We start from the raw sequence: 57671 nt of genomic DNA on the forward strand, positions 1-57671 counted from the left end.
ATACACAACTCTTGAAAGAGCTTCTGCCCGCCCAACACTGGATGTAAATGGTATTTGGGGAGGCTACACTAAAGAAGGTGCCAAAACGGTTCTGCCATCTAAAGCCAATGCAAAAGTGAGTATGCGTTTGGTGCCTGATCAAAACCCAAATAAGATTGCTCAACTTTTCAAAAAGCATGTTGAGTCGCTTGCTCCTGATACCGTAAAAGTAACGGTAAATGAGCATCACGGCGGACACGCTTCCGTAACCGATCTCGATTTCTATGGCCTCAAAGCTGGAGCGCAGGCTTTTGAAGATGTGTACCAGAAAGAAGCATTGTTTTCACGAGAAGGCGGCTCAATCCCGATAGTGGCTGACTTCAAACGTGTGCTGGGTGTTGAATCTATCCTGATGGGATTTGGACTTACCAGCAATGCCATTCACTCACCAAATGAAAATTTCTCTTTGAAAGATTTTCACAGAGGGATTAAAACTTCAGCCAGATTTTTAGAATTGCTGCCTGATTACGCTTCGTAAATAAGAAGTTCTTGGTAGCATTTATATTCTCAATGGAACGCGGATAACATGGATATAATGGATTAAGGTAATCAATCACTTTATATCTGTGATTATCTGACCTATCCCTATCATCCGTGTTCTATTCCAATTTCTTTTTAGGTAAAGAAGAGTTGGCGAACCGCCATTTTTATGTCCTAAATATCCGTATCTAATACGATGGGGCGGCCTTGCTCGAAATTATAAAGGGTGAGACGTCGGAGATTGTAGTAACCTGTCCAGTAGTTTCTAAGCGCCTGAATATAGCTTCTTCGGGCGCTGTCTTTTTCATTTTGGGCAATGAATAGATTCGTCACATCAATCTTGCCAATCAGGTATCGATTTTTGGCTACTTCATAACGCCGGTCAGCAATTACATCCGAAGTCTCTGCCAATTCTACCTGACTGCGAAGCTGAGAAAATTCACGGACGGTACTGCGAACACTCAAATCAAACTGTAGCTTTTGGTAGGCAATAGTGTTGGCCGTAGCAGCTTGCTGATTTCGGGCAGCCTGGATTTCAGCCGTATTTTTACCCCAGTTAAAAATAGGTATCTGAAAACCTACCGTAAAAAATTGCCTGTTTTGCGGATCGCTATATACATCTGCAAAATCCTCGGCTGTTTGGTTCAAACCATAGCTTGCCTGAATAGTTGCCGAAAACCCGGCTTCTTTACGGGCCTGATCATATGCTTGATTGGCCTGAATTTCACTTAACTCGAACTCCAGCGAGGTACTGTTATTTTCTCGAGCCAGTTCAAGAGCTTTATCCACATCGATATTAAGAATTGGAGCATCGTCAGGAATAATGACTTCTACTTCAGTTTCATCCGGAATCCCTAACAAGGCCTTGAAATTTTCTTCCGCCCGCTGAAAGTTCAGGTTTGCAGTTGTAAGAGAGGTTTCTGCATTTCGAAGGGCAAGCTCACTTTGAAGAAGGTCGTTTTCTGCGATACTGCCCACCTGGTAACGACCTTGTGAAATATTATAAATGGAATCATTTACGGTTACATTGAACTCCGCTACTTCCACGTTTATCTTGGCCAGCAGAAAATCAAAAAAGCTCTGGGTTACGTTAAAAGCCAGGTCTTCCATGTCTTCCACGTACTGCTTTTGCGCTATCTGATAACGCAATGGCTCAATCTTATTCCTCCATTTCAAGCTATTAAACTGGAACAAAGGCTGGAAGTATGTAGCCACGAGTGGCGTACTTTGCCAGCGATAAATATTATCGCCATTAAGTCCCCCATCAAAAAGAATAAGACGATTGATACCACTTGAGAGAGATAACCGTCCCCCTGTAGGCATTATACTTTGATTAATCGACAGGTTTACCGACGACTGCGACTGACTTTCTTCCTGATAGGTTGTTGAACCGTCGTCCAAACGGTTTGCTGTAATTGCCCTGCTATAGCTGGGAATATCACCATCCAGATCAAGGCTTGGAAGTAAATCAGCCCGGAATGATTTATACCGCCATTTTGCTGATACTAATTCAAAATTTGCAGCCCTGGCAAGCGGACTGTTTTGCTTGGCTATTTGAATGCTTTGTTCGAGGGTAAGCGTTTGCTGAGTTTGTGCTTTCAAGTTCAGAGAACTCAAAGCAAAAGCAATAATCAGAAAACAAAAAAAACGTTTATTCATGTCGTAATGCGTGTACAGGGTCGTGTTGAGCGGCACGTTTGGCTGGGTAGTATCCGAATACTACACCAATGACAAGCGCTACACCGAATGAGATGAAAATGGAAATCGGGGTTACAATGGTCGCAATGTCTGCAGTAGCTTCGATGGCATAACTGAAAGCCATCCCTAAAATTATCCCAATAAAACCACCGGTAATACTAATGGTCAGTGCTTCGGTCAAAAACTGAAGCTCGATATCTTTTTTCTGAGCTCCCACGGCCATCCGCACTCCAATTTCGCGGTACCGTTCTACTACTGAGGCCAGCATAATATTCATAATACCAATTCCACCAACAATCAGTGAAATAGAAGCAATGGAGGAGAGCACGATGTTAAAAATTCGCTTGGTTCGTTGTTCCTGCTGCAGCAATTGCTCGGGTACGATAATCTCGAAATCAACTACATCATTATGGCGGCGTTGCAGCATTCGGGAAACAACATCAGCAATGGTAGCACTATACTTGGTGTCTGATACTTTTACAATGAGTTTATCCAGCTGGTTGTAATTCCCGTCTCCAGAGTTATTGTTACCCCCACCTGAACTGCTGATCATGGCTCCACCCATAAATACAATTGAGCGACTGCCACTTCCCTGCAAATCTTTACCCGTCAAAACTGCACGATTTTTAAATCTTAACAGCACGGTAGTTGCCGGTGAATAAATATCCAGATTGAAATTTCGGATGCCAAGATTCTCAATATTTTCTGTAGAAACTTCTTTCTTTTCGATTACCCCAATCACGGTAAGCCACAAATGTCCCACTTTTATTTTCTTACCAATCGGGCTCTCACCCGCAAAAAATCGGGTCTTTACGTCATATCCAATCACACACACAGGGTCTGCATTTTGAATTTGCAGATCGCTGAAATTACTTCCCTCTACAATGCCCAGATTTGAAATATCAAAATAGTCCTTATTTACCCCGATTAGTTTCCCGGTTCTGATACGAGCATCACGGATAAAAGAAGTTTCATACATAATCTCAGGGCTCAATTTTTCAACCTGAGGCACCAACCTTTTGATACTTTCCAGATCTTCAAGGTTCAAACCCGGAGAGAATTTTTTCTTTTCCTGTTTTGCTGCATTTTCATCTCCAACATTACCTTCCCGCTGCTCTACAACCGGTTGTACAATTACGTTATTGGTTCCCAAAAGCTCCATCTGCTGAAGCACTTCCTGTTGAGCACCCGTTCCTATAGCTAGCATGGCAATTACTGAAGAAACCCCAAAAATGATCCCCAAAGAGGTTAAAAAGGCGCGCAGCTTATTTCGCTGAATAGCTTCAAGAGCGATGTCAAAGTTGTAGAGTATTTTCTGCAGCACTAAATCAGCCTTTAGTTTGATGTAATTTCTTCTTCCAGATAGAGTCGCTCAATGTCTGCCGTATCTTGTGGCACAGACAAATAAATCACATCATCCATGGAAAGTCCGCGATGAACAATTACTTCGTTTTCATTCATCAGGCCAAGATCAACTTCTTGCATAACCGGATATAATCCATCTTTCTTAAATACAAAGCTGGTTGAATCCTTAACATGAATTGTTTCCAATGGGATAAACATTGCTTCCGGAACACGGTTTACAATTACACGATTACTGGTAGTCATAGCCGGGCGAAGCACACTGTCTGTTTCTGCTATCTCAACAATCACTTCATATACTTTGGAATCAGAATTAGGACGTTGCTCACCAATATTCGCTACACTGGTCACCTTTCCAACCAGGTTTTTATTAGGAATAGCATCCAGTCCAATTTCCACATTTTGATCTTTCACTATTTTCTGAACATCTACTTCATTCACATAAGTGATAGATTCCATCACCGAAAAATCGGGCAATTCAGCAACTGTAGGATTCCATGCACTGATGTCGGTGCCCTCCGTAACTTTACTCCCATCATAATTTCGTTTGTAGATTACCATCCCCTGAGCCGGAGCTTTAACCGTAAACTGCTGAAGTAATGTTCTGATTTTATTTACTTCGTTTTGCTCTTCCTGGAAATCTGCCTCCACTTCACTCATCTGAGCTTCCGCTTGCTTTACTTTGGTAACATAGTTCTTCTTTTCTTGTGCCAGTTGGCGACGAGCTTTATCCAAATCTATTTCCGCCTGACGTTGCACGGCCGGAGATTCATACTTAGACTGATCAACAGCAATTTGTCTCTCTTCCAGCGCATACTCGAGATTGATCAGATTATCACGCGCCTGCGAAAGGGTAAGCGTACTGTCTAAGGAAACCTGAGTAACCTGAGACTGAGCCTGTTGAAGCTCCAGCATGGCATCCTGTAGTCGCCCGGTAATCTCTGATCGATCCAATTCCGCCACAAAATCACCTTCCTTAACAATGGTGCCTTCCGGTATTAGCCGCTGAATCTTTAGATTAAATAACCGAATTTCACGAACTCCCTGAGGTCCGCGAATTTCCACCGATTGCTTAGCGCGTAATTCCCCGGTGGTTGTTACATCAACAACAAATTCTCCTTTTTTGGGGGTCGTTGTCAGCTCAACAGTTTCTGCTGACTCACCTCCAAATACAAACCAGGCTATCAGTGAAAACCCAATAATAATAGCTGGAATTAAATACTTTTTCTTCATGTGATAACTAAATTAGAAATGAGCAGAAATATACCCTTTTTACATATTGACGAATATACTATATAAATAGTTTTACAAGTACGCTAATGTATTGATTTTATTATCCTATTTCCCAGACCAATCCCGTAAAACCTCTTTTTTTATTTCAAATAGCCTTTATAGGTAAGCTAAGGCTTTAATTTTGACGACTCTCTCTTGCAAGAAAGAGAAACAAGCAGCTATTCTTCTACTAAAGTATTATCAACCAAACCCGTTTCAAGATCATAACTTTTGCCTGGTTGAGTATTATCCAGAATTTCTTTTGGATCATTATTCTCATCCACAATCACTACACGAGGCTTATGATCTTTTGCTTCCTCGGGGGTCATCTCAGCATAACTAATTACAATAATTCGATCCCCAACTTGTGTTAGCCTGGCTGCTGCACCATTCAGACAACAAACCCGGCTTCCTCTCTCTCCTGGAATGGTATATGTCTCTAGCCGGGAGCCATTCGTTATATTTAGCACCTGTACCTTTTCGTAGGGCAGAAGGTTAGCCGCATCCAGCAAATCCTGGTCAATGGTGATGCTTCCTTCATACATCAGGTTAGCTTCTGTTACTGCCATTTGGTGCAGTTTCGATTTAAACATCGTGATTTTCATCGTACTTCGCTCAGAGGTCTAAAATTATATTATCAATAAGGCGCGTTTTACCTAAGTAAGCTGCGCCGGCAAGGATGTATGTTGAACCGGGTTTTAGTTTTATAACCGGCTGCATATCATCCATGGAAAACACATTAAGATAATCATTTTTGAAGCCTTTCGCTTCCAGTTCATCCTGTTGATGTTTTAACAATAATCCCGGCTCATCCACTCCATCACGAATCTGTTTTTCCACATACTGTAGGGCTCGGTATAAACCAGGGGCTATTTTGCGTTCCTCGTCACTCAGGTAGGCATTTCGGCTACTGAGTGCAAGCCCGTCATTCGCCCGTGCAATGGGGGCAGCCACCAATTCAATATCGTGGTTAAATTCTTCCACCATTCTGGAAAGAATCTGAAACTGCTGTATATCTTTTTGTCCAAAAATAGCAATATCCGGCTCTATGATATTGAACAATTTATTCACCACCAGCACAATTCCTTCAAAAAAGCCCGGGCGGCTCCCTCCATCCATATGCTCATTCAGCTCATCTATATTAATGCTGAAGTATCTTTTTCCGGCTCCATACATGATGTTATCGTCAGGGGTGAAAACCACTGAAACTCCTTCATCTTTACAGGCTCTCAGGTCTTCCTCCATTTGCCTGGGATAGCTATCAAAATCCTCATTAGGGCCAAATTGTACAGGATTCACATAAATTGAAACCACTACTTCATCTGCTTTTTCCTTAGCCAGCCGGATCAAAGATAAATGGCCTGCATGTAATGCACCCATAGTGGGCACAAAAGCAATGGTTTTGCCCTGAGATTTCAGTTCAGCTACCTCAGAACGAATATCAGCTATAGAAGAAACTTGTTTCATGCTCAAATAAAAAGAGACGCCTGTTTTGGGGCGTCTCCAGATTTAGGAAATGAAAAGTTCATTGTTAAACAGAACGGTCTGTATCGAAATCTTCGAGAATCTCTTTGATGCGATTCAGGAAAGCTCCGCCATGTGCACCATCGATAATACGGTGGTCATAACTCATAGAGAGGAACATCATATGGCGGATTGCGATTACGTCACCTGCTTCCGTTTCCATTACAACCGGCCGTTTTTCGATAGCACCTGTTCCGATAATAGCTACCTGAGGCTGGTTAATAATGGGCGTTCCCATCAGGTTACCCACACTTCCGTAGTTAGTTAGGGTGATGGTTCCGCCCACTAAATCGTCCGGACTTAATTTCTTGCTTCGGGCTTTTTCAGCAACTTCATTCACTGAGTTTGCCAAGCCAACCAGGTTTTTCTCTTGTGCTTTCTTGATAACAGGTACAATTAAGCCACCTTCGCCTCCGGTACCCAGCGCTACGGCCAGTCCGAAATTAATATCTTTCTTAAGGTGAATTTCATCTTCAACAACCGAGCTGTTAATGAGAGGGAACTCCAGCATCGCGTTGATAATAGCTTCCACAAAGAGAGGGGTGAATGTCAGTTTAGTTCCTGTTTTCTCCTGGAACTTGGCTTTGTTCGCGTTTCTCCACCTTACCATGTTGGTAACATCTACTTCAGCGAAAGTAGTTACATGTGCTGACGTCTGCTTGGATCGAACCATGTGCTCAGCAATCATCTTACGCATGCGATCCATCTTGATGACTTCCACATCACCGGATGGGGAATGCTTCACATCCAGCTGACCAGCCGAAATAGATCCATCCGAAGATTTCGAAGCCGAAGAAGGCTTGCTTAGTCCGCCACCGGAAGGTGCCGCTTGTTTTTGCTGAGCCGGAGCTGATACTTTACCAGCTTTACGATCTTCAACATAGGCGAGAATATCTTTTTTAGAAACTCTTCCGCCTTGCCCGGAACCATCGATGTTTTCCAGTTCTTCCTGGCTAATTCCCTCTTCTTTGGCGATTGAGCGAACCAATGGAGAATAAAAACGTCCATCACTTCCAACGCGCTGTGGTTCAGATCCACCAGAAGTTCCGTTTGAAGATACTGCTGCCGGCTGGGATTCCTGCTTTTGCTCAGCTTTAGCTTCTTTTTTCTCTTCTTTTTTAGGAGCCGGTTTACTTGACAGTGATCCTGCCGAAGCGCCTTTGCCCGTTGCAATTACAGCAATAGTCTGTCCTACTTCAATGGTTTCATTTTCTTCAGCAAGAATTTCAACCAAAGTACCCGCGGCAGGAGATGGCACTTCACTATCAACTTTATCAGTAGAAATTTCGAGCAGGGTTTCATCTTCTTCGACTTTATCGCCAACCTGCTTCGACCAACCAATTACAGTTGCTTCAACTACAGACTCTCCCATCTGGGGCATCTGCACTTCAATTCGTTCGCCTTCATCACCGCCACCGGAAGCAGCAGGTACTTCTTCTTCCTGAGCTTCGGCTTCTTGCGGTTCTTCCTCTTCAGCCGTTTCTTCTGCTTTGGCTTCATCAGTTCCGCCCGAAGAAACATCTCCCGCAGCATCTTTATCCGTTTCAATAATAGCGATCGGTTTACCTACTTCAACTACATCTCCCTCTTCAGCAAGTACTTCGACAAGCACACCTGCTTCGGGTGAGGGCACCTCTGTATCCACCTTATCGGTGGCTACTTCAAGTAAAGTTTCATCCACTTCTACGGTGTCGCCAACATTTTTGGCCCACTCTATAACAGTGCCTTCCATTACCGATTCGCCCATTTGGGGCATGACCACTTCTACCTTCGCCATAAATTGTTTTGTTTTACTGCCTGTAAGGCGGTTTTAAGGAAAATTAAACGGACTCTAAAGTTCAGGATAATTCCAATTAGTTCAAAATAAGTATCGTTCCTTTAAAAATGAGAAAAGCGCTTTTTCAGGCATTCAGGGAATCTGGATTATTTTAACCCTGTTAAAATTCATTTCGTACTGAGAATGATTAAACAATCAAAGCCAGGAAAATTCCTTTAGCTACACATAAATTTAGTCTTCAAATAAAGCTTTGCTTTTCAAATACCCTAAATTCTGATGAATAACTTTAAAATTTCTCTCATCCCCAAACCATTTCATCGCTTCATCTTTACAGATGTTTGTAAGCTTTCTCAACATATACGCATGCCAACTGCTAAAAGGCCAGTCACTTAGGTTTTTGGTGAAGCCATGATGGACGGGATTATTATGAATGTAAGCAATGAGACTTACAAAGTAATCGTCAGAATCGATAAGCTTACGCCTGAAGTTTGGTATAAAAAGACTGCCTTTTCGGTTGTATTTTTTGTTATAGGCTTGAGTATAACCATTAAAAAGATGAGAGAATTGTCTGCTGAGTATATTAGACAACCCTCCAAGGGTTCCAAACCCTTGGAGGGTTGGGTCTTTTTTCTTCATTCTTACAAATTCCAACACCTCATCATTACTTTTTACCCGAACCATAAAATGTAAATGATTGGGCATCAGGCAATATGCGAAAGTATCAACAACGGGGTGCACGTGGTGGCTATACTTTTTTAAAAAGTAATTGTAATTTTCTTCGTTACGGAAGAGATTTTCGTCGCCATTAGCATGTGTCCATACATGATATGTATAACCCGGCTTAAATTGGATTTTCTTTTGTGACATGGTCCCCAAATTAGATACCTAACATTATTTGTAAGAGCATTTACACATACATTCCTTACAAACTTATTTTATATCACCTATCATATGAAGTGCAGAATTCAATGCCACTATTCGATATTCAATGTTCTTCGGGGTTTGTCCTCAGTTCTGATTTTATTAACTTCGCAAAGTTAGTCAATCAGCATAAATAAAAGTCTGGCGTTATGATATCGGAAGAATTACAGGAAATTATCGATGAAGCGGAAATCAATATGGATGAAGCCACCGCTTATTTCAAAAAAGAACTCTCTCATGTGCGAGCCGGTAAAGCGAACCCTGCATTGCTCGAAGGCATCAAAGTTGAATATTACGGTTCACAGACGCCGCTTCAGCAGCTGGCTAATGTGAGCGCCCCGGAAGCACGCCTTTTGGTTATCCAACCTTATGACAGATCCGGCATGGAAGATATTGAGAAGGCAATTATGTCGGCCGGGCTTGGACTTAATCCAAACAATGATGGTGAACGCATCCTGATTCCGCTTCCCGTGCTAACTGAGGAGCGACGCAAAGAGTTGGTTAAACATTCTAAGGACATTGCCGAAAAGGCAAAGATCAGTATCCGAAACACCCGCCGGGACGCCAACGATGCCATCAAAAAGAAGGTAGAAAGCGAATCCCTTTCAGAAGATTCAAAGTTTGAAGCTGAAGATGAGATCCAGAAGCTTACCGACAAATACACCGCCAAAGTTGACGAACTGCTCGAGAAAAAAGAACAAGAAATCATGACGGTTTAAAGAGATTCGGTTTTCGCATTGTGACATCTATGAAAAATCATACAGACTAGGAAAACATCGAAGGTTTCGGAAGAAGGCGTTATAAAGATGAATTTGTTCGATTCCTGATTTTTGCCCATTCTTCCTGCGATGAAACTATTTCACAATTAAACATGATCAGTGACATACACTTTTCTAAAGAACCATTGACTGGTTTGATTAATAAACATGATACTTTAGGCCGAAAATTGAACAGCTTTATTAAATATGTTGAAACAAGCTGGCAAACTTAAAACATACAATCCGCAACTCGCAACACACAGCCCGCAACCCATAAATGTATATATCCGAACTCGACCTTCAGGGATTTAAAAGCTTCGCTCACAAAACAAAGGTGAAGTTTGACAGCGGGATTACCTCTATTGTAGGCCCCAATGGCTGTGGTAAATCCAATATCGTGGATGCCCTGAGATGGGTTCTGGGTGAGCAGCGACCTTCTTTACTCCGCTCATCGGCAATGGCCAATGTAATTTTCAATGGTACGGCTCAAAAGAAGGCACTTGGGATGGCTGAGGTTTCGCTGACTTTTGTAAACGACAAAGGAATTCTTCCCATCGAGTATAGTGAAGTAACGATCACTCGTCGCCTGTACCGTTCAGGAGATAGCGAATACCTGATTAACAATACTTCCTGCAGGTTGAAAGATATCATGGAGCTCTTCATGGATACCGGGATGGGCTCAGATGCCTATTCGGTGATTGAGCTGAAAATGGTTGAGGAAATTCTGAATGACAAGAACAACGATCGGCGTCGGTTATTTGAGGAAGCGGCCGGTGTTACCAAATACAAAGATCAGCGTAAGAAGACGATTCGAAAACTGGAATCGACCCGTAAAGATTTACAGCGGGTTGATGATTTATTGGTTGAGCTAAGAAAGAAAGCCCGTTCACTCGAGATTCAGGCCGAAAAAGCGGAAAAGGCTAAAGTTTATAAAGATGAACTCGAAATTAAGGACAAGGCACTTACCCTGCACGAGTTCAATAAGATAAAATCAGAGCTTGAGCCCCTGAAAGAACGCATCACCAATGCGGATAAGGAGAAGAAGGAAATCGGCAAGGGTATGGAGGAGCTTGAAGAGGCTGATGAAAAAGCCCGGGCAGAACTCATCGAAAAGGAAAAACAGCAGGCTGAGGCTCAGCGCCGGGTAAGTCAGCTCCATAATGCTATCCGCGAAGCCGACACTAATCTCCGGATCACAAAAGAGAAAATTGAGAATGAGAAAAAGGTGATTGCCGAATATGGCAAGGATATTGAGCAGGGTAAAAAGGATTTAAAGGAACTGAATGAACTGCTTGATTCGAGCCGAAAGAAGCTGGAATCGTTTGATGATGATTTAGAGAAATCCGAAAAGGCACTCGAAGATTCAAAAAAGAAATACGGGCAAATTCAGCAGCAGTATAATCGTGAGCGATCTGAACTGTATGAAATTGAAGTGCAGATCAGTGCTACCAATAACGAGCTGAACCAACTTCAAACCAAGCGCATTAAAATTGAAAGTCGTCTTGAGAATACCGAAGGCGACCTGGAGCGCATCAACGATGAGATTGTAGATCTGAATGATGAGATCGACAATATGAATGGCGAACAAGGGCTGATCGAGAAAAAGCTGGAGAAGCTGGTTGTTGAACGGGATGAACTGGAAGAGCAATTGGAAACTGCACGGGAAAAGCGGGAGCAATTCGCGGAGAAGCAAAACGAGATTAAAGACGAACTCAGAACGCTTCAAAGTAAAAAAGAATCGCTGGAGTCTGAGATCCGGTTGATGAATGACCTTGCCAGCTCGAACGAAGCATTTCCGGGTAGTGTAAAATTCCTGATTGAAAATCACCGCTTTGATTTCAAAGACATGACTACCGTGTCAGAGATCTTCAATACCGATGAAAAACATGCGGTGGCTCTTGAGGCCGTTCTGGGTGATGTGCTGAACTTCGTAGTCGTAAAAACACTGGAAGAAGCCAAACAAGCAGCAAAAATCCTGAAGGAAAATGACAAAGGCCGAGCGACCTTCATTCCACTAGATCAACTTTCTGCAACCTACCCTGTTAAAGATGGCAGCCTGTTTGATGAAGTGAAATCCAAGCGGGAATACTCAGCTCTAAAACAGCTATTGCTGGGTAATGCCAAAGTTTTTGATTCGGTGGAAGACGCTTATTCCGCCACCAAAAAAGATGATGAGCTGGTTGGCGTTACTTTTGATGGAGAGGTGGTAACCAACTCCCGGTTCTTCCAAAGCGGAAGCAAGAGTAAAAATGCCGGAATTCGTGTCGGGCTGAAAGACAAAATTGAGAAGCTCGAAAAAGAAGAAGCCAAGACCACCAAAGAAATCTCCAAGCTGGAAGACTACCTTCAGCAGATCGTAGAAAAATACGAGAAGTTGGATATTGGCGAGCTTAGCAAATCTCTTAAGGAAAAAGAGCAGGAAGTCCGCCGGCTGGAACAGCAACAGCACAGTTTAAGTTCAAAAATCCAGGTCTATCAGAAGAATATTGGTGAACTGGTCAATCGCAAAGACAACCTGAAAAGCAGTGAGGGCACCGCTCAGGAAGAACTCGACTCCATTCAGCCCAAACAAAAGGAATTACAGCAAAAAATGCTGGAACTGGATGAGAAGCAGCAGGAGAAAAAAGACCTCCTCGAAACACTGGAAGATGAGCGCTCCATAGCCCAAACCCGCTACAATGACACTCAGCTCAAACATCAGGACCTTCGCAACAAAGTAGACAACCTGGAACGGGAAGTTCAACGAGCTGAAACCGGTATTGAGAATGTGGAAAAGCGCATCAAGAACCGAACCTCGATGACCGAAGAGAGTAAGGAAGAAATTGACACGCTCAGTTCACGGATCAAAGAGTTACAATCCAGTATCGAAAAAAATGCGGAAGCCAAAAAAGAGGCTGATGAAGAACTCGAAAAGGCCGAAGAAGCTGCCGCCAAACAGCGGGGTAAAATCAATGAAATTGAGAAGGAGCTGAAGGAAGTCCGCCGCCGCAAAGAGGTGAATATGGAGTTGGTTCACCACCTGGATATGGCTCGTGAGAAAATGGAGATGCAGAGTCAGGCTCTATCAGATCATATCTGGGAAACCTATGGTATCCTGATGAAGCAGATTGAAGGTGCTGAAATGCCTGAGGATAAAACACCGGAAGAAGTTAAAGAACGTATCAGCTGGCTGAAGCAGAAATTGAACAGCATCGGTGAAGTGAATCCGCTGGCGATCGAAGAATATAAAGAAGAAAAGGAGCGGCTGGATTTCTACGAAGAGCAAATTCAGGATCTGGAAGAAGCCGAGGAGCAGCTACTCGAAACCATCGATGAGATCAACGAAACGGCTACCGAGCGCTTCAATAAAACGTTTGAAAGAATTCGGGTAAACTTTCAGAAGGTATTTAAAACGCTTTTTGAAGCCGATGACTACTGTGATTTGCTTATTGAGCAGGATGTAGAAGACCCGCTGGAAGCCCGCATCGAAATCAAGGCTCAGCCTCGCGGTAAACGCCCATCTGGTATTTCACAGCTTTCCGGTGGAGAAAAAACGCTGACGGCTATCGCCCTGCTTTTTGCTATATATCTGGTAAAGCCCTCTCCGTTTTGTGTTTTGGATGAGGTAGACGCTCCTTTGGATGATGCCAATATTGAGCGGTTTGCCAAAATGATCAAAGAATTCAGTGAAGACACCCAGTTTATCATCATCACGCATAACAAAAAGACCATGAGCAAGGCCGAGATGATGTATGGCGTGACTATGCCTACTACCGGTGTAAGTCGCTTGGTGGGCGTGAAGCTTGATGAAGTGGAAGATGTGCTCTAAGAATATTCAATAATGAACATTCAACATGGAATGTTGAAGTTTAGTTGGTTTGCAGCAGATTGCTAATTCTAACTCCGTACCTAGCTCCGATCGCTCTGCGTCGGTGCGAGTTTTCGACAGGTTCTTTAAAAATGCTTCCAAAACAATATATTTCCGTCATCATCATTTCCTGAAATAACAAAATAGTTATGAAATCTCTCATTCCGGTTTTTCTGATTTTATCGTTTCTTCTAATCTCCTGTCAGTCTGAAAAAAAGCAGCCTGATTTTGATTCTCTACCAATTTCGGCTCAAACTATTTCTTTACTGGGGGATACACTGAAGACTGATATTCAGGCTATTCCTCAGCAATATTTAATCCGGATTGATTCGTTGAGTAAGCTTTCTTTTCAGGAAGATCGCATACTAGACCATATGATTTGGGAAGCCCGTAAAACAGCCTATGCGGGAGATTACCGGCAGGCAGTTCAGCTATTTACGGATGCGATCAACGAATTTCCCGAAGAGCCCAGATTGTACCGCCACCGTGGTCACCGATACATCACGCTCCGGGCATTTGATTTGGCAATTAATGACTTTCAGCGAGCCGCACGACTTTTTGAAGGGGAGGAAGACCTCACCGAAAAAGATGGCTTACCCAATGATCAGGATATCCCTTTAAGCACTCTTCAAACTAACACTTGGTACCATCTTGGCCTGGCCCATTACCTTAAAGGTGAATATGAGCAAGCTAATCTGGCTTATGAAAACGGGCTTCAGGTTGCCCTAAATACCGACATGCAGGTAGCGTTTCTTTACTGGAAGTACATGTCCCTAAGAAAATCCGGGAAAGACACCGAAGCTGGCAAATTATTGGAACAGATTTCACCGGACATGAGTCTGATTGAGAACACCAGTTATCACGAGTTACTTTTGGTTTTCAAAGGTGTTTTCTCTCCCGATCAAATCTTATCGGAAGAAAATTCAGAACTTGATAACGCTACTCTGGGATACGGGCTTGGATTCTGGCACCATATAAATGGCAGAACCGAACGGGCAGAGCAAATCTGGCAGCGGGTTTATGATGCCGGCAACTGGGCTGCATTCGGCTATATTGCCAGCGAGGCTGAATTAGCCCTTAAAAATTAATGGGCTGGTTTATTGGCATATCAGGCAATAATCAAACCTTAAAAACCCCGCTTCAATCTCTTTCTTCAAATCATGATTTCTGTACTGAATTCGGGTCTTTTTATTTAGTCGGCGGAGGCATCACAGAAACGATACACTTTCACGAAGATGCTTCATCGAACTCAGGCTGGATAGCTTCAGGAGTTGGTATTTCTGCCGGAGAGAATCCGAAATTATTTAATCAAGCTGACTGGAAACAGGCAGTCCAAAATGAAGCCAGCTATTTGCACCAGCTCAATGGCCATTTTGCGGTTTGCAGATGGGATGAAAATCAGACTGAACTGATTACTGATCAACTGGGAATGCGGAATGTTTATATCCACAAGGCAAAAGACTTTGTTCTCTTCTCTACCAGGCTCGATTGGATGATGAAGCTCGTTCCGGAGGCCTCCATAAATTGGAAGAAGTTTGGGAGTCGCTGGCTGGCTATTAATCAGTTTTCACAGGAAAGCTTTATAAATGGAATTGAGCGGCTTTCGCAAAGTGGGCATGCTATCATCAATTCCAGAGAAGTTGAGGTTTCCAATCAGCGATGGAACTATAACACCCGGGAAGTTACTTCACAGAACTTCATAGACTCATTATCAAGCTTTAGCACGCTTCCACTAAAAAACGGACTTCCGGTTTCATTAGGTTTATCAGGCGGGCTTGATTCCCGCACTCTTTTTGCAATTCTTCTTCAGCAATCCAAATCGAACTGGACTACTCATACTTTTGGTGAAACAAACCATCCGGATTTAGAAACTGCGACTTTGCTAAGCCAGCTTTACGATAAAAAGCATTATGTTTTTCGAGAGGCGGTTCCTGAAGCTAAAGACATCGAAGGGTTTCTTCCTGATTTTATTGGGCAAACCATCCTCACCTCAACTCCTTCGCATTATGTTGGATTTCAAGCCTATAAAAAAATTCAGGAACTGGGGCTAGCCGTTATTGATGGGGGGTTTGGAGAAATTGCCAGGCGCCGTTTCATGAACAGCCTTCTTTTAAGAGCCAGGACAGCTTTAATTAAAAAAGATGTTTCGGCTCTGATTCCTTTTTTGCGTCTTCAAAGAGCCGATATTTTTACCAAAGAATGTAATAATGCAATGTTTATTGGTTTGGAAGAAGAACTTCAAGAAGAAATCAACGCCATGCCAGACATCGCTAAAATAGGAATAGAAAACTGGCTGGATTTATTCTCTGTGCGAACACGTGTCCCAAACGGAGCAGGCCCCGAACAAGCACGTTCTGATAATGAGTTACTTAATTACATGCCTTTTTTACAGCCAGACTTAATTGAGTTAGCGCTAAACCTCCCCCTGAAAGACCGCAAGAATGCACATGCTTTCCGTTCTTTTATAAAAAATAATGCTCCTAAACTTCAGAACGAACCCCTTATAAAAGGCAATTACTCCTATCCTTACTGGATGAAAGATTACACTTCTGCTGTGTGGATGCTGATTAAACACAAGCTTGGAATGAAACACGAAAGCTCTCAAACTATTGACTTCCTGATGACTATAGAAGAGTATATCAGGGATCTTTATAACTCACAATCGGCAAAAGAGTTCTCGGCTTATGATCATGATAAAATCAATCAGTTAATTACCGGCTTTTATGATGAGAAGAACCATGACCTTGCTCATCAACTAAACTGGTGGCTTGCATTTGAAGTTTTCCGCAGACTCTGACTACTGGAGGTTCTTCAACCCAGCGCCTGCTCAATATCCTCCCAGATATCTTCCACGTTTTCAAGACCAATAGACAGGCGAATCAACCCCTGGGTGATGCCCACCTTTTGGCGTTCTTCTTCCGACAGCTTGGAGTGTGTGGTAGAAGCCGGGTGAGTGGCAATCGTTCTTGAGTCTCCCAGATTTGCGGTAAGAGAAAACATCTTGAGTGAATCCAGAAAGTTTTTTCCAGCTTCCAACCCGCCATTTATTCCAAACGTAACAATTCCTCCACCCATCGACATTTGCTTCTGCGCTATTTCATATGCCGGGTGATTTTCCAGAAAAGGATATTTCACCCATTGCACCTGTTTATGATTTTGCAGCCGCTTTGCTATTTCAAGAGCGTTTTCAGAATGTCGCTCCATCCGAATTTGTAGCGTTTCTAAACTTTTCGATAACATCCATGCATTGAATGGTGAGAGGCAAGGACCCGAATGACGTGCGAACGCTTCAATCTCATCAATTAAATGCTGTCGGCCAACAATAGCACCACCAAGGCCACGTCCCTGTCCGTCAATATATTTTGTGGCAGAGTGTATCACCAAGTCGGCTCCAAACTCAATAGGATTTTGAATCACCGGAGTGGTGAAGCAGTTATCCACCACATAAATCAGATTGTGTTTTTCAGCAATTTCCTTTGCTTTAGCCAGATCGATAATATCCAGCGCCGGGTTGGAAGGTGTTTCCAGGTACAGGATTTTTGTATTTGGCGTGATGGCATCTTCCCATTCATCCAAATTGGTAGCCGAAACATAGTTCGTTTTGATATTCCACTTGGGAAAAATCTGTGTAAACAATTTATGTGTTGAACCGAATACCGAGCGGGACGAAAGCACTTCATCGCCCGCATTAAGTAAAGCCGCAAAAGTTGAAAACACAGCAGCCATTCCGGAGGCCGTAGCCCAGCCTGATTCTGCTCCTTCCATCAAAGCAATCTTGTCGATAAATTCATCCACCGTTGGATTTGAGTACCGGCTGTAAACATTGCCTTCTTCTTCACCTGCAAACATAGCCCGCATGTGTTCCGCATTATCGAACACATAGCTGGATGTCATATAGATAGGCGTAGAGTGCTCGCCAAATTTTGTACGTTCTGTTTGGGTGCGGATAGATTGCGTTTCTTTACGCTTCATAATCTTCGATAGGTATTTTTGAGTGAGTTGAACCCAAGATAATGATAAAGTGTGAACGTGTTAATTCAACAACGTTGCTATTGATTGAACATAGAAGACGCTGTCAAAGTACGTTCACACTATTTAAAATTGGATTAGTTTCCTACAAAGAACACCGCATTTCCAAAGAGTAGTTTTCCATTATGCCAGAATCCCCGGTATAACGGATTATCCACCATATAAACTACATGACCGGCTCCCATATTTTGTACACCAAAGGCAAGTGTATGCTCTAAAGATTTCTTTGCTTTATTTCCAACAAAGCCACTTCGGTGTGCATCTGTTTTTACAGCGCCCACATTCCAGCCATTATCAAGGTACTTAAAAGCACTAGAACCCAATTTGAGAGACATATACTGCTCATCATAACCAAAGGCCAGAGGGTGAGAAGTATCCAGCATTACTTCGAAAATGCTTCCCGGATTTGAGTATTGTGCTCTGTCACGCGATGCTTCGCTATATTTCTGAAGTTTATCTTCCGGATCTTCACTTTCTTCGTTTTCAACTTCCAGGTCTTTACGTTTAAGGTTAAAGCCATCTCTTCCGGCTAAGTCATTATTAGCATTCCCGAGGGCAATCAACGTTCCTCCTGATCTAACCCAGTCTTTAATGGCATCCAATTCGCCATTTCCTATTGCAGAACCGTAGGTATCCGGGAGTATCAGGACGTGGTACTTATCCCAGTCGACAGATGCTGCGTCACTAATATTAATCAGATTTACGGGGTAATCTATCTGTTGATCAAAGTAATTCCAGATATGACCTACCATATATGAACTGGTTCCCTCACCAGATAATAGTGCTACTTTTGGTTTTTCGATGTAGCGGACGGATGAAGAACCGAAGTCTTTACCTGAATCCACAAAACCAGTAGCAACAGGCGTAACGATACGATTCAACATATTGGCTTCATCCTTTACTATTTGGTCAAATTTTGCCCCAAGGTTTTCATTTCCATTTCTGGTTATGACTAGTGTTCCCGGTGCATATTTTTCGCCGTTCAGGGTAAATCCTTCTTCTGCGTATCTTACTGTTACACCTTCATCGAGTAAGCGGGACAAGTATCTAAGATCTTCTATAGAATTCCATTTAGCTATATATGCATATGGCTTATCGATAACAGGAGTCAGTTTATCTTCTGTGCTCATCGCTAGTGGTTTGGTATCCAGCTGACCTTTAATTGCATATCCTTCAACACCATAAGCATAGTGCATTTCCCAAGCCGTGATATCATAGGTTAAAGAATCTGCCAATTCTGGTTTCGGCTCAAACAACACCCTAACAAGCGTTCCTTTGGGTTGATAAGTACTGATTACATAATCCCCTTCCTCAATTGAAACCCGGCCAGTCTCTCCGGTGCTATAATCGTACCCATTTGAATTGGACGAACGGCTAGCCACTCCAAAATCGATGCGTTGATTTTTTAGATATCTGAGTAATTGGGATACCTTATCAGGATTACTGCTCTTTTTCACTACAAAGGTCTTGTATTCACCTGCTCCATTTCGGGTTGCACCAGTGAAGTAATCAGAAAACTCCTGAATTACCCTGTCATGGTTTTTTGAGGTTATTTCAACCGTTGAGATACCCGTTGTATGATGATGATTCAGACGATCTTTAAGGGTCAGAGTATCTCCTTCTGGTTTATACACACCCAAACCGGCAAAACCTCCTCCGGCTTGTTCATAGGTCATTCCTATTGCGCCATGGAATGTTGGCCATGTATCTCCGTAACTAGGATAAAAAAGATCAAAAACTTCTTTTGTGAAATACAGCCAGTTTTCTTCATCAAAATATTTGGTATGGTTTTTTCCAATCATCGTCTGAAACTGTCGCTGCCAATCGGTAATAGCCATGTGGAAAGGCTCTGCTGCAGGAGCAAAATAATAGGGTGAACGATAACTTTGCTCATGAAAGTCGACGTGTACATGTGGCATCCAGCTGTTGTAAACCGGAATACGTTGCTGTGTTTCAACTTGTGTTTGCCACGCCCAGTCACGGTTCAAATCAAAATAGTAGTGATTAGTCCTGCCTCCTGGCCATGGTTCATGATGTTCTCTGGCATCGTGGTTAGGATTAAATTCTTCACCTACTACCGTGCGGTACCAGTTTACATACCGGTCTCGCCCATCCGGATTTACCATCGGGTCCATGATAACTACGGTGTTCTCCAGCCACGCTGTTTTTTGGGTAACCAACTCATAAACCGACTTTAAGGCTGCTTCACTTGATGAAGTTTCATTGCCATGTACGTTATAGCTTAACCAAACTATAGCCTTCTGATTTTGGGTAGGGGTACCTGCCTCCAGATTAGCCAGCTTCAGGTTGTTCGTTCTTATTTCTTCCAGATTTTGATGGTTTGCTTCCGAAGTTACAACCGCATAAACCAATTCCCGGCCTTCATTTGTTTCGCCGTACTTCGTTAACGTAACAAGCGGAGATTCATCAGCAACATGCTGAAAATAGTTCAACACTTTGTAATGAGGAGTCCACTGGGCACCCAGCTCATACCCCAAAAACTCATCGGGTGATTGTACCTGCCCCCAGGCACTCACAGTTAGTAAAAAACATCCTAGTAGTGATAATAAAGCAGCTTTTTTCATTATTCTGATCGATTATTCAGATTTAAATTTGCATCCTCCATTCAAAGGTTGGTGAATGGTAGGTATTCAAATGCGTGTGTACAAGTAAATTTTAATTATATAACAGATTATTCATTGTTGCTAATCCCCATTGTCAAAACTGTTATCTTTTCTGTATGATTAACAAAAGTCCAAAATTCAATTATCCCGCGTGATTATAAGCAATAGTAACAACCAGGTTGCCCCTATCAAACGCATTGCCGCCATCGACATTGGCACCAACTCTTTCCATGCTATCATTGTGGATGTCTACTCCGATGGTAGCTTCCGGACTTTAGATAAGCTGAAAGAAATGGTTCAGCTTGCCAAGGGCGGGATGGGCAAAAGGCTATCTGAAGGAGCTTTTAAACGAGGGTTAACAGCTTTAAGAAATATCAAACGCCTGGCAGATAGCTACGAGTGTGAAGAGATTCTGGCTTATGCAACCAGCGCCATCCGTGAAGCTGAAAACGGCGGGGAGTTTATCCAAAAAAGCATTGATGACATCGGCATTAAAATGAATGCCATCCCCGGCCGCGTTGAAGCTGAGCTGATTGGCCTGGCAGTTCGTCACGGCGTAAAGTTAACTGAAGAACCTGTGCTCATGGCTGATGTAGGTGGCGGGAGTGTGGAATTTCTTCTCGGGAATGAGAAAGAGTTCTTTTTCAAGGCCAGTAAAAAAATCGGGGTTTCCCGGATGACGGAAATCTTTAAGCCCAGCGACCCCATCACCAAAGAAGACATTAAAACACTGGAAGATCATTATGAAGAACAGCTCCGGGATGTAGCACAGGCGTTTGCACAGCACCGAACGGATACTATTATTGGCTCTTCGGGTACTATGGAGAATATTGCCCAGATGATCGCTGCCCGGAAGGATAAATCCTTTGACGTGACATTAAATGAAATGGAGTTCTCTGCTGATGACTTCAAAAAGTTTTATGACTGGTTTATAAAATTAAACCGAAAGGAAAGAAAGAATGTATCCGGGCTGGATACAAAGCGGGTAGGCTTTATCAATACCGGGGTTGTACTTTTGGATTTCCTGATTCGAAAATTTGGCATTAAAACCGTACGGATTTCCTCTCAGGCGCTGCGCGAAGGTATTGTAATCCGATATCTTAAAAAGGATATGATCGGACTTCAGTGGAGTGGGGCTTTTGCTGACCCACGCCGGCGAAGTGTGTTTGAACTTCTTCGTAAAACCGATTGGCATGAGACCCATTCCCGACACGTAGCCAACATGGCACTCACTATTTTTGATGCTTTGGAAGATGAGCTGGAACTCAGCCTGAACGACCGCGAGCTTCTGGAATACGCCAGCTACCTACACGACATTGGGTATTATATTTCTCATTCCAAACATCACAAACATGCCCTCTATATCATTCGCCATTCTGATTTAAAGGGTTTTAAAGAAGATGAAATTGAGATCATTGCCAACGTAGCCCGCTATCATCGCCGATCAACCCCCAAAAAACGACATGGAGAATACTGGAAAATGCCCGCACCCATAAGGAAACGAATTAAAAGCCTTTCCGGAATTTTGCGGGTCGCCGATGGCCTGGATCGAAGCCACTATCAAAATGTGAAAGACTTACAGGTTTTCTCTGAAAAAGACCAGATTAAGCTGAATATCCGTACAGAGGGTGAGCCATATCTGGAGATCTGGGGAGCTGAACGCAAATCTGAACTCCTTAAAGAGGTAACGGGCAAAAAGATAAACATCGAACGCGTGCTCGAACCCAGCTATATCGGATAATAAAAAGCTCCGATGCTAAGCATCGGAGCAAGTTATCGGTCATCTCCGGCACATGCCCGGGATCTATATGCCTTAAATAGTTCTTAATCGTTCGAAAAAACAAGATTCCTGCCTTCACAGGAATGACTTATCTAAACGTATTTCAGCCTTAATCTCCAAACGAGCCAGCCGGGCCCGGGAAAACAACCGGACTTTCAAAACCGTCTTCTGAAACACTGGCCACGCCAAAGTAATAATTATCAATTACAACATTCTCGAGGGTATGTTCGGTTTTATCAGCAGGAACAAACTCACTTTTTTGCCATTGGTTGGCATCTGTTAGTCGCCAGTAGATCTTATATCCAGCCAGCTGCGGATTTTGATCAGGATCCAGAGCTTTCCATTTTAACGTAGTACTTGGACGTACAGCTCCTTCAATTCCGACTTCAGCAGGCGGGCTTGGAGCCCAGCTCATCGATGCCATTACGACGGCATTCAATCCAGTTAGTTTGGCGGCGAAATCGAATTCTACTTCATCCAGTACATCTCCATATTCAACACCGTCTTCAGTTCTTAAATCCTGATGCTGGCGATTGTAGTCTTCATTGGTTTCCATAATACGAACCCCCGGGAAACCCGCTTCATTAAACGGACGATGGTGTCCGCCCCGTCCAAACCTATCTAAACGATAAATCATCATTACATCCAGGTTTCGGATGTAGAGATCCGCCATCTTATCAACATACCGGGCTAAGTTTCGGGACGGAGAATCTACCTCGCCACCCGTAAAGCGCCGAATTCGGCCTTCACGTTCTGTTTCAACTGCCCGGGTACCTTCCGAAAACACACGGGCGGTAGTATTATCGATTACCTGATTTATGCCCTGAATATTTCCAATCATGTCATTATTCAAAACTCCTTTGATATCCCAGCCTTTTTCCTTTGCGTACTCAGCTAGTATTTCACCACCGAATAAGCCCTGCTCTTCACCAGAAAGAGCTGCATACATGATGGAGCCCTCAAATTCGTAGTTTGTCAAAACACGAGCAGCTTCCAATGCACCTGCAACCCCGGAAGCATTATCATTTGCCCCTGGAGATTCTGACTCCCCATCCATTACATCACTTACCCGAGAATCGATATCACCGCTCATTACGACAAAACGATTCGGATCAGATGTACCTCGCTGTATCGCTATTACATTGACAATTTCCACTGGTTGAGGGATCCGGTTCTCACCATCAATATAATCCCGAACATAAAACACCTCTAGACATCCGCCGCATTCTTCCGAAATACGCTCAAATTCAGCTTTTATCCAGCGCCTGGCTGCCCCAATTCCGCGGGTATCTGAAGTGGTATCAGAAAGAGTGTGACGGGTTCCAAAACTAACGAGTTTGCTGATATCCGCCTCTATTCTATCTGCCGATGGAGCAGCACCTATTTCACGGAGCACTTCCGTTTCAAGAGTTTGTGAAAAAGCGATACCGAAAAAAGTAAAACTGAAAAGAAGAGAAAGAGTAGTAGCTTTAAGTGATTTCATAGATTTAATTTTTATTGAGATTATTTTGGGAGTCCTTAAGATCGTCAGGCGTTTTTCTGTCCTGATTTAAATATTCCCGAAGGTTTTCCTGGAATTTAATTTGTGCCTTTAACCCGGTTCTGTGACCAAAAAAAGCACCTGACCCACAGGCAACAATCACAGTGAACATAAAAGTAAGCTCCGATTCTCCCAACCCGGCATCATAAATCTGAACCCACACTAAAGGCGGAGCTGCCACAAGTAGAGCAAAAATATACGGAACAGGATTTGGCCCCTGAAGTCGTCTCATAAACCGCCGGCCAGACAAGAAAACGAGGTTCATATAAACCAGACCAAAACCCAGAAGAACAAGCAACCCTGCATAAGAAGGGGTATTGATCATACCTAAAAACTCAGACGAGATAAGGGTGAAAGCGGCCGAAATCATTAAAATGCCGGAAGCGTAAAAAATGAACCGAGGTAAATTATCCAAAACGGGTTTATTGATTGATTGGGGATTTTAAAGACAAGCTGAAATTCCTAAAAACACACCCCAAATTCCAATACGAACATATCTTTTAACGCTTGGGCCTGAACTTTTCCAGAATGTTTATTTTGAGGTAAGCCAATTTTCAGGATTCAGGTTCTCATTACCCTGACGTACCAGGAAAAAGATCACTTCACCCAATTCAGACTGACTGGTTCCTGATAAACCCAGCTGCTGACCACGTGCAAGAATACTTCCCACTTCCACATCAACCCGACTTAAATTACCATAAGCAGTGTAGTAGGAGCCATGCTTCACAAATACAACATCCCCATAACCCGGTAAAGGCTGAATACGAAATACGTAGCCATCCGAAACCGATTTAACCGGAGAGGCTGCATCAGCAACAATATCGATACCAGGATGCTCGGTTACTGTACCATAGAGAGGATTACGGACGCGCCCGAATTTTTTCGCTACTGTTTTGCTGTTAACCGGCCATGGTAAGCTGCCCTTGGCCTGTGCAAAAGCATTTTCATAAGTCAGCAGTACTTCATCGCTCACAAAATTTTCGCGAACAATGGGGCGGGAGTATTTCTCAACCTCATCAGCACGGCGGGCAGCATCGGCAATATTTCGTGCTTCTTCCAATCGTCTCAAACGCTCATTTTCAGCTTCCCGCAGGTCTTCCTCTTCGGCAATCAGGTTCGTGAAAGTACTTTCCAGATTCTCTTTTTCCTGGCGGGTTTTACGAAGTTCCTCCAGCCATGTGCTGCGCTCCTGCTTAATCTTTTCTACCGTTTCCTGCTGCTGCTGTCGCTGATCTCCCAATTCTTCTTTCTCTTCGCGGATTTCACCAAGCACCACCTGGTTTTTCTTGTAACTATCCTGTAAATCGTCTTTTACCTGATCCAGCTCTTGTTTGTTCTTTTTGATGAGCCTGGCCTGCTTCGTCTTTTGTTCTTCAAACCGTTGCAAATAATTTGAACGAACCAGCATTTGGTTGATCGACCTGGAAGTTAACAGCAGCTCCAGGTTTCCTGCCCGGCCATTTTTATAGGCGTATAAAATAATCTGCTTATAATTATCGATCAGCTGTTCCAGCTCTTGTTCCCTGAGTTCAATTTCTTTTTCGGTGAGCTGAATTTCTGCTTCAATCTGGCTTTGCTCTTCCTGCAGGCTTTTGATTTTATCATCCTGAAGAGCGATAAGGTTATTCAATGACTGAAATTGTTCAAATGACTTATCGAAACGTTCTTCAGCCTGACTTACCCGCTGCTGGTAATTCTTAATCCGGGCTTCCAACACATTGATTTCTGCACGGGTATTTTCCTGTCGCTTCAGCAGTTCTTCTCTTTTCTCCTGATATGTTTGAGCAAATGACTCCGCCCCCATCAGCAAGGTTAAAATCAAAACTCCAATAAAACGGATGCAGCTTTTCGCTTTCATATCCTTTGAATTACAATATCTTTTGGAATGTCTATTTCCAGATTAAGTTTTCCAGGGTTTACCTCGAGGCTTCTTACTAAAAACACAACCCGTGAATCGCCATCTGCGCTAAAGATCGTGATTTTTCTTGGTAATGTGAATCCATTAAGTTCACCATAACTTTCATAGACAATGCGTGAATATGGTGCCATACCTTCATAGGTTTGATCAACCTGCTGAACCCATCCTTCTTCTTTATTCACAAAAACCTGAGCTCCGTTTTTTAACCGCAACTGATAGGAATTATTGCTTTCCCAAACTGACTGAATATCTTTTGCCTCAACCTTAAAGTTAAGCAGGTCCAGAATATTAATGGAAGCCAGCTCATTCAGGCTGGTCATGCGGCCATCATAAATCGAAATTTTTTGAGCAACCTTGTCCAGCTTGTTGTAAATCAGGATAGAGTCTTCGTCTACAAGCATTTGCCCGCCTTCAATACCAATACGGTTTTGAAATGTCAGCAAGCTTAGCGCGCGATTTGCTTCAAAATCAATAGTAACCCGGTCGCTGTTACCCGGCTCACTTACCAAAGCCCGGCCCTTCCCTTTAATGGCATTAAGCTCCGATTCATAATTCGGAATCTCAGAAACAATGTCTTCTTCAGGGATATTGATTCGACTAAAGTCACCTTCGGTAACCGTTCTTGTTGAGGTACAAGAAGTGATTACAAAACCAATGACCAAAAATTTTAAAAGTGAAAACGGGGATTGAAATGTCACGCTAATTTATCTTTTCCTGCAAATGTGTTCGGGTTGAATCGTTATCTAAAGCTTGCTGCCACCATTTTCGGGCTTCTTCCATATTGCCAAGTTGTTCTTCCACATCGCCCATGTGCTCCAGAACTTCAGCACTTGCTGCACCGGTTTTAATGGAAGCATCGATAAAACGGCGGGCTCTGTCATAATCACCAAGCTTGAAATAAACCCAGCCTACCGTATCCAGGTAAGCTGCATTTTCAGGTGCTACTTCAATGGCTTTTAGTGCTAATTCTTTAGCTCGTTCCAGGTTTTCTTCGCGCACCGATAAATTGTAAGCATAATTGTTCATCGCATTATCGTTTTCGGGATCGTAACGAAGAGCCAGTTCATAGGCTTCATCAGAAGCTTCGTGTTTCTCCAGATTCGCCCTTACATCACCCAGGGTACTATAAACTATTGACTTAAATGGGCGACGTGCGGGAGCCCGCGCAGCATTTTCAAGCCATTCTTCTGCTTTATTGTTCTGGTCGTTAAGCATATAGGCACTCCCCACAAAGAACTGTACAAAGGCATCATCAGGAACGACCTCATCTGCTTTTTGGCCTACTTCAATGGCTTCCTCATATTTTTGCTGCCCCATTAATAACTGAAGCCGCTGCCTCCACGCTATATCATCTTGAGGAAGTAATTCATTGGCCCGCTCCAGCTTCTCTAATGCTTTTTCGGGTTGAGCCGTTTGCGCATAAAACTCACCAGCCAATGTAAATGCGGGTCCATATTCTGACTCACTTTCGGTTAAGGTATCCAGCACTCGTTCTGTCTCTATTCTCAACTGTATATTTTGTGAATCTTGCTGAACCCGGGAGTATAGAAAACGGGCGATATTCATTTTATCAACTGCTTCAATCAGCGGGTCACCAATAAAATTGGTAAGTAGTGTGCCGGCACTGTCCCACTTTTGTTCATCGAGGTAAATACCGGCAAGGTTAATTAATGATTGAGGATCGCGCGCATTCCGATCAAGTGCATCTGCCAATACTTTTTTTGCGGAATCAATCTCTCCATTTCTAGCATAATATTCTCCCAGCATATTCAGCATTTCCAGATTATCAGGATCGATCTTACGTACTTTTTCGAGTTGAGCTATGGCAGAATCCGGAACAACCAACGATTCGTAATTCCTGAACTTCATCAACAAAACCTGAATATCAGGTCCGGTTAATTTTAGAATCTGATCCAGCATTTCATTTGATTTCAGGAATTCCCCATAGTCATTGTATGTATCAGCCAGCATGTATAATGCGTCAAAATCATTGGGGTGGTAATCCAGCAGAAGTTTGAGTTCATCCAGCGTGGCTTGATTCCGGCCCGCTGCCCTGTAAATCTGTGCCAGTTTTAACCGATACCATTTATTAGCTGGCTCAGCTTCCGCTGCTTGCTTTCCATAGAGTGCAGCGTTAGGCAGATCATCCAGCTGAAGGTAGGTATCGGCTAAGGCATAATTCACCCCTGATGCGTTTTCCAAATTCCTGGAAGCTTCAAGCAATAAGTCTCTGGCTGTTTCGAATTCCTCATTCTCAAATGCTTCCAATCCCTGTATATAGGCTGCCTTTCCAGTCAGTTCGGCATCAGACTGAATTTGAGCAAGCAAAGGACTGGCTCCAAGCAAAAGTATTATTAAAAAAGTGGTTTGAAAATATTTCATTGCAATCATCTCAACGCTAAGTATAACAGGAAAGTGTGATTTATGCTCATTTGCTTCATCAATAAAAAAAGCCGGATGGATTATCCGGCTTTTAAACATATGCAGCCCTGAAGCTGCCTCTCTTTTGATAAATAGAAAAGTGATTATTAGAAATGGTGGTTCGGAGTGTTTTCGTTCCCAATTGTTAAAATCTAGTGCAGGGGCTTGTTTTAAAGCTTCAGCTTTGTTTACTTTCAAGCCATGCAAATTTTATGTGCACATAGGATCAACTTTACTCCACTCCGGCGAATTCCGCGACGGCGGTAGTCATATTTATATAACTGCTTTATAGCAGTTCTCATCTTTACAACCGCACGATCCTAACTCATAACTTCTACCAGAACAGAAGTTTATTCACTCTACTCACTTACGCACATGTCTGTTTACATTTATATCGCTTCAGAGCATCACACTTCTTATGCAGATGAAATCTGTATTATGATTGAAGAGGCCGCACACAAACGCGGCACTGGTATTGCAAAGCGTGATCCTGAATACATCAAAAAGAAAATCAGAAATGGAAATTCTGTTATAGCCCTCGATAACAAAACACTGGTCGGTTTTTGTTACATCGAGATTTGGGAAAACAAGAAGTATGTGGCCAACTCGGGCCTGATTGTAAACCCGGATTACCGTGGACAGGGAATAGCAAAGAAAATTAAATCCAAAGCTTTTGAACTTTCCCGAAAGAAATACCCGGAGTCAAAATTATTTGGGATAACCACCAGCCTCCCGGTGATGAAAATTAACTCCGACCTGGGATATCGCCCGGTCACTTTTTCAGAACTTACCCAGGACGACACATTCTGGAATGGTTGTCAAAGCTGTCCTAACTATGACATCCTTACCCGAAATGAACGAAAGAATTGCCTTTGCACGGGAATGATGTTTGATCCTAAAAACCCAAACACGAAGCCTAAAGCCGAGCGGGAGAAAAATATCGCCAAGTATTATCGGTGGGTGCGGCTGAAGTCGGCCAAATTCCTGAAGTTTATTAACCCCATAAACCTGTTTTTTTGAAATTAACTCTAAACATAATTGTCATTGCGAAGGATTCAGCGGCCGAAGAAAGCAAATCCTGTGGCAATCTCCATGAAAAACCTGGAATATCGAATTATGGAGATCGCTTCGTCGGCTTACAGTAGAATTTATTTAACCATTTTCACTCTTCGCGACGACGCATTAATTCAACTTTTAATTGACCATGAATAAAAAGAAAAAAGTCTTACTCGCCTTTAGTGGCGGACTCGACACCAGCTATTGTGCTATCTGGCTGGCTAAAGATCAGGGCTATGAAGTGTGTACCGCAGCTGTAAATACCGGTGGCTTTGATAAATCCGAAGAAAATGCACTGGCTGAAAAAGCCAAAAATCTAGGCGTCGAAAACCACATAATGCTAAATGTAGAAGAAGAATTCTACCAAAAAGGCATCAAATACCTCATCTTCGGCAACGTCTTAAAAAATCACACTTATCCACTTTCGGTAAGTGCTGAACGGGTATTTCAGGCGGTGGCTATTGCTGAGTACGCCAAAGAAATCGGGGCGGATGCCATCGCTCATGGAAGCACCGGCGCAGGAAATGATCAGGTTCGTTTTGACCTGGTGTTTCAGGTGATAGCTCCGGATATCGAAATCATCACTCCTATCAGAGATCAAAAACTGAGTCGTGAGGAAGAAGTGGAGTACCTAAAATCTCATGGTGTTGAACAGGAATGGGCGAAAGCCAAATATTCCATCAACAAAGGGCTTTGGGGAACTTCGGTGGGCGGAGCTGAAACGCTGACATCTCACAAGGCTTTGCCTGACGAAGCATGGCCAACAGAGGTCATTAATGGTGATTCGTTATTGGTTGAACTGGAATTCAAGAATGGAGAACCCATTGGAATTAATGGCGAGCAAATGGACTCCGTTTCAACGATTAAACGATTAAACGAACTCGCCGCTCCATATGGAATTGGAAGAGATATTCATGTAGGTGATACCATCATTGGCATTAAAGGCCGTGTTGGTTTTGAAGCAGCCGCACCGATGATCATCATTAAATCGCACCAGCTACTGGAGAAGCATACCCTTGGCAAATGGCAGCTCTACTGGAAAGATCAGTTGTCCGAATGGTACGGAATGCTGATGCACGAAGGTCAGTACCTCGATCCGGTAATGCGCAATATTGAAACCTTTCTGGAAGACACTCAAAAAACAGTGTCTGGCAAAGTATTTATAAAACTAGAATCCAAACGATTTGAGCTGGAAGGTATTGAATCAGAAAATGACCTTATGGGTAGTAAAGCAGGTCAATATGGAGAAATGAACAACGCCTGGAGTGGCGAAGACGTAAAAGGATTCACAAAAATTTTAGCTAACTCCATGCTTATCCAACAAAAAATACAGAACCATGATTAAAGCAGGCATTATAGGCGGAGCCGGGTATACGGCCGGTGAACTGATTCGCATTTTACTTCATCACCCTGAAGTGGAAATTGAAAGCGTGGTGAGCCGAAGTCATGGCGGGGAGTTTTTATATGCAGCCCATCCTGACCTGGAAGGAGAAACAAGCCTCAAATTTGATACTGAATTGTCAAAGGATGTGGATGTGGTTTTTCTGTGTTCTGGACATGGCAAATCAAAAGCAGTTGTTGAGGGAAATGGAATACCTGCATCAGCGAAAATTATTGATTTAAGCTCAGACTACCGTATCAAAGGTGAGCATAATTTTGTGTACGGATTGCCCGAATTAAACCGTAATAAAATTAAAGAAGCAAATCACATTGCTAATCCCGGATGTTTTGCGACTTGTATTCAGCTGATCCTGCTTCCGCTGGCAGCTAAAAACCTACTGAACAAACCGGTTCATGTAACCGCCATCACCGGAAGTACAGGCGCCGGACAAAATCCAACCGACACTACGCATTTCAGCTGGAGAAGTAATAACGCCTCCATCTACAAACCGTTGAAGCATCAGCATCTGGGAGAAATCAAACAGAGTTTGGAGCAGCTTCAGAATGAATTTAATCAACCGGTTCACTTTATTCCCATGCGGGGGGCTTTTACCCGCGGAATCCTGGCCGCCTGTTATGTTGAGCTGGACCCATCAGCACATGAGATAGAAAGACTTTACAAAGAATATTACAGCGAGCATCCTTTTGTAACAGTGACAGATTCTTCTCCTGATATAAAAAGGGTTTTAGGCACCAATAAAGCCCAGATTCACATTCAAAAAGAAGACGGACAAATATTAATCACGGGTGTGATTGACAACCTGACAAAAGGTGCTTCTGGCCAGGCTGTACAAAATATGAATTTAATGTTCGGACTGGATGAAACCGCCGGACTCAATCTAAAATCAACTGCATTTTAACCATGGCTAAAAAACACGACATCGCGATCATAGGAGCTGGAAACCTGGGAATAGCTATTGCCAAGGGGATTGCCGGAGCAAAACTGGCCAAGCCAAAGAATATGTACCTGACCCGGCGCCATCTGGAAAAACTGGATCATCTGAAATCACAGAAATTCAGGTTGACTTCAGATAACAAGGAGGCTGTTCAGCATGCTGAATATATCTTCCTTTGCGTTCAACCCAAGCAATTGCCGGCTGTCCTGGAAGAAATAAACACTGTGCTGGATTCTGAAAAACATGTGCTTATCTCCACCATCACCGGTGTAGAAATCAGTACCATTGAACAGCATCTGGAAGCGGAAATGCCCATCATCCGGGCCATGCCAAACACTGCCACAGCCATACAGGAATCAATGACCTGTATGTGTGGCAAGAATGTATCCAATGGACAACTCCAGGAAGTGAAGACTTTATTCGAGGCATTGGGTGAAGCGCTTATCATCGACGAAAACCTGATGAAAGCAGCTACGGTTTTAGCGGCCAGCGGCATTGCTTTTTTCCTTCGATACATTCGTGCTGCAACTCAGGGTGGAATTCAGCTTGGTTTTCACGCTGAAGAAGCCCAGAAAATTGCCATGCAAACCGCCCGCGGAGCTGCTTCACTATTAGTGGAAGGCCACAATCACCCAGAAACTGAAATCGACAAAGTGACCACTCCACAAGGCTGTACCATTGCCGGGCTGAACGAGATGGAACACCAGGGACTGAGTTCGGCCGTCATTAAAGGGTTGCTCGCCTCCTACGAAAAAATCAACACCATTACGCAATGAACCTATTTCAAGTATATCCGCTTTTTGATGTTGAGCCCGTGAAGGCCAAAGGTAATTTTGTGTATGATGCTACCGGACAAAAATACCTCGATTTCTATGGCGGGCATGCCGTCATTTCAATCGGACATGCACATCCGCACTATGTAGATCGGGTAAATGCCCAGCTCAATGATATTGGCTTTTATTCCAATTCCGTACCTATTGGCATTCAGCAAGAACTCGCCAAAAAGCTGGGCAAGCTTTCTGGTTACGACGACTGGAATTTATTCTTATGTAATTCCGGAGCTGAAGCCAATGAAAATGCCCTGAAAGTTGCCTCCGCTCATAATGGACGAAAGAAGATTTTGGCCTTCAAAGGGGCTTTCCATGGGAGAACTTCGCTTGCCGTTGCAGTTACGGATAATCCCAATATCGTATTTCCGGTGAACGAAGGTGCGGAAGTTCTTCGCTTTGAATTGAATGATTTTGAAGGCGTTGAAAAAGCCCTAAAACAAGAAGATATAAGCTCGGTGATCATTGAAGGGATTCAGGGAGTAGGCGGGATTGAAACACCTTCACCGGAATTCTTCCAACACTTGCGAACGCTCTGCGATGAGACCGCTACCGTTTTAATTTTAGATGAAGTACAATCCGGATTTGGGCGAACCGGCAAGTTCTTTGCACATCAGTTATTCGGGATTGAGCCGGATATCATTTCGATGGCCAAAGGCATGGGTAACGGATTTCCGGTTGGCGGCGTGCTGATCCACCCCAGGTTTGAAGCATCATTCGGGATGCTGGGAACCACCTTTGGAGGCAATCACCTGGCCTGCGCAGCTTCTCTTGCAGTGCTTGAAGTTCTGGAGCAGGACAACCTGATGCAGAAGGCGGTACAACTCGGCTCCTATCTGAAAGAGAAATTAGAGAAACTTCCAAAAGTGCAGGAAGTCCGTGGTTTTGGGTTGATGATTGGCGCAGAGTTTAACCAGCCGGTAGCCGAATGGCGAAAAAAATTACTCTACGAGCATCATATTTTTACGGGTTCCTCTTCCAATAAAAATGTATTGCGCTTGCTCCCTCCGCTTAGCATCGGGAAAGAAGAATGCGACGAATTAATTACGGCCCTGAAGGAGGTTCTGAAATGACAGATTTGAACGCCAAGTCATTGCTAGGAGCCCTTGCCTTTGGAGAAAGGAATGATCATTCAAACGACGAAGCAATCTCCCTGAGTAAAACAACTGAAGGAAATCGTGAAGATCGCCACGTCGGAAGGCTCCATGACCATAATCATACAGTAAAACTCCTCGCGATGACCGGACTTTTAACTTTTAATAATACCGATCAATGAAATCATTCCTGTCCATTAATGATGTAGAAAACCTCCCGGAGCTTGTAAAAGACGCGCTGGAAATCAAGAAGAACCCGCATGTGTATAAAGACCTTGGACTGGATAAGTCTATGTGCCTGATCTTCCTGAACCCCAGCCTGCGAACACGACTCAGTTCTCAGAAAGCGGCTTTCAACCTTGACTTGAACACGGCAGTTCTGGATGTTGGCAGTCAGGGTTGGCAGCTTGAATTTGCAGATGGCGTAAAAATGGATTCAGATAAAGCTGAACACATCAAGGAAGCCGCAGCTGTGATCGGCTCTTATTTTGATATTGTAGCCATACGTGCTTTTGCCAAACTGGAAAACCGGGAGGAAGATTACAGTGAACAGGTGATGGAATCGTTTAAAAAATACTGCCCGGCCCCGGTTATCAATATGGAGTCTGGAACCGGACACCCATTACAGGCACTGGCTGATCTTATCACCATTGAAGAACATAAGACTGTAGAAAAACCGAAGGTTGTATTAACCTGGGCTCCTCACCCCAGGGCACTTCCACAGGCGGTGGCTAACTCATTTTCGAAATGGATGCAGGCCGCAGGTTTCGACCTGACTATCACTCATCCTCAAGGTTATGAGTTAGTGGGTGAAGCGGTTGGAAATGCTAGCGTCGAATACAATCAGAAAAAAGCTTTTGAGGGTGCAGACTTTGTGTATGCCAAAAACTGGAGCAGTTATTCACAGTATGGAAAAATCCTTTCTCAGAATCCGGATTGGATGGTGACCGCTAACAAAATGAAACTTACCAACAACGCAAAGTTCATGCACTGCCTTCCGCTTCGCCGAAATGTGATTGCTGAGGATGACGTAGTTGACAGTGAAAATAGTCTGATCATTCCCCAAGCTGCCAACCGAATTTATTCGATGCAGGTAGTTCTGCAGCACATTCTAAAGGAGTTAAAATGAAACCCGTGAAAGTCATTAAAATTGGGGGAAAGGTCATTGATGACGAGCAAAAACTGGATACTTTTCTGCACGCTTTTGTGTCTGTCAAAGAGCCGAAGGTGCTGGTTCATGGTGGAGGGTCTATTGCCTCCAGGATGGGCGTGCGGCTCGGCATCAAACCAAATATGATTGATGGCCGCCGCATTACCGATGCAGAAACGCTGGAAGTCATCACCATGGTGTATGGCGGACTGGTGAATAAAAAAATTGTAGCAAAACTGCAGGCCTTGGATACTAACGCCATTGGACTTTCCGGTGCTGACCTGAACATCATCCCCGCAAAAAAACGGAATCCCGAACCCATAAATTTTGGCTGGGTGGGCGATATAGAATCAGTGAACACCAAATGGCTGACACAATTTTTGAACGAGAACGCAATTCCGGTTCTGGCTCCACTCACGCACGATGGCAACGGTAATATGCTTAATACCAATGCCGACACGATTGCCTCTTCGGTGGCATCTGCTCTCAGTAGCGATTTTAAAACGGAACTTATGCTTTGTTTTGAACAAGACGGCGTAATGAATAAAGGGCAGGTTGTGACCGAAATGAACCTGCTGCTATACCGATATTTAAAAGACAGCGGCGCAATAACAGATGGTATGATTCCCAAACTGGATTTAGGTTTCTCAGCGCTTAAAAGTGGAGTCAAAAACGTAAGCATCCGAAGTTTTGGAGCCGTAGCAGAAACCAGCTCCGGGACTAAATTAACAAGATGATGGAATGCGGATGACACAGGTTAAGCAGATGATCAAAGAAAAATATAAAACCAGTCATTACGGACTCGATCCGGGATCTCCAGAATCAAACTTAGATGCTATTCAGGGAGATTCCGGTTCTACACTACGTTTGACCGGAATGACAAATGAAACTTGAATATGAAAGACATCAACCAACTTAGCGAACAAGCCATAGAGCTGCTGAAAAAGCTGATTTCCACCCAATCGTACAGTGGCGAAGAAGACCAAACTGCGGATTTAATTTCTGGAGTGATGAAAGAATTTGGATTTGAGCCACTGCGTAAGGGGAACAATATTTGGGGCTGGTCAGGAGCGGTCGATCCCAACAAACCAACCCTCATGCTGAACTCTCATCACGACACAGTAAGGGCTTCTTCCAAGTGGAGGAAAGACCCGTTTTCCCCAACGCTGGAAGATGAAAAGCTTTTTGGTTTGGGAAGTAATGATGCGGGCGGACCACTCGTAAGCCTGCTCGCCACATTTGTCTATCTCGCTCAAAAAAAGCAGCCGTACAATCTGGTTTTCCTGGCTTCTGCGGAAGAGGAAACTTCAGGAAAAAAAGGTGTTCCCATTGTCCTTCCTGAACTCACCAAAATTGATTTTGCTGTTGTGGGCGAACCCACTTCTATGGATCTTGCCATCGCCGAACGCGGACTCATTGTGCTGGATTGCGTAAGTCATGGCGAAAGCGGACATGCCGCACGGGCTGAAGGGATAAATGCTCTTTACAAAGCAATGAAAGATATCGAGTGGTTCCGCGCATTTGAGTTCGATCAGGTATCGGAGGTGTTGGGATCCATAAACATGACGGTCACTCAAATCGAGGCAGGAAGTCAGCACAACGTGGTGCCGGATGAATGCCGGTTTGTGGTAGATGTCCGTCCCAATGAATGTTACACCAATCAGGAAGTGGTCGATATTATCCGCAAATATGTGGACTGTGATGTGAATCCGCGATCACTGAATTTAAATGCATCGGGTATCGATTTGAATCATTCTATCGTGAAAAAAGCGAACGAGTTGAACATCAGAACCTATGGATCCAAGACGATGTCGGATCAGGTTCACATGCCGTTCAACAGCGTAAAAATAGGACCTGGCGATACCCGTCGTTCTCACACGGCCGATGAGTTTATTCATCTGGATGAAATTCGCGACGGCATTAAAACTTATATTGAGCTTTTGGATGGATTGGAATTGGAACGCGGATAACATCGATTTTGCGGGTAGTCGCTAATTTACTTTGTATCTGTGATGATCTGCAGAATCCACGTCATCCGTGTTTTAGAGCTTTCGTGGCAAATTAAAAATCAACAATTATGAGTAACAAGAAACTTTGGGAAAAGGGCATTGAAACTGATGCTTTCATCGAGAAATTCACGGTGGGTAAAGACAGGGAACTTGACCTTGAACTTGCTAAGTATGACGTGCAGGGCACCATCGCTCATATTACCATGCTCGAATCGGTTGGACTGCTGGAGAAAGGAGAGCTTGAAATCCTGACCAAAGAGCTGAACAGAATTCTTGAGGAGGTTATTGAACCCGGCGATTTTGAAATTGAAGAGGGCGTGGAAGATGTACATTCCCAAATTGAACTGATGCTTACAAAAGAGCTTGGCGATATAGGCAAGAAAGTACATTCCGGTCGTTCCCGAAACGATCAGGTGCTGGTGGATATTCGCCTTTATCTCCGTGATCAAATCAAAGAAATTGCCGGGCTTTCAAAAAAATTATTCAACACGCTGATTGATCAAAGTGAAGCTACCAAAGAAGTGCTTCTTCCGGGATATACCCATACCCAGGCCGCCATGCCCTCCAGTTTTGGGATGTGGTTCGGGGCTTATGCTGAAAGCCTGGTGGATGATTTGGTACTACTGGAATCTGCTTATCATATCATCAATCGAAATCCGCTGGGATCGGCAGCAGGCTATGGTTCTTCCTTCCCGCTAAACCGAAAAATGACAGCAGAGCTTCTGGGTTTTGAAGGACTGAATGTGAATTCAGTCTATGCCCAAATGGGAAGGGGTAAAACCGAACAAACTTTGTCTTTTGCCATGGCCGGACTTGCCGGAACCCTCAACAAACTGGCTGCTGATGTGTGTCTCTACAACAGCCAGAACTTTCAGTTTTTGAAGCTGCCGGATGAACTCACCACTGGCTCCAGCATCATGCCCCACAAAAAGAATCCGGATGTATTTGAGCTGATCCGCGCTAAAACCAATGCACTGAAAACACTACCCAACCAAATTATGATGGCTACCACGAATCTGACTTCCGGCTACCACCGCGATTTCCAGATTTTGAAAGAGCAGCTGTTTCCCGCCATCGAAGAATTAAAAAGCTGTTTATTCATTACCGAATACGCGGCCGGACAAATGAAGGTAAATGATAAAATTTTAGACGATCCAAAATACAAACTCATCTTCTCTGTGGAAGCCGTCAATGAGTTAGTAAAAGATGGCGTGCCTTTCCGGGATGCATATCAACAAGTAGCTCAACAAATTGAAGACGGTATTTTTGAACCTCCGACTGAATTGAATCATACTCATGAAGGCAGTATCGGAAATTTGGGCAATGAGCAGATAAAAGAACGGATGAATAAAATTGAGATTTGAGGGTAAGGTTTAAAAATATTTACTCCCACACCCTGCTGTCATTCTGAACTTGTTTCAGGATCTGAAAAAGCTTGGTAAGCCTTAAAAAGATGCTGAAATAAATTCAGCATGACGACTTTCTTTACTTATCATTAACTCAATATGGCGAACTACCTCTACTTCATAGCACTTATTCCACCAAGTCCGCTAAAGGATGAAGTACAGAAACTAAAGCTGGAAGTGAAAGAGAAGTTTAACAGCTCACATTCGCTGAATGCCCCGCCGCATATAACACTTCTGAGTCCCTTCCGGCTGGAGGATGAAAACGAAGACAAACTGGATTCCCTGCTCGATGTTTTTTCTCAAGCTTTTAAACCTTTTGAAATCCAGTTTAACGACTTCTCTACCTTTCCGCCCCGCGTGATTTTTATCGATGTGGAGAAAAGCCCAAAACTGATGAAAGTGCAAGAAAAACTGGAAGAGCTGGCGCGTAAAAACTCAGAGCTGTTTAATTATAACTATGATAAGCGCCCCTATCACCCTCACCTCACTCTGGCCTTCAAAGACCTCACCAAATCCAACTTTCATAAAGCCTGGAAGGAATTTCAGGACCGAACTTTTGATGCATCCTTTACCGCAAAGGATTTATACCTCTTAAAACACACCGGCGAAAACTGGAAAGTGGTTCGCAGTTTTTCATTCCGTGCTTCTTAGCTTGATCTGCTTGGCACATCTCATCCCATCCATAGCTGCGGAAACAATGCCTCCCGCATAACCTGCCCCTTCTCCACAGGGATATAATCCGGCGATCTGCACATGCTCCAGTGTTTCCCGGTCCCGGGGAATTTTAACCGGGCTGGATGTTCGGGTTTCCGGGGCATGCACAACCGCATCATTGGTTAAATAGCCACGCATGCTTTTTTCGAATTGAAGAAATCCTTCTTTCAGCGTTTTGTGAATAAATGAAGGCAAAATAGAACCCAGTTCAACGGAGGTAATTCCGGGAGCATAAGACGTATTGGGCAGATCTTTGGAGACATCGCTTTTGATGAAATCCCGTAATCGCTGCGCCGGGGCTGTTTGAGTTTCACCACCTGCTTTCCACGCTTTTTGTTCAATAGCTCGCTGAAATTCCATGGCTGCCAGGGGACCGTATTTCTCAAAAGACTTGAAATCTTCCGGCTTCAATTCAACTACTACTCCCGAGTTTGCCGTTGAACGAGCCCGCCGTGATGAAGACCATCCATTTGTAACGATCTCTCTGGGTGAAGTGGCGCAGGGAGCAATCACACCTCCGGGACACATACAAAACGAATACACCCCTCGATCATCCACTTGTTTCACAATACTATAAGCGGCAGGTGGAAGATAGTCTCCCCGGGTTTCACAATTATACTGAATGGAATCGACCAGCGACTGCGGATGCTCCACTCGAACACCAATAGCCAGCGGCTTCAGCTGAATCTCAATCCCTTTACGATGCAGCAACTCAAAAATATCCCTTGCAGAGTGACCCGTTGCCAGAATCACCTTTTTTGCGTAAAACTTTTCACCATCCCTGGCTTCCACTCCCCTTATAGAAGAGGAATCCGTAATAAGATCGGTTACACGGGTATTAAAATGAATCTCACCTCCATGCTGAAGAATACACTCCCTCATGTTAGCGATGATTTTGGGAAGTTTATTAGTCCCGATGTGGGGATGAGCTTCCACCAGGATATTCTTTACTGCTCCAAAACCAACCAACAACTCCAGCACCTTTTGAACATCACCCCGCTTCTTTGAACGGGTATAAAGCTTTCCGTCTGAATAAGTACCGGCTCCTCCTTCCCCAAAACAATAGTTAGAATCTTCATTTACGACATGCTGTACATTGATTCCCTTCAGATCCTGGATACGGTCTTTGGCATTTTTACCACGCTCTAAAATGACCGGCTTCAATCCTTGTTCCATCAATTCAAGAGCTGCAAACAATCCGGCTGGCCCCGCCCCGATGATAATTACCTCTTCCGCATTACTGACATTCGGATAATCGGGCAACGTGATTTCTTCGGACTCAAATTCCTCATTAATATAGAGCCGGACTTTCAGATTATAGTACGCCTGCCGGGCACGGGCATCAATGGATCGGCGCAAGACTTCCACATAACGAAGATCTTCGGATGCCAGGCCTTCTTTGTCAATGATATATTCTTCAAGTAAATGAGGCTCACCTGCCACTTCGGGCAGAACGCGGATCTGTAGTTCTTTTTGCATGGCTCAAAAATATGGAATTGGCTAAGAACTTACCCCATGCAATCACACTGATTCATTCCACTTTTTTGGAATGCACTTTTTCACACCTTTGTTTTGCAGGAAGAAATAAAAAGACATTCATCAAAACAAAAGATATGAGTAACCAAATGAACGCTGCCTTTATTGAGCAGTATGGAGATTCCAGTACCATAAAAACAGGAAAACTAGAAAAACCAGAAGCCGGAGAAGGCGAAGTCCTGGTTAAAATTCAGGCAGCCGGAGTTAACCCCGTGGATGGAGCCATTGTTGGCGGAATGCTTAAAGATGCCATTCCCGGAGAATTCCCTCTTATCCCCGGTTGGGATGTAGCAGGAGTGGTTGAAGAAGTTGGTCACTCAGTGAGCCGATTTAGCCCCGGTGATGAAGTATACGCGTATGCACGCCGGCCTAAAATCCAGCATGGTACTTTTGCCGAATATATCAGCTTGCCGGAATCTTATCTCGCAGAACGACCGACAAATGTGTCTGCAGAAGAAGCAGGCGGAATCCCTTTAGTTGGATTAACAGCTTATCAGTCTATTTTTGATTTTGGAGAGCTTAAAAAAGGTCAAACCCTGCTCATTTTAGGTTCTTCCGGTGGAGTTGGGACGCTCGCCATACAGTTAGCGAAATCAGTCGGCGCCAAGGTAATTGGTGTGGCAAGCGAAAAAAATCATGACTACATGAAAGAACTCGGTGCTGACATAACCATCGACTATAACGAAAATCATGTTGGCGAAGCTGTTAAAGAAGCTCAACCTGATGGTGTGGATTTAATTTTCCATTGCTCACGGGGAGATTCCTTTGCGCAAGTAATGGAAGCCGGAGTATTAAAAGAAGGCGGAAAAGTGGTTTCTATCACCAACAGCAAGCCCGATATCAGCGATGATATTGACTTCAAATATGTATTCGTGGAACCGAATGCGGAACAACTCGAACACATTGCTGTACTGGCTGACAGTGGCAAGATTTCTGTACCCGTCACTGAGACCTTTTCCTTGGAAGAAGCCGGCGAAGCACTCGAAAAAATACAGTCTTTACATACCCGCGGTAAACTGATTATTACTCCTTAAAAGAGGAAACAAAAAAAGTAAGCCCCGAATCGCATCAACGGTTTGGGGCTTTTTTATTGTAAAAGGCGATTTCCGATTGTATAATCCTCTTTATTTAAAATAATCAGGTTATATATGAAATCCGTTTTACGCTCTTCGATTCTTTTACTATTCATTCTATCTGCTCTTCCTGTTAAACACGCTGTCGCACAAATTGATCGCGAAGCTGGTAACATGATATCAACCCGCTCCGAGGTTATTGCACAGCGCGGGATGGTAGCTACCAGTCAGCCCCTGGCAACGCAGGTGGGACTCCAGGTTTTAAAAAACGGAGGAAATGCCATTGATGCGGCTATTGCAGCCAATGCGGCCATGGGTTTAATGGAACCCACCGGAAATGGAATCGGGGGCGACCTCTTTGCCATTATCTGGCATGAGGAAAGCGGAAAATTGTATGCCCTGAATGCCAGCGGCCGTTCACCCCGCGGCCTTTCCTACGACCGCCTGATGGAAATACTGGAAGAGAAAGGCGAAGATGGCATCCCTCCCTACGATCTTCTTTCGGTTTCAGTGCCCGGAGCTGTGGATGGATGGTTCACCATGCATGAGCGTTTTGGCTCAACGCCGATGGAAGATATTCTTGAAGAACCCATATGGTATGCGGAAAATGGGTTTCCTGTGAGTGAAGCCATTTCCGCAAGCTGGCGCCGAAGTGCTCCTTATTTAAGCCGGCAGCCCGGGGCCTTTAAAGAGACTTTTACCTTTGATGGGCGTGGTCCGAATAAAGGAGAAATCTTTAAAAATCCTGATTTAGGGAACACCTTCCGACTTCTGGCCAGCGAGGGTCGGGATGCTTTTTACCGGGGTGAAATTGCTGAAAAGATCGACAGCTGGATGAAAGAAAACGGAGGCTACCTTCGCTACGAAGATTTTGACAAGCATGAATCAGAATGGGTGGAACCCCAAACCGTCAACTATCGGGGCTACGATGTATATCAGGTAGGCGGAAATGTACAAGGGACGGCGGTACTTCAGATGCTCAATATTCTGGAAGGCTTTGATCTTTCAAAGACCGGGTTTGCCACAGCCGAAACTTATCACCTCTTTATTGAAGCAAAAAAGCTGGCTTTTGAAGATCGGGCGAAGCATTACGCAGATCCTTCTTTTTATGATGTCCCTTATGAAAAATTATTATCCAAAGAATATGCGGCCGAGCGCCGAAAACTGATTGGTGATGAAGCCCGCGAAGACCTCACTACCGGCGTGGATGTTCTCGAAGACGGCGATACCATTTATCTCACCACAGCCGACAAGCACGGCAACATGGTCTCCCTGATTCAAAGTAATTTCCGGGGAATGGGAACAGGATTTGTCGTTCCCGGAACCGGATTCAGCTTCCAGAACAGAGGCGAGTTATTTTCACTCGATCCAAATCACCCCAATGTTTACGAACCCGGGAAACGTCCTTTTCATACCATCATCCCGGGCTTTGTTATGAAAGATGGCGAGCCGTTTATGACCATCGGGAATATGGGCGGAGCCTATCAGCCGATGGGGCATGTCAGCCTGATCACCAATGTGATTGACTTCGGCATGAATATGCAACAGGCGGGAGACGCCCTGCGCTGGGAACACTCCGGATCATCTCAACCCACAGATGGAATGGACGAAACGCTGACGGATGTAGGAATGGTAAGTATCGAATCCTCCATTGATTACCAGGTGGTTCGCGACCTGGAAGCTATGGGGCATGATGTTCAAATTGGGCACAGCTTCTTCGGAAGATTCCAGGCCATCATGCGCGACCTTGAAACGGGTGTTTATTATGGCGCTTCCGAATCACGGGTAGACGGACAGGCGGCTGGGTATTAAGAACGAAATTACGTTTCAATTAGATGTGCCGGAGGCGAGGTAGCTTCCACAGCGGAAAAGGTTTCGATAATCTTATAGGTGTGTTCAACATCCTTGGGAACGAGATATGAATTCCCTTCGGTGAGTTCTACAATCTGATCCTCCAAATGCAGTTCGGCCTTTCCTTTCAGCACATAGCCCACGGTTTCATACGGACTGCTGTGCGTTTCTTTGTTGATACCCGGCTCTTCATTCCTCCAAACTCTGAGCCCTACATCTTCGCCGGAAGCCATAATCTCTTTGGCTTCATCCGTTTCCTGTACTTTCTCTTCTGCAATCTCCTCGGTTGCTGTACTCATAAATTTTTTCTCTGTTGATGTATTCGAATTCGCTAAAAGCTACAACAGATGAGCTGGTGATGAGGTTTCATTGGGGAAATTGTATTCACCCTACCTTGATCTCATTCAAGCTTCTAACCTTCTCAACCAGCAGATCAATGACTTTGGCATTGTTATCAAAGACCCCATCTAATCCGTCTTCATCAATAAAGTCGAACGGTGGTTCGTAGAGGTTGGCAACATCCAGGTGGCCTTTTTCGGTGTAGAATTCAATCATCTGCTCAATAAACTGTATTTGATTTGAACTGAGCTGATTGCTTTGCAGGAATTGATCGAATTCTTTGACCACGGCTTCTCGATCCAGCCCTGAAACAGATCGTACAAACTCGACTATCTTTAAATTCTTACCCACGAGCTCATGAAATTCCTCGGAACTAATGCTTGGATCGGACTCCAAAAGAAACTGCTCCAGGGTTTCAAGGTCTTTATCCGTGAGCGGTTTCGCTTTCCGGATTTTCTCAATGATCAAATGATTGCTGTGTTCTTCGATGAACTTCCGGATCTTTCTCAGGTACCGATCTTTATTAATTGCAGACTCACCTACCATCCCTTCTTCAAATTCCGGATCGGATAATTCATCTTCAAAATCCGTAAATGCAATGGTTTTATCTTTCGTATCGATCAAATGCATTAGCTCTCTTAGATTGGCTCTGATCTCATCCATCTCAGAAGGGTGGGGCGACTCCCAAAATTCTTCACTCATGGATTGTTGAACCGAAGGCAACACATTCTTTACTGCCGGTATATGCTTTTTGTTAAACAATATCTCCGCAATGCGAATGGCGTTTTCTTTGAGATTACTTTTCTCCAGCACTCCGTCTAACACCTGATGTTGTAAATTGAGCATCAACAAATCATATCGACGAGTCCTTTCATCTTCGTTCAAATTAGGAGGGATAACCTCAGCCAGCTTTCGTACAATTTCATTGCGTTCATTGGACTGTAGATGCTCCCAAACCGATCGCTCTTCTAGTTTATGCACTAGCTTTAAGTGCGGCCTGACCTGAATACTTTGATGATCAAGGTTTGAAACCTGCTGATGAAGTAGATTCAATAATTCGGTCCGGTACTCCTGCAATACTTCATCCTGATTGTACGGTTCGTTGGTCAGCTTAGAAGTCAGACTCAATCGTTGTTCAAAAATGCGTGCTGTTATCGAAGCGCTGGAAGTGGTCTCATATCCTTCTGGATTTTCCTCAAAGAACTCGAAGTTGCCACAGTAATCGAAAATCAGAAAGTGCTGCTTATCCTCACCGGGGCCAAACAGATCAGGACGCAAACGGGTACCACGACCAATCATCTGATTGAACTTTGCCTTGGAACGAACCGGTTTAAAAAAGACCAGGTTTACACAGTCAGGTGCATCTATTCCCGTATCCATCATATCCACCGATATGGCAATGACAGGCATTTTCTTAGGGAAACAGAAATCCTCAATTAAATCCTGAGCATATTCTACCTTATTGTGAATTACTTTGGCAAGTTTTCCTGCATAAGCAGGATAGATTTTATCAAAAGTCTCGCGGATAAACTTTGCATGTCGCTGATTCTTAGCAAAAATGATGGTGTCTCCAAGTCGGTCACCACCTTCTACCTTGATTCCATACTCCATGAGCTGAGTAAGAACTTTCTCAACCGTATCCTCATTGAACAGGAATGCATTTAATTTCTGGGGATCTACATATCCCGGACCGGTTTCTAGATCGGTATCTCTGATGAGATCATCATACACCTTTTTCTCTTCTTCGGATAGTTCAGAGTAGGTAACACCATGCGTTAAAAGATTTCCGAGAACTTTTACTTTTTTCGGAGGAACCAAAAACCCATCATTCACCGCCTCTTCTAATCCATATGCATAAGTGGGATTTCCTTGTTCGGCATTGAATAGATCATAAGTGTCGTGGTCAACATCTTCTTTGGGCGTGGCTGTTAACCCCAGCAGCAGGGCGTCAAAATAGTCGAAGATGGCCTTATATTTATTATACACACTTCGGTGAGCCTCATCGATGATCACGAGATCAAAGTGGCCGGGATCAAACTTTCGCTTTCCTTCTTCCAGGTTTTCGATCTGGTTTAGCATCGTCGGATAGGTGCTGAAGACCACTCGAGCCGCATCATCATTCTTTTCTTCCACTAAGTTTACGATGGGAACTTCGGGGAGGTGTTCTGCATAATTTTTATAGGCTTGCTTCACCAAGGCGTTGCGATCCGCTAAGAACAACACACGTTTAGCCCATTTCTTTTTAAGCACCATATCCGTGATGGAAATAGCGGTACGGGTTTTTCCTGTACCGGTGGCCATCACCAGTAACGCCCGGCGGTGCCCCTCCTGGAATCGTTCCCCGACTCTTCGAATAGCGGCTACCTGATAGTAACGTCCTGTAATTTTTTTATTGACCTCCGCCAGTTTAAGCGACTCTTTATTCGCTCGCTGAAAGAACAGCTTTTGAAGGCTGTCTTTCGTGTAGAATCCTAAAACTTTTCGCGGAGGGTACTGCTCATCGTCCCAGATCCAGATCTCATAACCGTTCGACATGAAGATGACCGGGCGAACGTCAAACTCTTTCTCCAGGCAATCCGCATACAGCTTGGCCTGATGCTGTCCTTCATCATAGCTGCGAGTCGTTCGCTTGGCTTCCACCAAGGCAAGGGGTTTGCCGTTATCATCCCAAAGCACATAATCCACATAGCCGGTTCCGGATTTGTTGGGCATTCCCGAGACCTCATACTCGCGGACGTTCCGCTCGGCCGGGTCCCAGCCTGATTCCCGAAGCATGACATCAATCAGTAGTTCGCGGGTCTCCGCCTCGTTGTAATCGTGATTATCAGCGTACTTGCGGGTTTGCAAGCGCATCTGTTTGATCTCGCGGTTGCGCTGCTCTAAAGCTTTGTCTTTTTCTTCCAGCGACTGCTGTAATTCCCGCAAGCGATCTGCCCGTTCTTCCATTTGGGATTCGAGCTCCTGCAATCGCTCCAGAGATTCTTTGGAAGCCGATTCTACCTTGGGGACTTTATTGGGATCAAATTCCAATTCAGGCTTGGGCTCTTCATCGGTAGTGTACGTACTATAAAGCCAATACATCACATGAAAAACTTCCCGGCAAACTCGCAAGGCATCGTCTTCTGTGACTCGCTTGTTTTCGTGAAGTGCAATGTTGCCCACCTTCCGAATCACTTTGATCTTCTCATACACCTTATAGCCAATGATCTTTTTGAAGCCCATTTCATTGGTGATGTTATACAAACCGGTGTCGTAGGGGAGTTCTAAATCTTCGTCATGTTCGTACATCCACAGTACCACCTGCTCGATCAAGTGCCGGGCACGGCCGCAGGCTCCACGCGGATCAAAATGCACGAGTTTTTCCACGGCTTGGGCATCATCGATAAACTCGGGCCAGTCGGGATGTAGAAAGTCAAAATTGGACATGCTTTACTTGTTATCTACTAATATTTCCAACAAATTGTTGTTAATGTAATAATTATCTCTTCCCTGTTTTACTTTTTTTAGAAAATTGGCCTCCGACAGTTCGTCTAAATATTTGGTAGCGGTAGGGCGACTGACTCTCAAGTCGTCTTTCAGGTGATTGATTTTGGTATAAGGATGCCTGAAAATATGATTGATCAGGTCCTGACTGTAAAAAGAGAATTGTTTTCTGATTTCATGCTTGGCCCTTAGCATTTCTTCTCGAATCTGGGTGATGTCTTCAATGGTGCCGATGGATGTTTGTTTAACCCCTTCAAGCAGATACAAAATCCAGCTTTCCCAATCATTGTGGGTTCTTACGCGTTGCAACAACTCGTAATATTTTGGCTTATTTTGTACGATATACCTGCTTAGATACAGTACCGGAATATCCAGCAATCCTTTTTGAACTAGGTACAGCATGTTGATAATCCGTCCTGTTCTCCCATTCCCATCATAGAACGGATGGATGCTTTCAAACTGAACATGAATGATGGCCATTTTAATAAGCGGATGAACAGGAGAGAGCTCATCGTTATTGATGTATTGCTCCAGATTATTGAGGGCTTTTAGGATAACCTCTTTGTGTTGAGGCGGAATAAATACCACTTCTCCGGTAGCAGGATTCGTTAGTTTTGTCCCGGGTAAAGCCCGTACGCCCGCATCGTTATCTTCCAGGGTTTCCTGAATGGCAATGATATCGTTAATTCGTATAAGTCCACCTTTTTGAATACGGTCAAAGCCTTCTTTTAGGGCAACGGCGTATCTCTGTACCTCCTTTGTAGTTTGATCTATTCTCTTCTCTTTTTCTACATCGGCTTTGTAAAGGGCATCGCTGGTGGTAACAATGTTCTCAATTTCGGAGGAATCTCTTGCCTCCTGAATGGGCAGCGTATTAAGCAGAATAGCCTGATTCGGAATGGTTTGAGAAATCCCCTTTAACTCAGATAAATACTGCTGAGCTTCCAGCGCTTTTTTGAGCACTTCAGGCGTTTCCACATTCACATTGGGAGGAAGCGGGCTCCATTCCCATTCTTTTGGTTCGGATGTCATAACATTTTGGTTAATTCTTTACACATATAAGAGTATATGTAAAAAATATCCGAATTTCTTTACATATAATGGAAACGTGTAAAGAAAACAGTGATTATTTATAGTATCGTCATCGCGAGGAGAAATGAATGCTTACAGTCGAGTTATATTGTAATCCGACGACGCGATCTCACTGAACTATTTGGGATCTCGCTATCGGGAGATTGCTTCGTTGAACTATATCCCAATCCTGCATTAAGCATTTCGGGCGCCTCGCAATGACGGGTTTCTATTTTAATCCCGGTAAATCACCCAATCCCGAAAATCATAGTTCAAATACCCGGTCATCGCGAGGAGTATCGGTGTTTTCACTCGGCCACCATTTTCTTCCGACGAAGCGACCTCCCTGCATTACTTGAGATCTCGCTATCGGGAGATTGCTTCGTTGAACTACATCCCAAACCTGCATTAAGCATCACGGCGCCTCGCAATGACGGGTTTTTATTTTTTAATCCCGGTAATCCCCCAATCCTGAAAATCATGGTTCAAATACCCGGTCATCGCGAGGAGTATCGGTGCTTGCACTCGGCCACCATTTTCTTCCGACGAAGCGATCTCCCTGAACTACTTGGGAGGCTGCTATCGGGAGATTGCTTCGTTGAACTACATCCCAAACCTGCATTAAGCATCACGGCGCCTCGCAATGACGGGTTTTTATTTTAATCCAGGTAATCCCCCAATCCCGAAAATCATGGTTCCAATACCCGGTCATCGCGAGGAGTATCGGTGTTTGAACTAAAGCAATTTGTCTTCCGACGAAGCGATCTCCCTGCATTACTTGGGATATCGCTATCGGGAGATTGCTTCGTTGAACTATATCCCAATCCTGCATTATGCATCACGGCGCCTCGCAATGACGGGTTTTTATTTTAATCCCGGTAATCCCCCAATCCCGAAAATCATGGTTCAAATACCCGGTCATCGCGAGGAGTATCGGTGTTTGAACTAAAGCAATTTGTCTTCCGACGACGCGATCTCCCTGCATTACTTGGGATCTCGCTATCGGGAGATTGCTTCGTTGAACTATATCCCAATCCTGCATTATGCATCACGGCGCCTCGCAATGACAGGTTTCTATTTTAATCCCGGTAAATCCCCCAATCCTGAAAATCATGGTTCAAATACCCGGTCATCGCGAGGAGTATCGGTGCTTGCACTCGGCCACCATTTTCTTCCGACGAAGCGATCTCCCTGCATTACTTGAGATCTCGCTATCGGGAGATTGCTTCGTTGTTCTGCATCCCAATCCTGCATTATGCATCACGGCGCCTCGCAATGACGGGTTTTTATTTTAATCCCGGTAAATCACCCAAACGCCCCCTGCACCAACGACGAAAACAACTCTTCTGATTTTTTTAAAATGAGCTTGTTTTCTGCTCTTTCTTTCATAATGCTTTCTGAAATATTTAAAAACTTATCCTGCATCTCAATGGGAGGTAATATAATTTCATAATCCTTTACCATACCGACATTTAAGTTCGGCTGATTCCCGCCTCTCCCCATTTCTCTTAGTTCATCATATTGAAGCTTTAGGTAATTGAATAAAAAGTCCGGTTTAAATTTTTCAGATGGATAAATAGCCGCACAAGCTTGGTTAGTTGTTGCTTCCAGCTTTAACATGCCAACATTCCCTCTTGTCTTACCTTGTCCATACATAGCTACCAAAATTGTATCCTTTGGATATAACTTACAGCTGGACTCTTTTAAGCCTAATTCAGTAATAGTTTCTTCAGATTCATAAATATATCTTCCGCTAACTTCTGTTGTTTTAACCCATGGAATTTTCCCACCAAAATACTCCGGTTTTTTTCTTGAAGGAGTGCTGCCAGAATTTATCTTCGTTAGTTCTTTCAACTTTACTTTATCCCACCCTTTCGGATTGGTAACCGGATCCCCAAACATCTCCAAAAACACGCTTTGGATGAGTTCGTCGTATTTGGCGAGCATTTCCCTGTCTATGTCGATGAGCCGCTGCGCCCGGTCCAGCTTCTCCACAATGGCTTTCTGCTCGGTAAGGCTGGGCAGGGGGATTTTTACCTTATCAAGATATCTTTTGAGTTGTAAATTTCGGATACCTGTAGTTTTATTTTGAAATAACTCACTTCCGCCCCTTATGTAAGAATGAAGTAATCCATAATGAACATACTTTGGCTCTACTTCTTTCTTTGGTCTAATTGCACTCGTAAAGTTGCTAAACAAATAATTTTCACCATCGTCAATATCAAAATATACCACGCGACCAACGGGTTGATTTTTGCTACCACCAGATTTCTCTATAATAATATCTCCTGGTTTAAGCCTTTTCTTCTCAATCTTTCGGTCTGGAATTTCACGAAATGCTACATCATGCAAATCAATCCTTCCATCATCTGAAAAATTTGTATTCCTAATAACAGGAATGCCATCTGATTCTGATTCAGCTTCGTTTCCCCATTCACCACTAACCGGTTTTTCGACAATTTTTGAAATGCTAACTCTCTTCAAACCATCCCCTCCAGTTCATCCAAAATTTTCAGGCGTTCTTCGGCAAGCTGTCGCAGTCCGGGCTGACCATCTTTCCCGTTGATGATGGTTTTGGGATCGTCGTATTCCACTTCTTCGTATTCAATCTCTTTGTAGCGGTTAATGGAGAGATCGTAGTTTTGCTCCACGATCTCGTCTTTTGGCACGAGGAAACTGCGCTCGGTGCGCTTGCGGCCGGTTTCATCGTCTAAATTATGGTATCGCTGAATGATGTCGGGGATGTCGTCGTCTTCAATTTTATCGCGCTTGTCATCGAGGGAATAACCGTCGGCTTTCATATCGTAAAACCAAACGTTATCGGTTCCGCCCGAGTTGGTTTTGGTGAAGATGATCACAGCCGTACTCACTCCGGCATAGGGTTTAAATACCCCGCTCGGCATAGAGATCACCGCATTCAGCTGCTGCTCTTCCACCAAAATCCGGCGTATTTCCTTATGCGCTTTGGAACTTCCAAATAGCACACCATCCGGCACCACCACGGCAGCCCGTCCACCGGTTTTCAGCGCTCGTAAAAAGAGGGCATTAAACAGCAATTCGGTCTTTTTGGTCTTTACGGTTTGGAGCAGATCGACCGCTACACTGTCATAATCCAGCGAACCCTTAAACGGGGGATTGGCAAGAATAAGATCAAAGCGGTCACGAAGGTCATCATCATCCGAAGAAGAAAGCGAATCTTTGTAGTCAATCGTCGCGCCGTCAAAACCATGCATCACCATATTCATATTCCCGATGCGGAGCATGGAGTTGTCAAAATCGTAGCCGGTAAACATCTCCGACTTAAAATGTTCGCGGGTTTTATCATCCACCATGGCCTTGGCGTGGTTATCGCGAATGTATTCTCCGGCAGCCACTAAAAATCCGGCCGTACCACAAGCAGGATCGGCGATATTCTCCAGCGGCTTGGGCTGGGTCAGCTCCACCATCATCTTAATAATGTGTCTCGGCGTACGGAACTGCCCGTTTTGTCCTGACTCTTTCAATTTCGAGAGCATGTATTCATACACATCTCCCTTCATATCTCGATTACTCAAATCAAGCTGATCCAATAAATCCACCACACGCGCCAATGTGGATGCTTTCGGAAACATAAAAATAGCTCCCTCCATATGCTTGCGATAGGTATTGCCGTTTTTACCTCCCAGTTTTTTCATAAACGGAAACACGTCATCTCTGACCGTTTCGAATAATGCATCCGGGTCGAGCTGCTTTAAATTTCGCCACCGAAGATGTTCTTCATCTTCCGCAAAAATCATTTCTTGATCATCACCGGTACGAATAGCTTTTCTTTCTTTTCGAAGTTGATCATCATCCAGTCCTTTGATGAACAAGAGATAGGTCAGTTGTTCAATGACGGTAAGCGGATTGGAAATGCCCGCCGTCCACAGCGTTTCCCAAATTTTATCGACTTTATTTTTTAGTTCGCCTGTGAGCATGATTTGATCACCTATTAAGATAGATTTAGAAATTATAAATGCATAGCATAACGAAACAAACATCTCCCGAAAACAAAAAAGCCCGATACAATTTAACCTGCATCGGGCTTTACTTGATGTGGGACCGGGCGGATTTGAACCGCCGACACACGGATTTTCAGTCCGTTGCTCTACCTACTGAGCTACAGTCCCTTTCAACAAGGACGGCAAAGATACAGGGTTTGGAATCTTTATACAATAATAAATTGGCAGAAAGCAGAGTCTTTTTACCAAACAGCATTAATTACCACATCAAGATCCCGGATCAAGTCCGGGATGACAACATTGGGTAGATCAAAAATACGAAGCCTTACTTTGTCATCCCGAGTGCGTAGTAAACCTTTAACTCTGAGATGTAATACACGAGGGACCTCAAAGTTAAAACTACCCGTTAATGCAGAACCTGATATCCTTCGCGTTGTGTAAAAGATGCCTTTCAAAATTCATTGGCGCTCAGGATGACAATACCCTAAAACCTACTCTCCCGAAATATGTATGTCTTTTAAGCGAAGCTGTAGCGTACGCCGGCCGTTCCAGTTATTCTCTTCCAGTACATAGGCAATTTTAAACGGATCTCCCTTTCGTACATCCGGCAGGTATTCGTGCATATTAAAGCCGATGGTATCAAAAACTCCGGAACCGTTTTGGCTGACCCGCATCTTCAGGTGTCCATTCCCTACAATCGTGGGAACACCTACCACTGTAACCTCTTCACTTACAAAAACAGGACGGAGGTTGCCGGGGCCAAAGGGCTCAAACTGACTCAACAACTTCCAGAATTTCATATCCACTTCCCCCAGGTCCAGCTTGGCATCAACGGTAAGTTCTGGTTCAAAAGAATTTTCTGAGAGGTCGGTATAGGCCAGCTCGTTCATCCGGCGACGGAATTCAGACAGATTCCCCTCTTCGAGGGTGAGTCCGGCCGCAAACTCATGCCCGCCAAACTGCTCAAGTAAATCACCACACTTCTTGATGGCATCATAAATATTGAAGCCCTTAATACTCCGTGCCGATCCTTTGATCTTTCCATCTACGTTACTGAGCATAATAGCGGGGCGGTGATATAAATCCACCAGCCGCGAGGCCACAATTCCAATCACCCCAAGATGCCAGTCTTCACTGTACAACACGATGGTGGAAGTCTCATCCATATCAAAATCTTTTTCGATTTGCTCCATGGCTTCCTTCATGGTTTTGGAGTCGGTATCCCGGCGTTTCAGGTTAATCGATTCCAGCTCGTAGGCATGCGATTTAGCTTCACCCAGACTCTCGGAAATCATGAGCTTTACAGCCGTACTGGCATCGCCCATACGTCCGGCTGCATTAATCCGCGGGCCAATGGAAAACACAATTTTGGACGTGTTTACATCTTCCTTGGAAACCTTGATCAACTCAAGCAGCGCTTTAATTCCAACACGCGGACTCCGCTGTATCATCTGCAGGCCAGCTTTCATCAGCACCCGGTTTTCATCAATGATGGGCACGATATCGGAAGCAATAGAAATGGCCACCAGATCCAGAAACTTATAGGAAATAGTATCCGGCAACCCCAACTTGTGGATGGTTCCCTGAATGAGTTTAAAACCAACACCTGCACCAGAGAGCCCTTCAAAGGGATAGCTGCAATCGGGGCGCTTGGGATCGAGAACAGCTATGGCATCCGGAATTCCATCGCCTACCGTATGGTGATCACAAATAATCAGGTCGATGCCTTTTTCTTTGGCCACCCTGGCTTCTTCAATAGCTGTGATTCCGCAATCTACCGATACAATCAGTGAAGCCTTAATTTCTTCAGCGTACTTAATACCATCGGGATTAATACCATACCCCTCTTTGAAGCGATGAGGAATGTAATAGTCAGCATCTACCCCAAATTCTTTTAAAAAAGTGTAGACGCAGGAAGTTGCCGTAGTCCCGTCAACGTCGTAGTCGCCGTAAACGAGTACTTTCTCACTTTTACGAATGGCCAGAGCTAAACGTTCTGCACCAGCTTCCATATCCTTCATTAAAAAAGGATCGTGGAGGTTTTCTATCTTTGGCCTGAAAAAGTATTCTGCATCATCGTATGTTTTTATGCCGCGTATAGCCAATAGTTGGGCTATTTTGTCCGGAATTCCAAGCATATCCCCTAATTTGGCGATGTACTTTTCCTCTTCCGGCTGCGCGTATACCCAGCGGAATGACATGATTGTTTTGTGCTTTATTTTTATACATAGAGGCAAATCGGCGGCCAGGCCGGTACGCCAACGCAAAATGCGTTCTTATTACTTATATAAAATACTATTTAACGAGAGAAAATCAGCATGTTTGTTAACATAAAAATCACAATGCCCCTTCATCGTTCAAATTCGGCCCAACTCTTCAAAAAATAATTACAAGTATTTATGTCTGAACCGATTTATTTGGTTGAGAACCGTCAAATAAATCCCGAACTTTGGAAGCGGTTCCAGAAAAGAGCCTTATGAATAATTTATCCTTGTTGAAATGATTGATGCACCCGTTAAACACCCCAGGAAATTGACTGAAGAAAACCCAAATTTTTCCATTTTTAATCAGCTTGCCAACCATGAACATGAGCAGATCGTGATGTGCTCTGATCCTGAAGTTGGACTGAAGGCCATCATCGCTATTCATAATACAACACTTGGTCCTGCTCTTGGCGGAACCCGTATGTGGAACTATGAATCTGAAGAAGCTGCACTCAAAGATGTACTTCGCCTTTCACGGGGCATGACCTACAAAGCAGCTATTTCCGGGCTGAATCTAGGAGGCGGTAAAGCTGTCATTATCGGCGACCCGCATACTGAAAAAACCGAAGCTTTATTCCGGTCTTTTGGTCGCTTTGTGGATGGCTTGGGTGGACGATACATCACCGCTGAAGACGTGGGAATGACCGAGCGGGAGATGGAATGGATTTATTCCGAAACCAAGTATGTAACCGGAATCCCAAAAGCGTTGGGTGGCAGTGGAAATCCTTCTCCGGTGACTGCCTATGGTGTGTACATGGGAGTGAAAGCCTGTGCCAAAAAAGCGTATGGAAGTGATTCACTGGAGGGCAAAAAGATCGCACTTCAGGGAGCCGGAAATGTGGCATCCTATTTTGCTAAACATGCATCCAAAGAAGGAGCAAAACTCTACATTTGTGATATTTACGAAGACAAAGCCAAGTCTCTGGCTGAAGAAGTGGGTGGGGAGCTGGTAGATCCTGACGATATTTACGGACTGGATGTAGACATCTATACCCCTTGTGCTTTAGGCGGTGTCATAAATGACGACACCATGGATCAGTTTAAGTGTGATATTATTGCCGGCGGCGCCAATAACGTGCTGGATGAAGAAGATAAGCACGGACAAATGCTGCTCGACAAGGGCATTTTATACGCACCAGACTATGTGATTAACGCCGGTGGAATTATAAACATTGCCAGCGAACTGGAAGGATATAATGAGGAAAGAGCTCTTCAGAATGCCGGAAATATCTATAACACCATCACTGACATTCTAAATTATTCAGAAGAACATGGCATCCCGGCTCATGTTGCTTCTAACGATCTGGCAGAGAAAAGAATCAATACGATTGGCCATATCAAGAATAAATATTCCTCTAAAGCAAATGTATCCGGAAGGCTTGGAGAAGTTTACAAACGGTTTATCGACTGATAGATAAAGTCAATCCTATTTGAGTGAGTGAAAGGGGCGCTTCGGTTTGAGGCGCCCTTTTTTTTGTGGGGTGGCCTTCGCGGGCATTGACCCTCTCCTTTGTTTCCTCTCCCCAGAGAGGAAGACTCCTTAGTGATATTTCAGCTTATTTCAAGACTCTTGCCAATGGGTATATTCTTTTACTCACTCATAAACCAACCAAGGAGTCTTCCCCGCTCGGGCGGGGATTGAGGGGCGGGTCAATGCCGGCGAAGGGCTCTGCACTTTTATAAAAGCTCACTCATGCTCAAGTATCCACCTTTCTATTTCCATCACTACAGACTCCGTATAGTGCTTAGCATCAGATTCACTAAAACGCAGAAAACTCACACCCAACTGCTCAATTATTTCCTGACGTTGTTTATCATATTCAATTTTATAGTCATGACTTCTGCCATCAATTTCGATTGCTAACCTGAGTTCACGGCAATAGAAATCAACGATGAAACGATGGACTGGATGCTGCCTCCGGAATTTATAATCGAGTAGCTTCTTATTCTTAATTGCTTTCCAAATTTCGATTTCGCCTGGAGTCGAATTTTTTCGAAGCCAGCGGGCTTTGGCAATAAGATCTTTCCTATATGGAATGATTGGTATTCTCTTTTTCATTGTACCCTCTTTTATTTTAAAAACTATAAAAAATGAGGTAATGGCAAGTTTTTGGGCCTTCGTAGGCATTCACCTTCTCCTTTGTTTCCTCTCTCGGGAGAGGAAGACTCCTTGGTTATATCAGATTCCGCTACAACATGACTGCCAATGGGTATATTCTTTTACTCACTCATAAACCAACCAAGGAGCCTCCCCGCTCGGGCGGGGATTGAGGGGTGGGTCAATGCCGGCAAAAGGCTATCCCTTTTTTAAAAGACCATACTTCTCCCTCCAAATAAAATTACTTTTTCTGCGTATCTTTGAGGTACTATTTTTTAAAAAGAGATTTTTTTATTCCACCTATGAACATTGAAGAATATAATTTTAAAGACCGTCTTATTAAGGGCATAACAACTGACGGTCATTTCAAAATATCTGTTGTTAAAACTACTGAAGTCGTGAAAACGGCTCGAGAAAACCACCAGCTTTCCTTGCTGAATACCGTCATTTTAGGGCGGGCGTTGACAGCCACCATGCTGCTGGCTTCTGAACTAAAAGGAGAAGAACGCATCCAGCTTCGTATGGATGGTGACGGACCCATTGGTTTTATCATAGCAGAGGCAAACTCGGTTGGAGAGATTCGTGGTTATGTTCAGAATCCTGCCGCTGATCTGGATTATACTAACCCGGAAACCGAGCTTGGAGATGGTATCGGGTTAGGAATCATGACCTTCTCAAAAGTGCTTTACAACGAAGCCGAACCTAAAACAAGTACCATCCAGCTGGTTAAGGGTGACATAAACAGTGATGTAGCCCATTATCTTGCTCAATCCGAACAAATTCCTTCTGCTCTTCTTACCGATGTAGGAATTGACGAGGACGGTAACGTTACCGAAGCTGGCGGATTATTGATTCAGCGTTTACCCGGAGCTCCTGACGGTCAGATTGATTTGCTTCAGGAACGATTGGGCTCATTTCCGGCTATCGACGAATTGTTGTCAGATGATCAGTATATCGATGAGATTATGAGCAAGGCAGTATCCCCTCTGAAAGTTAAAGAACTAAACCGACAGCCTGTTGATTTCTTCTGCCGCTGCAGCCGCAAACGTTTTCTGAATGCACTGGCTATGCTCAGCTACGAAGACCTAAAAGAAATGGACGGCGAAGGGCAGGAAATGGTTTGCCAGTATTGCAACAATAAGGAGTTTATTTCGAAAGAAGAGATCGAAAAAATTGTGATGGATGCTCAGGCTAAAATGAATTAAAAAAAATCTTATGGGAAAGCTCTCCGACGAAGAAATCAGGCAAATTGTACAAAAAACCACACTGCTCCAAAAGTTTGGAGAGCAAAGCAACTCAAGAAAACCTGAGGATGCTAATAAGGAAATCCAATCCCTTTATGAGATAACAGACGACCTTGGCATTCCCCGCCGGTTCGTTTACGAAGCTTACGT

Annotated in this window: 46 protein-coding genes and 1 tRNA gene (2 of these 47 running past the window's edge); 24 read left to right on the forward strand and 23 right to left on the reverse strand. The window is 44.0% G+C overall.

Going from position 1 to position 57671, the window contains the following annotated elements; translation table 11 throughout:
- Positions 1–517: the 3' portion of a dipeptidase gene (locus RIB15_RS04755; RefSeq protein ID WP_350201005.1), read on the forward strand. It extends 857 nt beyond the left edge of the window; only the last 517 of its 1374 coding nucleotides appear in the window; its start codon lies off the left edge, out of view; its stop codon occupies positions 515–517.
- A gap of 176 nt (positions 518–693) precedes the next feature.
- Here the strand turns inward: RIB15_RS04755 and RIB15_RS04760 are convergent, their stop codons facing one another.
- The 7 genes from RIB15_RS04760 to RIB15_RS04790 all read right to left on the reverse strand — a co-directional run bounded on the left by RIB15_RS04760 (position 694) and on the right by RIB15_RS04790 (position 9019).
- Positions 694–2178, reverse strand: a complete 1485-nt coding sequence (locus RIB15_RS04760; RefSeq protein WP_350201006.1) for a TolC family protein — start codon at positions 2176–2178, stop codon at positions 694–696.
- A complete protein-coding gene (locus RIB15_RS04765) occupies positions 2171–3541 on the reverse strand; it encodes an ABC transporter permease (protein ID WP_350201007.1) in 1371 nt (456 codons plus the stop codon). The genes RIB15_RS04760 and RIB15_RS04765 overlap by 8 nt, the downstream gene beginning before the upstream one ends.
- An 11-nt stretch (positions 3542–3552) precedes the next feature.
- The gene (locus RIB15_RS04770; RefSeq protein WP_350201008.1) at positions 3553–4812 is read right to left on the reverse strand and encodes an efflux RND transporter periplasmic adaptor subunit; all 1260 of its coding nucleotides are present in this window, start codon (positions 4810–4812) and stop codon (positions 3553–3555) included.
- A gap of 218 nt (positions 4813–5030) precedes the next feature.
- Positions 5031–5456: an aspartate 1-decarboxylase gene (panD, locus tag RIB15_RS04775; protein ID WP_350201009.1), complete on the reverse strand. Its 426-nt coding sequence runs from the start codon at positions 5454–5456 to the stop codon at positions 5031–5033.
- 10 nt (positions 5457–5466) lie between these two features.
- Positions 5467–6318: a pantoate--beta-alanine ligase gene (panC, locus tag RIB15_RS04780; protein WP_350201010.1), complete on the reverse strand. Its 852-nt coding sequence runs from the start codon at positions 6316–6318 to the stop codon at positions 5467–5469.
- 64 nt (positions 6319–6382) lie between these two features.
- Positions 6383–8152 carry a 2-oxoglutarate dehydrogenase, E2 component, dihydrolipoamide succinyltransferase gene (gene sucB, locus RIB15_RS04785; protein ID WP_350201011.1) on the reverse strand — a complete coding sequence of 590 codons (1770 nt, stop codon included), beginning with the start codon at positions 8150–8152 and terminating at the stop codon, positions 6383–6385.
- 231 nt (positions 8153–8383) lie between these two features.
- Positions 8384–9019, reverse strand: a complete 636-nt coding sequence (locus tag RIB15_RS04790) for a hypothetical protein (RefSeq protein WP_350201012.1) — start codon at positions 9017–9019, stop codon at positions 8384–8386.
- Positions 9020–9222: 203 nt separating this feature from the next.
- Between RIB15_RS04790 and frr the strand changes: the two genes are divergently transcribed.
- The 5 genes from frr (at position 9223) to RIB15_RS04815 (ending at position 16475) form a co-directional block, all read left to right on the forward strand.
- Complete coding sequence (gene frr / locus RIB15_RS04795; RefSeq protein WP_350201013.1) at positions 9223–9792, forward strand: ribosome recycling factor; 570 nt, start codon at positions 9223–9225, stop codon at positions 9790–9792.
- Between the two features lie 107 nt (positions 9793–9899).
- A complete protein-coding gene (locus RIB15_RS04800; protein WP_502881338.1) occupies positions 9900–10064 on the forward strand; it encodes a four helix bundle protein in 165 nt (54 codons plus the stop codon).
- 44 nt (positions 10065–10108) lie between these two features.
- The gene (gene smc / locus RIB15_RS04805) at positions 10109–13639 is read left to right on the forward strand and encodes a chromosome segregation protein SMC (protein WP_350201014.1); all 3531 of its coding nucleotides are present in this window, start codon (positions 10109–10111) and stop codon (positions 13637–13639) included.
- A 188-nt stretch (positions 13640–13827) separates the two neighbouring features.
- Positions 13828–14766, forward strand: coding sequence for a tetratricopeptide repeat protein (locus tag RIB15_RS04810; protein ID WP_350201015.1), 939 nt, complete (start codon positions 13828–13830; stop codon positions 14764–14766).
- On the forward strand, positions 14766–16475 hold the full coding sequence (locus RIB15_RS04815; protein WP_350201016.1) for a hypothetical protein: 1710 nt from the start codon (positions 14766–14768) through the stop codon (positions 16473–16475). Before RIB15_RS04810 ends, RIB15_RS04815 begins: the two co-directional genes overlap by 1 nt.
- 14 nt (positions 16476–16489) lie before the next feature.
- On the opposite strand, the gene RIB15_RS04820 is transcribed toward RIB15_RS04815, so the two are convergent.
- Both RIB15_RS04820 and RIB15_RS04825 read right to left on the reverse strand, forming a co-directional pair.
- Positions 16490–17650: an O-succinylhomoserine sulfhydrylase gene (locus RIB15_RS04820; RefSeq protein ID WP_350201017.1), complete on the reverse strand. Its 1161-nt coding sequence runs from the start codon at positions 17648–17650 to the stop codon at positions 16490–16492.
- A 134-nt stretch (positions 17651–17784) separates the two neighbouring features.
- A complete protein-coding gene (locus RIB15_RS04825) occupies positions 17785–20292 on the reverse strand; it encodes a M14 family metallopeptidase (RefSeq protein ID WP_350201018.1) in 2508 nt (835 codons plus the stop codon).
- Between the two features lie 190 nt (positions 20293–20482).
- Here RIB15_RS04825 and RIB15_RS04830 point away from each other — a divergent pair, with 190 nt between their 5' ends.
- Positions 20483–22072 (forward strand): Ppx/GppA phosphatase family protein, encoded by a 1590-nt coding sequence (locus tag RIB15_RS04830; RefSeq protein WP_350201019.1) that lies wholly within the window; start codon positions 20483–20485, stop codon positions 22070–22072.
- A 148-nt stretch (positions 22073–22220) separates the two neighbouring features.
- Here the strand turns inward: RIB15_RS04830 and RIB15_RS04835 are convergent, their stop codons facing one another.
- The 5 genes from RIB15_RS04835 to RIB15_RS04855 all read right to left on the reverse strand — a co-directional run bounded on the left by RIB15_RS04835 (position 22221) and on the right by RIB15_RS04855 (position 28188).
- Positions 22221–23594, reverse strand: coding sequence for a M28 family metallopeptidase (locus RIB15_RS04835; protein WP_350201020.1), 1374 nt, complete (start codon positions 23592–23594; stop codon positions 22221–22223).
- Positions 23595–23598: 4 nt separating this feature from the next.
- Positions 23599–24066, reverse strand: a complete 468-nt coding sequence (locus RIB15_RS04840) for a hypothetical protein (RefSeq protein ID WP_350201021.1) — start codon at positions 24064–24066, stop codon at positions 23599–23601.
- Positions 24067–24183: 117 nt separating this feature from the next.
- Positions 24184–25509 carry a murein hydrolase activator EnvC family protein gene (locus RIB15_RS04845; protein ID WP_350201022.1) on the reverse strand — a complete coding sequence of 442 codons (1326 nt, stop codon included), beginning with the start codon at positions 25507–25509 and terminating at the stop codon, positions 24184–24186.
- On the reverse strand, positions 25506–26267 hold the full coding sequence (lolB1, locus tag RIB15_RS04850) for a lipoprotein insertase outer membrane protein LolB1 (RefSeq protein ID WP_350201023.1): 762 nt from the start codon (positions 26265–26267) through the stop codon (positions 25506–25508). The genes RIB15_RS04845 and lolB1 overlap by 4 nt, the downstream gene beginning before the upstream one ends.
- A 1-nt stretch (position 26268) precedes the next feature.
- Complete coding sequence (locus RIB15_RS04855; RefSeq protein WP_350201024.1) at positions 26269–28188, reverse strand: tetratricopeptide repeat protein; 1920 nt, start codon at positions 28186–28188, stop codon at positions 26269–26271.
- A 177-nt stretch (positions 28189–28365) separates the two neighbouring features.
- Here RIB15_RS04855 and RIB15_RS04860 point away from each other — a divergent pair, with 177 nt between their 5' ends.
- The 12 genes from RIB15_RS04860 (at position 28366) to RIB15_RS04915 (ending at position 38519) form a co-directional block, all read left to right on the forward strand.
- The gene (locus tag RIB15_RS04860) at positions 28366–29010 is read left to right on the forward strand and encodes a GNAT family N-acetyltransferase (RefSeq protein ID WP_350201025.1); all 645 of its coding nucleotides are present in this window, start codon (positions 28366–28368) and stop codon (positions 29008–29010) included.
- A gap of 184 nt (positions 29011–29194) precedes the next feature.
- The gene (locus tag RIB15_RS04865) at positions 29195–30391 is read left to right on the forward strand and encodes an argininosuccinate synthase (protein WP_350201026.1); all 1197 of its coding nucleotides are present in this window, start codon (positions 29195–29197) and stop codon (positions 30389–30391) included.
- A complete protein-coding gene (gene argC, locus RIB15_RS04870) occupies positions 30384–31346 on the forward strand; it encodes an N-acetyl-gamma-glutamyl-phosphate reductase (RefSeq protein ID WP_350201027.1) in 963 nt (320 codons plus the stop codon). Before RIB15_RS04865 ends, argC begins: the two co-directional genes overlap by 8 nt.
- A 2-nt stretch (positions 31347–31348) precedes the next feature.
- Positions 31349–32158: a pyrroline-5-carboxylate reductase gene (gene proC / locus RIB15_RS04875; protein ID WP_350201028.1), complete on the forward strand. Its 810-nt coding sequence runs from the start codon at positions 31349–31351 to the stop codon at positions 32156–32158.
- Positions 32155–33282, forward strand: a complete 1128-nt coding sequence (locus RIB15_RS04880) for an aspartate aminotransferase family protein (protein WP_350201029.1) — start codon at positions 32155–32157, stop codon at positions 33280–33282. The genes proC and RIB15_RS04880 overlap by 4 nt, the downstream gene beginning before the upstream one ends.
- Positions 33240–33485 carry a hypothetical protein gene (locus tag RIB15_RS04885; protein ID WP_350201030.1) on the forward strand — a complete coding sequence of 82 codons (246 nt, stop codon included), beginning with the start codon at positions 33240–33242 and terminating at the stop codon, positions 33483–33485. Before RIB15_RS04880 ends, RIB15_RS04885 begins: the two co-directional genes overlap by 43 nt.
- The gene (locus tag RIB15_RS04890) at positions 33482–34432 is read left to right on the forward strand and encodes an N-acetylornithine carbamoyltransferase (RefSeq protein ID WP_350201031.1); all 951 of its coding nucleotides are present in this window, start codon (positions 33482–33484) and stop codon (positions 34430–34432) included. Before RIB15_RS04885 ends, RIB15_RS04890 begins: the two co-directional genes overlap by 4 nt.
- Positions 34429–35190, forward strand: coding sequence for an acetylglutamate kinase (argB, locus tag RIB15_RS04895; protein WP_350201032.1), 762 nt, complete (start codon positions 34429–34431; stop codon positions 35188–35190). The genes RIB15_RS04890 and argB overlap by 4 nt, the downstream gene beginning before the upstream one ends.
- A gap of 28 nt (positions 35191–35218) precedes the next feature.
- Positions 35219–35347, forward strand: a complete 129-nt coding sequence (locus RIB15_RS04900; RefSeq protein ID WP_350201033.1) for a hypothetical protein — start codon at positions 35219–35221, stop codon at positions 35345–35347.
- Between the two features lie 2 nt (positions 35348–35349).
- Complete coding sequence (locus RIB15_RS04905; protein ID WP_350201034.1) at positions 35350–36423, forward strand: M20 family metallo-hydrolase; 1074 nt, start codon at positions 35350–35352, stop codon at positions 36421–36423.
- A gap of 107 nt (positions 36424–36530) precedes the next feature.
- Positions 36531–37826, forward strand: coding sequence for an argininosuccinate lyase (gene argH / locus RIB15_RS04910; RefSeq protein ID WP_350201035.1), 1296 nt, complete (start codon positions 36531–36533; stop codon positions 37824–37826).
- 141 nt (positions 37827–37967) lie between these two features.
- The gene (locus tag RIB15_RS04915; protein ID WP_350201036.1) at positions 37968–38519 is read left to right on the forward strand and encodes a 2'-5' RNA ligase family protein; all 552 of its coding nucleotides are present in this window, start codon (positions 37968–37970) and stop codon (positions 38517–38519) included.
- On the opposite strand, the gene RIB15_RS04920 is transcribed toward RIB15_RS04915, so the two are convergent.
- Positions 38502–40061 carry an NAD(P)/FAD-dependent oxidoreductase gene (locus RIB15_RS04920; protein WP_350201037.1) on the reverse strand — a complete coding sequence of 520 codons (1560 nt, stop codon included), beginning with the start codon at positions 40059–40061 and terminating at the stop codon, positions 38502–38504. The two genes, RIB15_RS04915 and RIB15_RS04920, sit on opposite strands and share 18 nt — an antisense overlap.
- A gap of 134 nt (positions 40062–40195) precedes the next feature.
- On the opposite strand from RIB15_RS04920, the gene RIB15_RS04925 reads away from it, so the two are divergent.
- Both RIB15_RS04925 and ggt read left to right on the forward strand, forming a co-directional pair.
- The gene (locus RIB15_RS04925) at positions 40196–41152 is read left to right on the forward strand and encodes an NADP-dependent oxidoreductase (RefSeq protein ID WP_350201038.1); all 957 of its coding nucleotides are present in this window, start codon (positions 40196–40198) and stop codon (positions 41150–41152) included.
- A 114-nt stretch (positions 41153–41266) separates the two neighbouring features.
- Positions 41267–43003, forward strand: a complete 1737-nt coding sequence (ggt, locus tag RIB15_RS04930; RefSeq protein WP_350201039.1) for a gamma-glutamyltransferase — start codon at positions 41267–41269, stop codon at positions 43001–43003.
- A gap of 8 nt (positions 43004–43011) precedes the next feature.
- Here the strand turns inward: ggt and RIB15_RS04935 are convergent, their stop codons facing one another.
- The 7 genes from RIB15_RS04935 to recJ all read right to left on the reverse strand — a co-directional run bounded on the left by RIB15_RS04935 (position 43012) and on the right by recJ (position 54116).
- A complete protein-coding gene (locus RIB15_RS04935) occupies positions 43012–43341 on the reverse strand; it encodes a cupin domain-containing protein (RefSeq protein WP_350201040.1) in 330 nt (109 codons plus the stop codon).
- A gap of 85 nt (positions 43342–43426) precedes the next feature.
- Positions 43427–46807, reverse strand: a complete 3381-nt coding sequence (locus tag RIB15_RS04940) for a DEAD/DEAH box helicase family protein (protein ID WP_350201041.1) — start codon at positions 46805–46807, stop codon at positions 43427–43429.
- Positions 46808–46810: 3 nt separating this feature from the next.
- On the reverse strand, positions 46811–47896 hold the full coding sequence (locus RIB15_RS04945; RefSeq protein ID WP_350201042.1) for a Fic family protein: 1086 nt from the start codon (positions 47894–47896) through the stop codon (positions 46811–46813).
- Between the two features lie 1344 nt (positions 47897–49240).
- Positions 49241–50419: a restriction endonuclease subunit S gene (locus RIB15_RS04950; protein ID WP_350201043.1), complete on the reverse strand. Its 1179-nt coding sequence runs from the start codon at positions 50417–50419 to the stop codon at positions 49241–49243.
- The gene (locus RIB15_RS04955) at positions 50416–51891 is read right to left on the reverse strand and encodes a type I restriction-modification system subunit M (protein WP_350201044.1); all 1476 of its coding nucleotides are present in this window, start codon (positions 51889–51891) and stop codon (positions 50416–50418) included. Before RIB15_RS04955 ends, RIB15_RS04950 begins: the two co-directional genes overlap by 4 nt.
- Before the next feature lie 119 nt (positions 51892–52010).
- Positions 52011–52083 (reverse strand) — tRNA-Phe (locus RIB15_RS04960).
- Positions 52084–52406: 323 nt separating this feature from the next.
- On the reverse strand, positions 52407–54116 hold the full coding sequence (gene recJ / locus RIB15_RS04965; protein ID WP_350201045.1) for a single-stranded-DNA-specific exonuclease RecJ: 1710 nt from the start codon (positions 54114–54116) through the stop codon (positions 52407–52409).
- A 298-nt stretch (positions 54117–54414) separates the two neighbouring features.
- On the opposite strand from recJ, the gene RIB15_RS04970 reads away from it, so the two are divergent.
- Positions 54415–55590 carry a Glu/Leu/Phe/Val family dehydrogenase gene (locus RIB15_RS04970; protein WP_350201046.1) on the forward strand — a complete coding sequence of 392 codons (1176 nt, stop codon included), beginning with the start codon at positions 54415–54417 and terminating at the stop codon, positions 55588–55590.
- 276 nt (positions 55591–55866) lie between these two features.
- Here the strand turns inward: RIB15_RS04970 and RIB15_RS04975 are convergent, their stop codons facing one another.
- Positions 55867–56238: an endonuclease domain-containing protein gene (locus RIB15_RS04975; RefSeq protein ID WP_350201047.1), complete on the reverse strand. Its 372-nt coding sequence runs from the start codon at positions 56236–56238 to the stop codon at positions 55867–55869.
- Between the two features lie 341 nt (positions 56239–56579).
- Here RIB15_RS04975 and hslO point away from each other — a divergent pair, with 341 nt between their 5' ends.
- Both hslO and RIB15_RS04985 read left to right on the forward strand, forming a co-directional pair.
- On the forward strand, positions 56580–57482 hold the full coding sequence (hslO, locus tag RIB15_RS04980) for an Hsp33 family molecular chaperone HslO (RefSeq protein ID WP_350201048.1): 903 nt from the start codon (positions 56580–56582) through the stop codon (positions 57480–57482).
- A gap of 10 nt (positions 57483–57492) precedes the next feature.
- Positions 57493–57671: the 5' end (the start) of a hypothetical protein gene (locus tag RIB15_RS04985; protein ID WP_350201049.1), read on the forward strand. The gene runs 652 nt beyond the window's last position; 179 of the gene's 831 nt are visible here — the first part of the coding sequence; the start codon lies at positions 57493–57495; its stop codon lies off the right edge, out of view.

Source organism: Gracilimonas sp., from assembly GCF_040218225.1.
Lineage (GTDB): Bacteria > Bacteroidota > Rhodothermia > Balneolales > Balneolaceae > Gracilimonas.

Excerpts from the sequence above, each read along its gene's own strand:
- RIB15_RS04760 (WP_350201006.1), bottom strand. The coding sequence starts at position 2,178 with ATGAATAAACGTTTTTTTTGTTTTCTGATTATTGCTTTTGCTTTGAGT.
- RIB15_RS04770 (WP_350201008.1), bottom strand. The coding sequence starts at position 4,812 with ATGAAGAAAAAGTATTTAATTCCAGCTATTATTATTGGGTTTTCACTG.
- panD (WP_350201009.1), bottom strand. The coding sequence starts at position 5,456 with ATGAAAATCACGATGTTTAAATCGAAACTGCACCAAATGGCAGTAACA.
- panC (WP_350201010.1), bottom strand. The coding sequence starts at position 6,318 with ATGAAACAAGTTTCTTCTATAGCTGATATTCGTTCTGAGGTAGCTGAA.
- sucB (WP_350201011.1), bottom strand. The coding sequence starts at position 8,152 with ATGGCGAAGGTAGAAGTGGTCATGCCCCAAATGGGCGAATCGGTAATG.
- RIB15_RS04790 (WP_350201012.1), bottom strand. The coding sequence starts at position 9,019 with ATGTCACAAAAGAAAATCCAATTTAAGCCGGGTTATACATATCATGTA.
- frr (WP_350201013.1), top strand. The coding sequence starts at position 9,223 with ATGATATCGGAAGAATTACAGGAAATTATCGATGAAGCGGAAATCAAT.
- smc (WP_350201014.1), top strand. The coding sequence starts at position 10,109 with ATGTATATATCCGAACTCGACCTTCAGGGATTTAAAAGCTTCGCTCAC.
- RIB15_RS04810 (WP_350201015.1), top strand. The coding sequence starts at position 13,828 with ATGAAATCTCTCATTCCGGTTTTTCTGATTTTATCGTTTCTTCTAATC.
- RIB15_RS04815 (WP_350201016.1), top strand. The coding sequence starts at position 14,766 with ATGGGCTGGTTTATTGGCATATCAGGCAATAATCAAACCTTAAAAACC.
- RIB15_RS04820 (WP_350201017.1), bottom strand. The coding sequence starts at position 17,650 with ATGAAGCGTAAAGAAACGCAATCTATCCGCACCCAAACAGAACGTACA.
- RIB15_RS04825 (WP_350201018.1), bottom strand. The coding sequence starts at position 20,292 with ATGAAAAAAGCTGCTTTATTATCACTACTAGGATGTTTTTTACTAACT.
- RIB15_RS04835 (WP_350201020.1), bottom strand. The coding sequence starts at position 23,594 with ATGAAATCACTTAAAGCTACTACTCTTTCTCTTCTTTTCAGTTTTACT.
- RIB15_RS04845 (WP_350201022.1), bottom strand. The coding sequence starts at position 25,509 with ATGAAAGCGAAAAGCTGCATCCGTTTTATTGGAGTTTTGATTTTAACC.
- RIB15_RS04860 (WP_350201025.1), top strand. The coding sequence starts at position 28,366 with ATGTCTGTTTACATTTATATCGCTTCAGAGCATCACACTTCTTATGCA.
- RIB15_RS04865 (WP_350201026.1), top strand. The coding sequence starts at position 29,195 with ATGAATAAAAAGAAAAAAGTCTTACTCGCCTTTAGTGGCGGACTCGAC.
- argC (WP_350201027.1), top strand. The coding sequence starts at position 30,384 with ATGATTAAAGCAGGCATTATAGGCGGAGCCGGGTATACGGCCGGTGAA.
- proC (WP_350201028.1), top strand. The coding sequence starts at position 31,349 with ATGGCTAAAAAACACGACATCGCGATCATAGGAGCTGGAAACCTGGGA.
- RIB15_RS04880 (WP_350201029.1), top strand. The coding sequence starts at position 32,155 with ATGAACCTATTTCAAGTATATCCGCTTTTTGATGTTGAGCCCGTGAAG.
- RIB15_RS04885 (WP_350201030.1), top strand. The coding sequence starts at position 33,240 with ATGCGACGAATTAATTACGGCCCTGAAGGAGGTTCTGAAATGACAGAT.
- RIB15_RS04890 (WP_350201031.1), top strand. The coding sequence starts at position 33,482 with ATGAAATCATTCCTGTCCATTAATGATGTAGAAAACCTCCCGGAGCTT.
- argB (WP_350201032.1), top strand. The coding sequence starts at position 34,429 with ATGAAACCCGTGAAAGTCATTAAAATTGGGGGAAAGGTCATTGATGAC.
- RIB15_RS04900 (WP_350201033.1), top strand. The coding sequence starts at position 35,219 with ATGATCAAAGAAAAATATAAAACCAGTCATTACGGACTCGATCCGGGA.
- RIB15_RS04905 (WP_350201034.1), top strand. The coding sequence starts at position 35,350 with ATGAAAGACATCAACCAACTTAGCGAACAAGCCATAGAGCTGCTGAAA.
- argH (WP_350201035.1), top strand. The coding sequence starts at position 36,531 with ATGAGTAACAAGAAACTTTGGGAAAAGGGCATTGAAACTGATGCTTTC.
- RIB15_RS04915 (WP_350201036.1), top strand. The coding sequence starts at position 37,968 with ATGGCGAACTACCTCTACTTCATAGCACTTATTCCACCAAGTCCGCTA.
- RIB15_RS04920 (WP_350201037.1), bottom strand. The coding sequence starts at position 40,061 with ATGCAAAAAGAACTACAGATCCGCGTTCTGCCCGAAGTGGCAGGTGAG.
- RIB15_RS04925 (WP_350201038.1), top strand. The coding sequence starts at position 40,196 with ATGAGTAACCAAATGAACGCTGCCTTTATTGAGCAGTATGGAGATTCC.
- ggt (WP_350201039.1), top strand. The coding sequence starts at position 41,267 with ATGAAATCCGTTTTACGCTCTTCGATTCTTTTACTATTCATTCTATCT.
- RIB15_RS04935 (WP_350201040.1), bottom strand. The coding sequence starts at position 43,341 with ATGAGTACAGCAACCGAGGAGATTGCAGAAGAGAAAGTACAGGAAACG.
- RIB15_RS04940 (WP_350201041.1), bottom strand. The coding sequence starts at position 46,807 with ATGTCCAATTTTGACTTTCTACATCCCGACTGGCCCGAGTTTATCGAT.
- RIB15_RS04945 (WP_350201042.1), bottom strand. The coding sequence starts at position 47,896 with ATGACATCCGAACCAAAAGAATGGGAATGGAGCCCGCTTCCTCCCAAT.
- RIB15_RS04955 (WP_350201044.1), bottom strand. The coding sequence starts at position 51,891 with ATGCTCACAGGCGAACTAAAAAATAAAGTCGATAAAATTTGGGAAACG.
- recJ (WP_350201045.1), bottom strand. The coding sequence starts at position 54,116 with ATGTCATTCCGCTGGGTATACGCGCAGCCGGAAGAGGAAAAGTACATC.
- RIB15_RS04970 (WP_350201046.1), top strand. The coding sequence starts at position 54,415 with ATGATTGATGCACCCGTTAAACACCCCAGGAAATTGACTGAAGAAAAC.
- RIB15_RS04975 (WP_350201047.1), bottom strand. The coding sequence starts at position 56,238 with ATGAAAAAGAGAATACCAATCATTCCATATAGGAAAGATCTTATTGCC.
- hslO (WP_350201048.1), top strand. The coding sequence starts at position 56,580 with ATGAACATTGAAGAATATAATTTTAAAGACCGTCTTATTAAGGGCATA.